This is a genomic window from Pectobacterium sp. CHL-2024 (assembly GCF_044751765.1).
Lineage (GTDB): Bacteria > Pseudomonadota > Gammaproteobacteria > Enterobacterales > Enterobacteriaceae > Pectobacterium > Pectobacterium brasiliense.
The window spans coordinates 230,324-287,994 of record NZ_JBIXKO010000002.1; the positions used below are offsets into that span (position 1 = coordinate 230,324).

General features: G+C 53.5%; 46 protein-coding genes (2 of these 46 running past the window's edge). 34 read left to right on the forward strand and 12 right to left on the reverse strand.

The window, feature by feature from the left end:
* From ACIPUG_RS05990 to ybcJ, 3 genes are all read left to right on the forward strand, one after another.
* Positions 1-170, forward strand: the 3' portion of a protein-coding gene (locus ACIPUG_RS05990; protein WP_100018405.1) for a sensor domain-containing diguanylate cyclase. The gene continues 1,378 nt to the left of window position 1, outside the view; the window shows 170 of its 1,548 coding nt (coding positions 1,379-1,548); its start codon lies beyond the left edge, outside the window; the stop codon is at positions 168-170.
* A gap of 138 nt (positions 171-308) precedes the next feature.
* On the forward strand, positions 309-1,172 hold the full coding sequence (folD, locus tag ACIPUG_RS05995) for a bifunctional methylenetetrahydrofolate dehydrogenase/methenyltetrahydrofolate cyclohydrolase FolD (protein ID WP_039316385.1): 864 nt from the start codon (positions 309-311) through the stop codon (positions 1,170-1,172).
* A gap of 32 nt (positions 1,173-1,204) precedes the next feature.
* The gene (ybcJ, locus tag ACIPUG_RS06000; protein WP_010280314.1) at positions 1,205-1,417 is read left to right on the forward strand and encodes a ribosome-associated protein YbcJ; all 213 of its coding nucleotides are present in this window, start codon (positions 1,205-1,207) and stop codon (positions 1,415-1,417) included.
* A 92-nt stretch (positions 1,418-1,509) separates the two neighbouring features.
* Here ybcJ and cysS read toward each other — a convergent pair whose 3' ends face one another.
* Entirely contained in the window at positions 1,510-2,895 is a 1,386-nt protein-coding gene (cysS, locus tag ACIPUG_RS06005) for a cysteine--tRNA ligase (RefSeq protein ID WP_039464501.1), read from the reverse strand.
* A 269-nt stretch (positions 2,896-3,164) separates the two neighbouring features.
* A complete protein-coding gene (locus tag ACIPUG_RS06010) occupies positions 3,165-3,596 on the reverse strand; it encodes a DoxX family protein (protein WP_039273581.1) in 432 nt (143 codons plus the stop codon).
* A 421-nt stretch (positions 3,597-4,017) separates the two neighbouring features.
* On the opposite strand from ACIPUG_RS06010, the gene ppiB reads away from it, so the two are divergent.
* The 6 genes from ppiB (at position 4,018) to ACIPUG_RS06040 (ending at position 10,369) form a co-directional block, all read left to right on the forward strand.
* Entirely contained in the window at positions 4,018-4,512 is a 495-nt protein-coding gene (gene ppiB, locus ACIPUG_RS06015; protein WP_010280320.1) for a peptidylprolyl isomerase B, read from the forward strand.
* A 10-nt stretch (positions 4,513-4,522) separates the two neighbouring features.
* Positions 4,523-5,245 (forward strand): UDP-2,3-diacylglucosamine diphosphatase, encoded by a 723-nt coding sequence (gene lpxH / locus ACIPUG_RS06020; protein WP_400337851.1) that lies wholly within the window; start codon positions 4,523-4,525, stop codon positions 5,243-5,245.
* 178 nt (positions 5,246-5,423) lie between these two features.
* Entirely contained in the window at positions 5,424-5,933 is a 510-nt protein-coding gene (gene purE / locus ACIPUG_RS06025) for a 5-(carboxyamino)imidazole ribonucleotide mutase (protein WP_014916138.1), read from the forward strand.
* A complete protein-coding gene (gene purK, locus ACIPUG_RS06030; protein WP_039464508.1) occupies positions 5,930-7,000 on the forward strand; it encodes a 5-(carboxyamino)imidazole ribonucleotide synthase in 1,071 nt (356 codons plus the stop codon). Before purE ends, purK begins: the two co-directional genes overlap by 4 nt.
* Before the next feature lie 517 nt (positions 7,001-7,517).
* Positions 7,518-8,807, forward strand: coding sequence for an HAAAP family serine/threonine permease (locus ACIPUG_RS06035; protein WP_039284646.1), 1,290 nt, complete (start codon positions 7,518-7,520; stop codon positions 8,805-8,807).
* A 194-nt stretch (positions 8,808-9,001) separates the two neighbouring features.
* Positions 9,002-10,369, forward strand: coding sequence for an L-serine ammonia-lyase (locus tag ACIPUG_RS06040; RefSeq protein WP_039284644.1), 1,368 nt, complete (start codon positions 9,002-9,004; stop codon positions 10,367-10,369).
* Between the two features lie 256 nt (positions 10,370-10,625).
* Here ACIPUG_RS06040 and ACIPUG_RS06045 read toward each other — a convergent pair whose 3' ends face one another.
* From ACIPUG_RS06045 to ACIPUG_RS06060, 4 genes are all read right to left on the reverse strand, one after another.
* Positions 10,626-11,063: a helix-turn-helix domain-containing protein gene (locus ACIPUG_RS06045; RefSeq protein ID WP_010280336.1), complete on the reverse strand. Its 438-nt coding sequence runs from the start codon at positions 11,061-11,063 to the stop codon at positions 10,626-10,628.
* A gap of 131 nt (positions 11,064-11,194) precedes the next feature.
* On the reverse strand, positions 11,195-12,010 hold the full coding sequence (gene pstB, locus ACIPUG_RS06050; protein WP_039284638.1) for a phosphate ABC transporter ATP-binding protein PstB: 816 nt from the start codon (positions 12,008-12,010) through the stop codon (positions 11,195-11,197).
* A 15-nt stretch (positions 12,011-12,025) separates the two neighbouring features.
* Positions 12,026-13,672, reverse strand: coding sequence for a phosphate ABC transporter permease PstA (gene pstA, locus ACIPUG_RS06055; RefSeq protein ID WP_349858198.1), 1,647 nt, complete (start codon positions 13,670-13,672; stop codon positions 12,026-12,028).
* A complete protein-coding gene (locus ACIPUG_RS06060) occupies positions 13,669-15,849 on the reverse strand; it encodes an ABC transporter permease subunit (RefSeq protein WP_400337857.1) in 2,181 nt (726 codons plus the stop codon). Before ACIPUG_RS06060 ends, pstA begins: the two co-directional genes overlap by 4 nt.
* A 217-nt stretch (positions 15,850-16,066) precedes the next feature.
* Here ACIPUG_RS06060 and ppk1 point away from each other — a divergent pair, with 217 nt between their 5' ends.
* The 4 genes from ppk1 (at position 16,067) to ACIPUG_RS06080 (ending at position 20,531) form a co-directional block, all read left to right on the forward strand.
* On the forward strand, positions 16,067-18,139 hold the full coding sequence (gene ppk1, locus ACIPUG_RS06065) for a polyphosphate kinase 1 (protein ID WP_039497645.1): 2,073 nt from the start codon (positions 16,067-16,069) through the stop codon (positions 18,137-18,139).
* A complete protein-coding gene (gene ppx, locus ACIPUG_RS06070; protein ID WP_010280348.1) occupies positions 18,139-19,674 on the forward strand; it encodes an exopolyphosphatase in 1,536 nt (511 codons plus the stop codon). Before ppk1 ends, ppx begins: the two co-directional genes overlap by 1 nt.
* Before the next feature lie 229 nt (positions 19,675-19,903).
* On the forward strand, positions 19,904-20,092 hold the full coding sequence (locus tag ACIPUG_RS06075; protein ID WP_014916146.1) for a YjfB family protein: 189 nt from the start codon (positions 19,904-19,906) through the stop codon (positions 20,090-20,092).
* A 223-nt stretch (positions 20,093-20,315) separates the two neighbouring features.
* Positions 20,316-20,531 carry a YfgG family protein gene (locus ACIPUG_RS06080; protein WP_010300967.1) on the forward strand — a complete coding sequence of 72 codons (216 nt, stop codon included), beginning with the start codon at positions 20,316-20,318 and terminating at the stop codon, positions 20,529-20,531.
* Between the two features lie 282 nt (positions 20,532-20,813).
* On the opposite strand, the gene ACIPUG_RS06085 is transcribed toward ACIPUG_RS06080, so the two are convergent.
* On the reverse strand, positions 20,814-21,239 hold the full coding sequence (locus ACIPUG_RS06085; protein WP_010285606.1) for an organic hydroperoxide resistance protein: 426 nt from the start codon (positions 21,237-21,239) through the stop codon (positions 20,814-20,816).
* Positions 21,240-21,425: 186 nt separating this feature from the next.
* Positions 21,426-21,875, reverse strand: coding sequence for a MarR family winged helix-turn-helix transcriptional regulator (locus ACIPUG_RS06090; RefSeq protein ID WP_277517837.1), 450 nt, complete (start codon positions 21,873-21,875; stop codon positions 21,426-21,428).
* A 218-nt stretch (positions 21,876-22,093) separates the two neighbouring features.
* On the opposite strand from ACIPUG_RS06090, the gene mgtE reads away from it, so the two are divergent.
* Positions 22,094-23,572 (forward strand): magnesium transporter, encoded by a 1,479-nt coding sequence (mgtE, locus tag ACIPUG_RS06095; protein WP_400337861.1) that lies wholly within the window; start codon positions 22,094-22,096, stop codon positions 23,570-23,572.
* A gap of 78 nt (positions 23,573-23,650) precedes the next feature.
* On the opposite strand, the gene galK is transcribed toward mgtE, so the two are convergent.
* Entirely contained in the window at positions 23,651-24,814 is a 1,164-nt protein-coding gene (gene galK, locus ACIPUG_RS06100) for a galactokinase (RefSeq protein WP_014916151.1), read from the reverse strand.
* A gap of 9 nt (positions 24,815-24,823) precedes the next feature.
* Complete coding sequence (gene galT / locus ACIPUG_RS06105) at positions 24,824-25,864, reverse strand: galactose-1-phosphate uridylyltransferase (RefSeq protein ID WP_400337863.1); 1,041 nt, start codon at positions 25,862-25,864, stop codon at positions 24,824-24,826.
* A 464-nt stretch (positions 25,865-26,328) separates the two neighbouring features.
* On the opposite strand from galT, the gene galR reads away from it, so the two are divergent.
* Positions 26,329-27,339 carry an HTH-type transcriptional regulator GalR gene (gene galR / locus ACIPUG_RS06110; protein WP_039274381.1) on the forward strand — a complete coding sequence of 337 codons (1,011 nt, stop codon included), beginning with the start codon at positions 26,329-26,331 and terminating at the stop codon, positions 27,337-27,339.
* Between the two features lie 485 nt (positions 27,340-27,824).
* Positions 27,825-29,132: a maltoporin gene (locus ACIPUG_RS06115; protein ID WP_014916154.1), complete on the forward strand. Its 1,308-nt coding sequence runs from the start codon at positions 27,825-27,827 to the stop codon at positions 29,130-29,132.
* A 402-nt stretch (positions 29,133-29,534) separates the two neighbouring features.
* On the opposite strand, the gene ACIPUG_RS06120 is transcribed toward ACIPUG_RS06115, so the two are convergent.
* Positions 29,535-30,617 carry an ABC transporter ATP-binding protein gene (locus tag ACIPUG_RS06120; protein ID WP_014916156.1) on the reverse strand — a complete coding sequence of 361 codons (1,083 nt, stop codon included), beginning with the start codon at positions 30,615-30,617 and terminating at the stop codon, positions 29,535-29,537.
* 491 nt (positions 30,618-31,108) lie between these two features.
* Between ACIPUG_RS06120 and ACIPUG_RS06125 the strand changes: the two genes are divergently transcribed.
* The 6 genes from ACIPUG_RS06125 to ACIPUG_RS06150 all read left to right on the forward strand — a co-directional run bounded on the left by ACIPUG_RS06125 (position 31,109) and on the right by ACIPUG_RS06150 (position 38,458).
* Entirely contained in the window at positions 31,109-32,341 is a 1,233-nt protein-coding gene (locus ACIPUG_RS06125; protein ID WP_400337865.1) for an extracellular solute-binding protein, read from the forward strand.
* Positions 32,342-32,429: 88 nt separating this feature from the next.
* Positions 32,430-33,746, forward strand: a complete 1,317-nt coding sequence (locus ACIPUG_RS06130; protein ID WP_010300993.1) for a sugar ABC transporter permease — start codon at positions 32,430-32,432, stop codon at positions 33,744-33,746.
* A 12-nt stretch (positions 33,747-33,758) separates the two neighbouring features.
* Positions 33,759-34,607, forward strand: a complete 849-nt coding sequence (locus ACIPUG_RS06135) for a sugar ABC transporter permease (RefSeq protein WP_014916158.1) — start codon at positions 33,759-33,761, stop codon at positions 34,605-34,607.
* A gap of 35 nt (positions 34,608-34,642) precedes the next feature.
* Complete coding sequence (locus ACIPUG_RS06140; RefSeq protein WP_039284600.1) at positions 34,643-35,857, forward strand: arabinogalactan endo-beta-1,4-galactanase; 1,215 nt, start codon at positions 34,643-34,645, stop codon at positions 35,855-35,857.
* Between the two features lie 47 nt (positions 35,858-35,904).
* Positions 35,905-37,965, forward strand: a complete 2,061-nt coding sequence (locus ACIPUG_RS06145) for a beta-galactosidase (RefSeq protein ID WP_400337868.1) — start codon at positions 35,905-35,907, stop codon at positions 37,963-37,965.
* A gap of 151 nt (positions 37,966-38,116) precedes the next feature.
* The gene (locus tag ACIPUG_RS06150) at positions 38,117-38,458 is read left to right on the forward strand and encodes a glucose PTS transporter subunit EIIB (RefSeq protein ID WP_010301002.1); all 342 of its coding nucleotides are present in this window, start codon (positions 38,117-38,119) and stop codon (positions 38,456-38,458) included.
* A 409-nt stretch (positions 38,459-38,867) separates the two neighbouring features.
* Here the strand turns inward: ACIPUG_RS06150 and ACIPUG_RS06155 are convergent, their stop codons facing one another.
* Positions 38,868-39,833, reverse strand: a complete 966-nt coding sequence (locus tag ACIPUG_RS06155; protein WP_400337871.1) for an aldo/keto reductase — start codon at positions 39,831-39,833, stop codon at positions 38,868-38,870.
* Positions 39,834-40,286: 453 nt separating this feature from the next.
* Here ACIPUG_RS06155 and ACIPUG_RS06160 point away from each other — a divergent pair, with 453 nt between their 5' ends.
* The 12 genes from ACIPUG_RS06160 to yegS all read left to right on the forward strand — a co-directional run.
* Entirely contained in the window at positions 40,287-41,477 is a 1,191-nt protein-coding gene (locus tag ACIPUG_RS06160) for a NupC/NupG family nucleoside CNT transporter (protein WP_104209560.1), read from the forward strand.
* A 244-nt stretch (positions 41,478-41,721) separates the two neighbouring features.
* Positions 41,722-42,957, forward strand: a complete 1,236-nt coding sequence (locus ACIPUG_RS06165) for an MdtA/MuxA family multidrug efflux RND transporter periplasmic adaptor subunit (protein ID WP_400337874.1) — start codon at positions 41,722-41,724, stop codon at positions 42,955-42,957.
* On the forward strand, positions 42,957-46,079 hold the full coding sequence (locus ACIPUG_RS06170; protein WP_400337877.1) for an MdtB/MuxB family multidrug efflux RND transporter permease subunit: 3,123 nt from the start codon (positions 42,957-42,959) through the stop codon (positions 46,077-46,079). Before ACIPUG_RS06165 ends, ACIPUG_RS06170 begins: the two co-directional genes overlap by 1 nt.
* Positions 46,076-49,156 (forward strand): multidrug efflux RND transporter permease subunit MdtC, encoded by a 3,081-nt coding sequence (gene mdtC, locus ACIPUG_RS06175; RefSeq protein ID WP_400337880.1) that lies wholly within the window; start codon positions 46,076-46,078, stop codon positions 49,154-49,156. The genes ACIPUG_RS06170 and mdtC overlap by 4 nt, the downstream gene beginning before the upstream one ends.
* Before the next feature lie 411 nt (positions 49,157-49,567).
* Positions 49,568-50,968, forward strand: a complete 1,401-nt coding sequence (locus tag ACIPUG_RS06180) for an MFS transporter (protein WP_400337883.1) — start codon at positions 49,568-49,570, stop codon at positions 50,966-50,968.
* Between the two features lie 7 nt (positions 50,969-50,975).
* Positions 50,976-52,343 (forward strand): two-component system sensor histidine kinase BaeS, encoded by a 1,368-nt coding sequence (baeS, locus tag ACIPUG_RS06185; protein WP_400337885.1) that lies wholly within the window; start codon positions 50,976-50,978, stop codon positions 52,341-52,343.
* A gap of 25 nt (positions 52,344-52,368) precedes the next feature.
* On the forward strand, positions 52,369-53,097 hold the full coding sequence (baeR, locus tag ACIPUG_RS06190; protein ID WP_400276216.1) for a two-component system response regulator BaeR: 729 nt from the start codon (positions 52,369-52,371) through the stop codon (positions 53,095-53,097).
* A gap of 21 nt (positions 53,098-53,118) precedes the next feature.
* Entirely contained in the window at positions 53,119-53,772 is a 654-nt protein-coding gene (locus ACIPUG_RS06195) for a Vat family streptogramin A O-acetyltransferase (RefSeq protein WP_400337888.1), read from the forward strand.
* A 54-nt stretch (positions 53,773-53,826) separates the two neighbouring features.
* On the forward strand, positions 53,827-54,378 hold the full coding sequence (locus tag ACIPUG_RS06200) for a GNAT family N-acetyltransferase (protein WP_014916171.1): 552 nt from the start codon (positions 53,827-53,829) through the stop codon (positions 54,376-54,378).
* 171 nt (positions 54,379-54,549) lie between these two features.
* Complete coding sequence (locus tag ACIPUG_RS06205; RefSeq protein WP_039498489.1) at positions 54,550-55,509, forward strand: glutathione S-transferase family protein; 960 nt, start codon at positions 54,550-54,552, stop codon at positions 55,507-55,509.
* Between the two features lie 194 nt (positions 55,510-55,703).
* A complete protein-coding gene (gene yegQ, locus ACIPUG_RS06210; protein WP_205532588.1) occupies positions 55,704-57,065 on the forward strand; it encodes a tRNA 5-hydroxyuridine modification protein YegQ in 1,362 nt (453 codons plus the stop codon).
* Between the two features lie 428 nt (positions 57,066-57,493).
* Positions 57,494-57,671, forward strand: the 5' portion of a protein-coding gene (gene yegS / locus ACIPUG_RS06215) for a lipid kinase YegS (RefSeq protein WP_039498491.1). The gene runs 722 nt beyond the window's last position; the window shows 178 of its 900 coding nt (coding positions 1-178); the start codon lies at positions 57,494-57,496; its stop codon lies off the right edge, out of view.

The window sequence follows — 57,671 nt, forward strand, 5'->3', positions numbered from 1 at the left end:
CGCATGAAACCACGCTATTCCCGGAAAAAATCGTCACCATTAGCGCCGGTGTCTACGTGTTCTGCGCCGATAATCCACCACCAACGGCGTCGTCCATTATCGATATCGCCGATGCTGCACTGTATCGCGCCAAAAACGGCGGTAAAAACCGTATAGAGGTGAGTGAGTAGCGCAACCAACGCCCATGCAACTTGAAGTATGACGGGTATAGAAACAATTAATGTTGATGCAATACCTGACAGCACGCGCAGCTTCTGACAAAATAGCGGCCATCTCCCCCTATTTCAAATTGATGGGTCTCTTCTCAGATGGCAGCAAAGATTATTGATGGTAAAACGATTGCGCAGCAGGTCAAAGACGAAGTTGCCGCACGAGTCACGCAGCGTTTAGCAGAAGGAAAACGCGCACCGGGTCTGGCTGTTGTGCTGGTCGGCGAGAATCCAGCGTCACAGATTTATGTCGCCAGCAAGCGCAAGGTGTGTGAAGAAGTCGGCTTTATTTCCCGCTCTTATGATTTACCCATCACCACAACGGAATCTGAGCTGTTGGCACTTATCGACCAGCTCAACGCCGACCAGACGATTGACGGTATTCTGGTTCAACTTCCGCTGCCGGAAGGCATCGATAACACCAAGGTGATTGAACGCATCGCACCAAGTAAAGATGTGGATGGCTTCCATCCTTACAACGTGGGTCGTCTGTGCCAGCGCGCGCCAATGCTGCGCGCCTGTACGCCACGCGGCATCATCACGCTGCTGGAGCGTTATAATATCGACACCTTCGGGCTGAATGCCGTTGTGGTCGGCGCGTCTAATATCGTTGGTCGCCCGATGAGTCTGGAACTGCTGCTGGCTGGCTGTACGACTACCGTCACGCACCGTTTCACCAAAAATCTGCGCCACCATGTTGAAAACGCCGATCTGCTGGTTGTCGCGGTGGGTAAACCGGGCTTCATTCCCGGCGAATGGATTAAACCGGGCGCGATTGTACTGGACGTGGGCATCAACCGTCTGGAAAGCGGTAAAGTGGTCGGCGATGTGGAATTTGAAACGGCGCAGGAAAGAGCGTCTTACATCAGCCCCGTACCGGGCGGCGTCGGCCCAATGACCGTTGCCACACTGATTCAAAACACGCTACAGGCGTGCGAAGAGTATCATGACCACGCCGAATAATTGGCGAGTCAAACACGGATAAGCAGGAATTTATGGCAACCTTTAATCTTGAAAAGCATCCGCACGTTGAACTGTGCGATCTCTTGAAACTGCTGGGCTGGAGCGAAAGTGGCGCAGCAGCCAAACTGTCTATCGCCGCAGGCGACGTGACCGTCGACGGCCAGACGGAAACGCGCAAGCGCTGCAAAATCGTTGCCGGGCAAACCGTTCAGTTCAATGGCGAGACGGTAAACGTTACCGAGTAACCCTCACAGCGTCGAATCATGACGAAAAAAAGCCCGCAATTTCATTTTTGCGGGCTTTTTATTTACGAAAAGCGTATGACAGGAAGAAAGCGTTACTTACGGCGCCAGATCGTTCCCTGCGGGCCATCTTCCAGCACGATCCCCATTTCATTCAGGCGATCGCGAGCCTGATCCGCTAGCGCCCAGTCTTTCGCCGCACGCGCATCTTTACGCTGTTGGATTAACGCTTCGATTTCCTTCACTTCCTCGTCATCCACCTGCGCGCCATTTTGCAGGAACTGCTCAGGATCTTGTTCCAGCAGGCCAAGCACGCCGGATAGTTTGCGCAATGCCGATGCCAGCTGGTTCGCCGCTTGTACATCTTCCGTTTTCAGGCGGTTAACTTCACGCGCCATATCAAACAGTACCGAATAGGCTTCCGGCGTGTTGAAATCGTCGTCCATCGCTTCGCGGAAACGGGCTTCAAACTCGTCACCGCCGTGCGCCGCAGCGCTAGCATCCGTTCCACGCAGCGCCGTATACAGACGATCCAGCGCCGCACGTGCCTGTTTCAGGTTGTCTTCGCTGTAGTTCAGCTGGCTACGGTAGTGGCCTGACATCAGGAAGTAACGCACGGTTTCCGGATCGTAATACGCCAGCACGTCGCGTACGGTGAAGAAATTGTTGAGCGACTTTGACATCTTCTCGCGGTCAACCATCACCATGCCGGAATGCATCCAGTAATTCACATACGAGCCGTCGTGTGCACAGCTGGACTGCGCGATCTCGTTTTCGTGGTGCGGGAACATCAAATCTGAACCGCCGCCGTGAATATCAAAATGCGTGCCCAGCTGTTTGCAGTTCATGGCAGAACATTCGATGTGCCAGCCAGGGCGCCCTTCTCCCCAGGGAGAGGACCAGTGAGGTTCACCCGGCTTGGACATTTTCCACAGCACGAAGTCCATCGGGTTACGCTTCACTTCGGTAATTTCAACGCGCGCGCCAGCCTGCAACTGATCCAGATCCTGACGAGACAGCACACCGTAGCCCGGTGCGGTATCAACGGAGAACATCACATCGCCATTACTCGCAACATAAGCGTGGCGACGGGCAATCAGCGTTTCCACCATTTCGATGATGTCGGCAATATGGTGCGTCGCACGCGGCTCGGCATCCGGACGCAGAATATTCAACGCATCAAAATCGGCGTGCATCTCTGCGATCATGCGAGTCGTCAGTTGGTCACTGGTTTCCCCATTCTCGATCGCACGTTTAATAATTTTGTCGTCAATATCGGTGACATTACGCACATATTTCAGTGAATATCCCAGATACCGCAAATACCGCGCCACCACATCAAACGCCACGAAAGTACGCCCGTGACCGATATGACACAGGTCATAAACGGTGATGCCACACACATACATTCCCACCTGACCGGCGTGGATAGGTTTAAATTCCTCTTTTTGGCGACTCAGCGTATTAAAAATCTTTAGCATCAGGGCGTTCCAGTGTTTTTATAAAAAATGGTTTTCACAAAAAAATGGTTTCAAAGAAATGGTTTTCACAGCCGCAGTTAGCGTCAGTAACATCAATGCATTCAGGGTTGACACCCAACGGCGTATTGAAACCTGAACCCTACTGTATTGCAAGGTTAATAAGAAGAGGGAATCAGCGAGAAAGGATAAAAATGAAATGGCCCGGAAAATCCGGGCCATTTCACATCACTAGCGGTGACTGACAAAAGCAATCCGCCGACAAAAAACCATTAACGCCAGCGCGGATTGGACATCACAGAGTATTTTCCGCTACCGAGCAGGGCAATCGCGATACCCGCAAAGAAGAACACCGCCGTACCTTCAACACCCCAGGCACCGGTTTTGGCCAGAGTGACAAAACCTTCAGGGTGAACCAGTAAGGTTGCGACGACCATGGTGAAGGAGAAGATCAGCGCAGAAGGACGTGTAAGAATCCCGAGAATCATCAGAATCGGGGTGATGACTTCTCCGACATAGACACCGTAACCAACAAAAGCAGGGAGCCCTGCCGAGGTCAGCATGCCTTCAATGGCACCGATGCCGCCATGTACTTTGTGCCAGCCATGAAACAGCATCAAAACGCTGAAAGATACGCGCAAAAACAGTTTGCCAAAATCCGGTTTGTCTAATAAACGATTAACACTATCCAGAATACCCAGCATAGTTCACCTATCTCTTTAGAGTTATTTATGAAGAATAAGAATTACTCTCAGATTAATCTGAGCCGCAAAAAAAGAACACGTTGATTACGCAAAACATTGATCTGGGGCAACAAAAATATCATTCAAATTAATTAACTGTAACTTGAAATTTTGATCAATTTATTTGTTTTTAAAAGTCCCTATTGCCTGATTAACACCTTATTGCGCACTATTATTAAGCGCACATATTATTTGAGACCTACCAAAATCAGAGTAGTAAACCTTTTTATACGATTTTCTCATCCATCCAACCGCCAACAGCGGTGCAGTAAGCGCGAAGTACTGACTCAATCGACCAGTTATGCTATAACAGCGCTCTTGTTGTTCACCGCCTTTTGTGGACAGCACTCTTAATCACTAAGGCTATCTAGGGTTCATTATTATGATTACGCTTCATACCAACCACGGCGATATCGTTATTAATACGTTTGCAGACAAAGCGCCGGTTACCGTAGAAAACTTCCTGAACTACTGTCGCAGCGGTTTTTATGACAACACGATTTTTCACCGCGTGATTAATGGTTTTATGATTCAGGGCGGCGGCTTCGCTCCCGGCATGGATCAGAAAGAAACCAATGCGACAATCAAAAATGAAGCCAACAACGGCCTGAAAAATACCCGTGGCACGCTGGCAATGGCACGTACCAACGATCCGCACTCTGCAACTGCCCAGTTCTTTATCAACCTCGTTGATAACGACTTCCTGAACTTCCGTTCAGAGCGTGCCGATGGCTGGGGCTACTGCGTATTCGCTGAAGTCACCGAAGGCATGGACGTCGTTGATAAAATCAAAGGCGTGGCTACCGGCCGCAGCGGCATGCATCAGGACGTACCGAAAGAAGACGTGGTGATTACCCACGTAACGGTCAGCGAATAATCCGACCTGCATGGCAACGCTGTTCATTGCCGATCTGCATTTAAGTGTTCATGAACCGGCGATTACCGCCGGTTTTCTGCGTTTTTTACGCCATGATGCGATTCATGCCGATGCGCTGTACATTCTTGGCGATCTGTTCGATGCCTGGATTGGTGACGACGATCCCCAGCCATTGCATGCGACTGTCGCCGCGGAACTGTATGCCTTACATCAGCGCGGCATTCCCTGCTATTTCGTGCACGGTAACCGTGATTTCCTGATCGGTAAGCGTTTCGCCAAACAAAGCGGAATGACGCTGCTGCCGACGGAAACGGTGCTCGACCTCTACGGTCAGAAGATCCTCATTCTGCATGGCGATACCCTGTGCACTGACGATCAGCATTACCAGCAATTCCGCCGCCGGGTACACAACCCGTTCATTCAGCGACTCTTCCTGCTATTACCGCTATCATTACGGATGAGCATCGCGGCGAAGATGCGGGCAGCCAGCCAGCACGAAAACCAGAAAAAGTCGCAGCAGATTATGGATGTCAATCACGACGCCGTACTTGAACGTTTACGGCATTATCAGGTGAAGACGATGATCCACGGCCATACGCACCGCCCGGCTATTCATCAGGTCGATCTCGGCGAATCTTCTGGTCGTCGTGCCGTTCTGGGTGCCTGGCATGAAGAAGGGTCGATGATTAAGGTCACACCACAAAATATCGAACTGATTTCCTTCCCATTTTAATGCGTTTCCTGACATTGACTTAACGGTCTCTCGCCTTATTGCCCCAGCATTTCCGCATACGCAACCGTTTTCCTCGCCATAATGGCGTGATATGCTCTACGCCCTCAACGCCAGACCCTCCCTGTCTGGCCGACGCGAACGCGTCACGAACACGTACAATCACAGGAGCGTTACAGGCATGTCATCCAACGTTGCCCCGGCTAAAATTGCCATCGTCATGGGTTCAAAGAGTGACTGGGCCACCATGCAGTTTGCTGCGGAAATCCTCACCACGCTGAACATTCCTTTTCATACCGAAGTCGTTTCCGCACACCGGACGCCAGATAAACTGTTCAGCTTTGCTGAGCAAGCGGCACAGAACGGTTTTGATGTGATTATCGCGGGCGCAGGCGGCGCAGCACACCTGCCGGGTATGCTTGCAGCGAAAACGCTGGTTCCCGTGCTTGGCGTGCCGGTACAAAGCTCAACGCTGAGCGGTGTAGACAGCCTGTATTCCATCGTCCAAATGCCTCGCGGTATTCCGGTCGGCACGTTGGCCATTGGCAAAGCGGGCGCAGCGAATGCGGCTCTGCTGGCCGCACAAATTCTCGCCCTGCATGACAATGGCATCGCCACCCGACTGGCAGACTGGCGTCAGGCGCAAACCGATGATGTGCTCTCTCATCCCGATCCGCGGGAGGAGGCATGAAACCGGTCTGCGTATTAGGCAATGGTCAGTTGGGCAGAATGCTGCGTCAGGCTGGTGAACCGCTAGGTATTGCGGTTTACCCAGTGGGTCTGGATGCAGAGCCGGAGTCGGTTCCGTTTCATAACAGCGTCATTACCGCCGAGATCGAACGCTGGCCGGAAACCGCCCTCACCCGCGAGTTAGCCGAGCACACGGCGTTTGCAAACCGCGATATTTTCCCGCGTCTGGCCGATCGCCTGACGCAAAAGCAGCTGCTGGACTCGTTGAATCTGGCAACCGCCCCGTGGCAACTGCTGGCGAGCGCCGATGAATGGCCACACGTCTTCGCCTCATTGGGTGAATTAGCGATCGTTAAACGTCGCGTCGGCGGTTACGACGGTCGTGGACAGTGGCGCTTGCGCGATGGCGAACAGCAAACGCTGCCCGCTGACTGCTATGGCGAGTGCATCGTTGAGCAAGGCATTAATTTTTCTGGCGAAGTCTCGCTGGTGGGTGCCCGCAATACGCACGGTAAATGTGTGTTCTACCCGCTCACTCATAACCTGCATCAGGATGGCATTCTGCGCACCAGCGTGGCTTTCCCTCAACCCGATCCGCAGTTGCAACAGCAGGCTGAACAGATGCTGTCCGCAATAATGAATGCGCTGGGTTATGTAGGCGTGATGGCGATGGAATGCTTTATCGTCGGCGATCACCTGCTTATTAACGAGCTGGCTCCACGCGTACACAATAGCGGACACTGGACGCAAAATGGTGCGTCCATCAGCCAGTTTGAGCTGCATCTGCGCGCCATTCTGGATCTGCCGCTGCCGGTACCGGTTGTCGAAACACCGTCGGTGATGGTCAACCTGATCGGCACTGATGTGAATATCGACTGGCTGTCGCTGCCGCTGGTACATCTGCACTGGTATGAGAAAGAGGTTCGTCCTGGCCGCAAAGTTGGACACCTCAATCTACCGTCGTCGGACACCGCACAGTTGCAACGCACGTTGCAATCGCTGGCACCTCTATTACCCGAGGAATACCACAGCGGTCTGGCGTGGGCAGAGGAAAAACTCACCGCCTGACAGATCGGTGACCGTTATCCGGCAGGTTGCAATCTGCCGGGTAGCTCTCATCTGATGTGATGCAACAACAGGAACCGCACCGTCGATACATCCTCAAAAGAGAAAAAACATCATTACGCGTGACATCAGCAAAATTGCGTTTATTATTTCATCTGCTCTTTATTTTATTTATTGTTCATTTTTCATCACTCGACAATTAAATAAAGTATCAATAACGAGCCGTTAAAAATATTTAAAATAAAGTATCAAGATTGATATTTTAATTTGCGCGGAAATTTATTAAAATATTTCCCGTCAATTCATTTCTGTGATCGCCTCAATATTATTCGCTGACCACCACGATATAGAATGCCGCCACAAAACAGTATTGACCTACTGACATAATTAGCAACATGTCTCGTTCGTTTTTTAAACTCCGTAACGGCAACTTGCCGATACTGTAATTTTTATAATCCACATCATGTGGCAATACTCTTGTAACAGAGTATTAATATGTTCACCGAGGAGAGATCAGTATATGAGCACCATTCAAGATAGCAGCCAGGTGTTAGAACAGGCTTCAGGATGGCGTAAAAGCGACACTGTCTGGATGCTGGGCCTCTATGGCACGGCCATCGGCGCTGGCGTGTTATTCTTACCTATCAATGCCGGTATTGGTGGGTTAATTCCGTTAATTATCATGGCACTGATTGCCTTCCCGATGACATATTATTCTCACCGTGCCTTATGCCGCTTTGTATTATCCGGCAAGAAAGGTGGCGAAGATATTACCGAAGTCGTTGAAGAACATTTCGGCGTTGGTGCAGGTAAATTAATCACTTTGCTTTATTTTTTCGCTATTTATCCGATCCTATTAGTTTATAGCGTCGCCATCACCAATACGGTAGATAGCTTTATTACTCACCAATTGCATTTGCCTTCTCCGCCGCGCGCACTGTTGTCATTAATATTGATCCTCGGATTAATGTTTATTGTCCGCTTCGGTGAAGCGATGATCGTTAAGGCAATGAGTATTCTGGTTTACCCATTTGTTGCCGTGCTGATGTTGCTGGCGCTGTATTTAATTCCAAACTGGAACACCTCTGTTTTTGAAAACATTTCTTTGAGTTCCAGCGTTACGGGCAACGGTCTGTTGGCGACATTATGGCTGGCTATTCCGGTGATGGTTTTCTCCTTCAACCACTCGCCAATCATCTCCTCTTTCGCAGTTGCCAAACGTAAAGAATATGGCGATGACGCCGAGCAAAAATGCTCACGCATTCTGTCTTACAGCCACATCATGATGGTGCTGACCGTGATGTTCTTCGTTTTCAGCTGTGTACTGAGCCTTTCTCCGGCTGAGCTGATGGAAGCGAAAGCACAGAACATTTCTATTCTGTCCTATCTGGCGAACCACTTTAACAACCCGGTAATCGGTTATCTGGCGCCGGTTATTGCCACCATCGCGATCTCTAAATCGTTCCTGGGTCACTATCTGGGTGCAGGCGAAGGTTTTAACGGCATGATCGTGAAATCCCTGCGCAGCAGAGGTAAAACCATTTCCAACACCAAATTGAACCGCATCACTGCGCTGTTCATGCTGATCACGACCTGGATTGTTGCGACGCTGAACCCAAGCATTCTGGGCATGATCGAAACGTTGGGCGGCCCGATTATCGCGTGCCTGCTGTTCCTGATGCCGATGTACGCTATCCAGAAAGTCCCAGCAATGAAGAAATACAGCGGCCAGATCAGCAACATCTTTGTCACCCTGATGGGACTGATCGCTATTTCCGCCATTGTTTACAGCCTGCGCGATCTGCTGTAAGCCCCCCACCCTAATTTAACGCCGATACGTTATTTGCTAGTCATACCCTAAATAATTCGAGCTGCAGGAAGGCGGCAACCACACGAATCCCCAGGAGCTTACACAAGTAAGTGACTGGGGTGAGTGAGGGAAGCCAACGCACATGCGGCTTGAAGTATGACGGGTATGCGGCGTTTTTTTTCAAGGAAATCGCTATGGTCAGCGTATTTGATATCTTCAAAATCGGCATCGGCCCGTCCAGTTCTCATACTGTCGGCCCAATGAAAGCGGGTAAAATGTTCACCGACGATCTGGTGAACCGCGCGCTTATCCCATCGGTGACACGTATTGTCGTTGATATTTACGGCTCGCTTTCCCTGACGGGGAAAGGGCACCATACCGATATCGCTATCATTATGGGGCTCGCGGGTAATCTGCCGGATAGCGTAAATATCGATAGTATTCCGGCGTTTATTCAACAGGTGAAAGACACTCAGCGCCTGCCGATGCTCAACGGTCAGTATGAGGTCAGCTTCCCGCTGGAATCCTCCCTGCGTTTCCAGCCGGAAAACCTGCCGCTGCATGAAAACGGCATGACCATTCGTGCCTATAACCAGCAAGAGTTGGTCTATAGCAAAACGTATTACTCCATCGGGGGCGGATTCGTCGTCGATCAGGAAAACTTCGGCAAACCCAATCTGGCTGAGGAAAGCGCGCCCTACCCGTTCTTTTCTGCCCAGAAACTGCTGCAACACTGTCACGATCACTGCCTGTCTTTATCCGCCATCGTCCTGAAAAACGAGATTGCGATGCATGGTCGGGAAGCACTTGAGCACTATTTTGCCGACGTATGGAAAACCATGCAGGACTGCATGCATCGCGGCATGAATACGGAAGGCGTGTTACCCGGCCCATTACGCGTTCCCCGTCGAGCATCAGCGCTGCATCGCCTGCTGTTCATCAACGATCGTTTTTCTAACGACCCGATGGACGCGATGGACTGGGTGAACATGTTTGCGATGGCCGTATCGGAAGAAAATGCGGCTGGCGGACGCGTCGTCACCGCACCGACTAACGGCGCATGCGGTATTATTCCTGCCGTGCTGGCTTATTACGATCGTTACGTTCAACCGGTCACCCCGGAATCTTACCTGCGTTACTTCCTGGCATCCGGCGCTATCGGCATGCTCTACAAAATGAACGCCTCTATTTCCGGTGCGGAAGTGGGCTGTCAGGGAGAAGTCGGCGTGGCCTGTTCGATGGCGGCAGCCGGTCTGGCTGAGCTACTCGGCGCGAACCCTGAACAGGTATGCATCGCGGCGGAAATCGGTATGGAGCATAATCTGGGGTTGACGTGCGATCCGGTAGCGGGTCAGGTTCAGGTACCGTGCATTGAACGCAACGCTATCGCCTCCGTGAAGGCAATCAACGCCGCCAGAATGGCAATGCGCCGTACCAGCGAACCACGCGTATCGTTGGATAAGGTCATTGAAACCATGTATGAAACCGGCAAAGACATGAACGCCAAGTACCGTGAAACGTCTCGCGGCGGTTTGGCGATTAAAGTCGTGCTGTGCGAATGATAAAACTGGCCTTGTCGCGTTAAATGCTCGGCAAATTAACCCGACAATCAGGGTTTATGTGTAGGGGTTCATACATAACCTTTCAGACCGTTGACAAACCTGTTTATCGAACGAGAACGGGAGTAACGGAATAGAAGAGTAAAGCGTTTGCGCCATGGATGGCGCAATCCGAGCGTACAGGGATGTATTTACAGCGTCTTTACGATCTATCCGTTACTACCGCCATACGGATTTCGTCAGCAACCTCATTAGCCCTTTATTTTTTATCGCTTTCAGGCAGCGACCAGACAATGTTGTTTTCAGCCGCCGCAATATACCAATCTACCGTGCTGTTAGCGGGTTTCTTAATATTTTCATGCTTGGTGAGCGCTTTGGCAGGAAAGGTCGCGGCTTTCTTTCTGATACGCAGTGGCGTCTGTTTTTTCTCACCGCTGATCTGCGCATGGAAGGATTCCACTTCTGCATCGAAGAGCACACCTTCAATCTGATGCAGACGATTTAATCCGCGCAGAATGGAGAGCAGGCTGCTGAGCGTAATGGACTCGCCCATTTCCGCACGCTTGATCGTTGCGATTCCCAGCCCTGCCCGTTCAGCAAGATCGACCTGCGATAAACGTTGCTGAATTCTGGAGTCTTTTATTCTCCGGCACAGTTCGGTAATAATTTCGCCTTCGTTCATGGTACTGAATTTCATCTTACCCGCCACTTGCCAGAGTCAAAAAATTTGCGCGCATTTTATCATCAATTTTTCAAATGGCACGGACAATTGATGAACGGTATCCATAATTTTTTTAGGTCATTTAAACGCGGCGGTCTGATGAAATTTCACCCAAAGCGACCAGTAATATAATCCTCCGTGCGCCGCTGCGTCGGAGAGGTAAACAGATCGTCAGTACGGTTGTATTCGATCAGTTTGCCCTGATTGATAAACGCGGTGTAATCCGACACGCGAGCTGCCTGCTGCATGTTGTGCGTCACCAGCACCAGCGTGAAATGCTGCTTTAGCGTTCCCATCAGTTCCTCGACAACCAGCGTCGAAATGGGATCGAGCGCGGAGGTCGGTTCGTCCAGCAGCAACACTTCCGGTTCAATGGCGATCGCCCGGGCGATCACCAAACGCTGCTGTTGCCCACTGGATAGCGTTAGCGCATTATCGCTCAGACGATCCTTTACCTCATGCCACAGTGCCGCCGCACGTAGCGCACGCTCAACGGCATCATCCAGAAAGCGGCGATCGCGTAGCCCCTGCAATCTCAGGCCATAAATCACATTTTCATAGATCGACTTGGGAAACGGATTCGGTCGTTGAAAAACCATACCGACCCGACGGCGCAACGTGGCAACATCCAGCTGTGGGTCATTGACAGGCATACCGTTCAGCCAGATATTGCCTTCAGTGCGGCAGTCATCCACCAGATCGTTCATGCGGTTAAAGCAGCGTAACAGCGTGGATTTACCACAGCCCGACGGCCCAATCAGCGCCGTCACCTGATTCTTCGGAATGCGAATCGAAATATCGTTCAGTGCCTGCTTGTCGCCATAGTAAAGATTCAGATGCTCCACGGTTAACGTCGTCTGCTCATCACTCAGTTGATGAACATCAGGCAGCGGTGCCATCTCCTTTTGTGTCATAAATCCCATAACTTCATCCTACTTTCAGAGTGATAACGAACGATATTTCTCACGCAGAACATGACGAATCCCAATCGCTGCAAGGTTCAACCCAACAACAATCAACACCAGCAGCAGCGCGGTGATGTACACCAGCGGCCTTGCCGCTTCGACGTCCGGGCTTTGGAACGCCAGATCGTAGATTTGGAATCCCAGATGCATAAATTTTCGCTCAAGATGCAAATAAGGGAAAATGTCATCAATCGGTAACACTGGCACCGACTTCACCACGCCGACCAACATCAGCGGCGCTGTTTCCCCTGCGGCACGCGCCACGGCGAGGATCAAGCCCGTCATCATCGCAGGAACCGCCATCGGCAGCACGACGTGCCACAGCGTTTCGGCTTTGGTGGCCCCTAACGCCAGTGAACCGTGGCGCACAGACATTGGAATGCGCGACAGCCCTTCTTCCGTCGCCACAATCACTACTGGCAGCGTCAGCAGAGCCAGCGTCAGCGATGCCCACAGTAGCCCCGGCGTACCAAACGTCGGATTCGGCAGCGCCTCGGAATAGAACAGCTGATCCAACGTGCCACCGATGAGATAAACAAAAAAGCCTAACCCGAACACGCCGTACACAATGGAAGGCACCCCGGCCAGATTGACCACGGCAATCCGCACCCAGCGCGTTAGGCTATTTTTCCCCGCGTATTCATGCAGATAAACCGCGGCGATTACCCCCAGCGGCATCACCACGATGGACATCAGCACCACCATCAGCACGGTGCCAAAAATGGCGGGGAAAAGATGGCCCGCGCTGTTGCTGTCCGGCGAATAGTGCACCAGCATGTATTTCGCCTGAGCGCCCCAGTGGCTGGCTTTTTCCCACAGGCTCATCGCGTTAGGGTACCAGGCCTGTTCAATGTCCCTGAGCGGAATAAGATGGACGCTGCCGTTCGCGTCCCGCAATTGCACGGTATCGCGATTAATGTCCAGATTGAGTGAGGTTAGCTGGCGCGACAGCTCATCAAAACGGCGTTGCAGTTCGATACGTTCAGCCTGAAGGCGGGCTAACGCCTGATTATCCAGCGTCTTGGCCTGCTGCCGCTTTTTCTCTTCCAGCCGCAGCGTCTCAAACTGCTGGTTGATCTTCGCCATCTCCCCCATACGGATGGCTTGCGTCTTCGCAAGCAATCCCTGCACCTGCTCAACGCGATGCTGTAAGGTGGCGGGGAGATCCGTTGCCACCAGCGGCTGCTCGCCCTCCAGCATGCCAGCCAGATAACCATAGGCAGTGCCATTGTTCGTCCGCTTCAACACCAGAATGTCGGCGGGTTTATCAAAGCGGACAATGTCGCGTGACAGCAGCGTGCGAAAGCTCTGCCCATGAATTTCGCGCTGGCCAATTTTGATCAAATAGCGTGTTTCAGCGTCCTCAGACGAAGAAGACAAACCAGCCTGTTCCAGTTGTTGGCGCGAAAGCGTCTGCTCGGCATAAATTTCCCCTATCAGCGCACGTTGCGTACCCTGTTCCGGCTGTAACGTCAGCAGCCAGACGGGCTGTGGCCACAGGTAGCGCATCCCCTGCCCCGCCAGCAGTACGATAATTGCCAGCATCGCCAGCAGGCTAATGGAAATTGACGATGCGGTCAGCCACACCCAAGGCCTTCCCGAACGGAACCAGCGCTTCACGCGTTTTCTCCTTCATCACGGTAGCGTTGGCGTAAGCGCTGCCGGATAGTTTCAGCCAGCGTATTCACGATGAACGTGAAAACAAACAGCGTTAATGCCGTTAAGAACAGCACCCGATAGTGACCGCTGTTCGTCACCGCTTCCGGCATTTCAATAGCGATATTTGCCGCCAGCGAACGCAGACCCTGAAGCAGACCTTCATCCATAATCGGTGTGTTGCCCGTCGCCATGAGCACAATCATGGTTTCCCCCACGGCGCGGCCAAAACTCAGCATCAGCGCAGCGAAAATCCCGGCACTGGCAGACGGCAGCACGACGCGCCACAGGGTTTGCCACGCCGTCGCCCCCAGCGCCAGCGATCCCTGACTTAAACGAGCCGGTACGCTGAACAAAGCATCCTCCGCCAGCGAAAAAATCAGCGGGATCAGCGCGAAGCCAAGAGCAACGCCCGCCACCAGCGTATTGCGTTGCACAAAATCATCACCCAGCCACTGATACAGCGGCTGCCCCAGCACCCAGATCTCCATCCGCGGGGCAAGCCAACAGCCGACCACAAATGTCAGCAAGATCGTGGGAATGAGGAATAGCACGTCCCAGCCCGCAGGGAAACGGACGCGCCAGCGCGTCGGCAGGCATTCAATCAGCCAGCCGCAGCCGAGCACGGCCAGCATCCATAAAATCGGCATGACCAAAATCGCGGACAGATAGGTCGCAAAATGCGGGGCCAGCCAGATAGCCGCAATCAAACCGACGACCACCGTCGGCAGCGCGCCCATGATTTCCAGCGTGGGTTTAATCCAGCGTCGCAGCGTCGGCGACATAAAGCAGGCGGTATAAATCGCAGCGGACAGCGCCAGCGGCGTGGCAAACAGCATGGCGTAAATCGCGGCCTTCATCGTGCCCAGCATCAGCGGCATCATGCTGAATTTGGCCTGATAGCTGTCGTCCGCCGACGTGGATTGCCAGATATAGGCAGGCTCCGGATAGTTCTCGTACCACAGCTTTTGCCACAGCCCGCGCCAGCCAATATCGGGATACGGGTTATCAACCTGATAGCGATGCCAGCCCTGTGCCGTTTCAACCAGCAAAGCTGAACCGCGCGGCGAAAACGCCAGCTTTTGTGCATGAGCCGGTAGCGTCTGCGTCAGCAACGCATGCGACTGCTTGCTGGCAAACAGCGACAGCTCACCCTGTGCGCTCAATGTGGCAAAGATGCGCCGCTGCCTCTCCGTTGCCAACAACACCGATTCGCCCACAACGTGCGGAAACTGACGAGTCTCTGTCAGCGTCGCGCCCTTTTCGCCCGGAACGTCAAACCATTGACTAATCCGCCCGTCAGCGGCCTGCACCAGCAGCGAGCGTCCACCGGACAACAGCGCCAGATGCAGCGGTTCCGCCAGCTGCAACTGGCGCTCTTCCCGCAGCGTCAGCGCGTTCGCCCCCACCTGCCATAGCGTTAATGTCTTACCGCTGAGCAAATACACCTGCTGCCCGTCTGGCGTCAGCAGCAGTTGGTTAATCGTACCCGCCGGAAGCGTAATCTGTGCCCGTTGCCGCACACCGCTTTCATCAATATCAGCGATGATCAACGCATTTTCCTGCCCGATTGCCGCCACAACAACCTGCTTTTCACCTACTGCTGCCACTGCTAGATGACGCAGCGGCTGCGCAGGTAAACCCAGCGAATAGGCCTGCTCACCCAGCGGATAATCCCAGACAGGGGAACGGTTTTCCGTACGCGATAACATACGTGACAATATAGGCTGCACGAAAACCAAACGGCCATCAGGCTGACTCAGGGCATAAACCTGTCGCTCACCCTGACTCTGCGCCAGTAAACTCAGCGCAGGAATCAGTTGAATACGCGACATGGGCTGATTTTCCGCAAACGGAATAAACTCGCCATAGCCCTGACTGTCAATGCGAAACCCGATTTGCCCGTTGTCGCTAAGCCCCAGCGCCAGCGACGGTTCTGCACCGTGGCGTGGCACCGTTTTTTGGCCATTAACGGTGGGCGAAAGGAACAGTGGCGTCACCACATACAGGAGATAGAAGAAGATTAACAACAGCATAGCCAGCACCAGCAGCCCACTGCCCGCAACGATGCGGTGAACCAAGCGATCGATCCACGCTCGCCGACGATCCCGATACTGTGATGTGTTGCCTGTGTTTACCATTATTCTCGCCGTTAGAGTGAAGCCGCCAGAGTCGTGTTGCTAACGTATTGCGGGTAGCATATGTTGCCTTTACGCCCATAATATGACAATGGTAAGTCTGTCTATGAATTAGATTTTATCGTCATCAACACGCCATAATGTTGTTGTACCCTATCTCCACAACGGAAGGGTATGAATATTGGATGAACCTTCAGTACATGAGTTGAGCGGAGTGACAATGGGTCAGGACAAACTCTACATAGAGAAAGAATTAAGTTGGTTATCCTTTAATGAACGAGTACTTCAGGAAGCAGCAGATAAAAGCAATCCGTTAATCGAACGCATGCGCTTTCTGGGCATTTACTCCAGCAACCTTGATGAATTTTATAAAGTCCGTTTTGCCGATTTGAAAAGACGCATTCTGATTAATGAAGAACAAGGTCTGGACGGCAATCTGCGACACCTGTTAGGCAAAATTCAGGCACGTGTTCTCAAAACCGACCAAATCTTCGATAGCCTGTACAACGAACTGCTGCTGGAGATGGCGCGTAACCAGATTTTTCTGGTCAACGAACGTCAGGTTTCCCCGAATCAGCAAGAGTGGCTGAGAGATTATTTCCGGCAATATCTGCGCCCGCACATCACGCCAATACTGATCTTTGATGAAACCGACCTGGTGGAGTTCCTGAAGGATAGCTATACCTATCTTGCCGTCGAAATTATTCGTGGCGATGAGATCAATTATGCTCTGCTGGAAATTCCTTCGGATAAAATACCGCGCTTCGTCAACCTGCCAGCGGAAGCACCGCGCCGTCGTAAAACCATGATCCTCATCGATAACATTCTGCGTTACTGTCTGGATGATATCTTCAAGGGCTTCTTTGATTATGATGCGCTGAACGCGTATTCCATGAAGATGACGCGCGATGCAGAATACGATCTGGTGACGGAAATGGAATCCAGCCTGCTGGAGCTGATGTCTTCCAGTCTGAAGCAGCGCCTGACCGCCGAACCGGTACGATTCGTTTATCAGCGCGACATGCCGGACGCGATGGTCGCCATGCTGCTTGATAAACTGGGCATCTCTTCCTACGATTCCGTCATCCCTGGCGGGCGTTACCATAATTTCAAAGACTTTATTTCTTTCCCGAACGTCGGACGCGCCAATCTGGTCAACAAACCGTTGCCCCGCCTGCGGCACACCGGGTTCAACAATTTTCGCAATGGGTTTGATGCAATCCGTGAGCGCGATGTACTGCTCTATTACCCGTATCACACCTTCGAGCACGTATTGGAACTGCTGCGACAAGCCTCTTTCGACCCTAACGTGCTGTCCATCAAAATCAATATTTACCGCGTCGCCAAAGACTCGCGCATCATTAATTCGATGATTCATGCGGCGCACAACGGCAAAAAAGTGACGGTCGTGGTCGAGCTACAGGCGCGCTTCGACGAAGAGGCGAACATCCACTGGGCCAAGCGCCTGACGGAAGCGGGTGTACACGTTATTTTCTCGGTGCCAGGGCTGAAGATTCACGCCAAGCTGTTCCTGATTTCCCGCCGCGAAGGGGAAAACATCGTGCGTTACGCGCACATCGGCACCGGTAACTTCAACGAAAAAACCGCCCGTCTGTATACCGACTATTCGCTGCTGACCGCCGACGAACGCATTACCAACGAAGTCCGTCGCGTCTTCAACTTCATTGAAAACCCCTACCGCCCGGTCAGCTTCGAGCACCTGCTGGTGTCACCGCAAAACTCCCGCGACAAGCTCTACCAATTGATCGATACCGAGATCGAAAATGCGCTGGCGAATCGTGATGCAGGCATTACGCTTAAGGTAAATAATCTGGTGGATAAAGGGCTGGCAGAAAAGCTGTATCAGGCTTCTTCTGCGGGCGTAAAAATCAATCTACTGGTACGTGGCATGTGTTCGCTTATCCCTAATTTACCGGGGATCAGTGAAAATATTCAGGTCATCAGTATTCTTGACCGCTATCTGGAACACGATCGGGTGTATGTCTTCAACAACGGCGGGGACAAGAAAGTCTACCTCTCTTCCGCAGACTGGATGACACGCAACATTGATTATCGCATTGAAGTCGCAGTGGAAATCCTGGATCCCATTTTGAAAAACCGCGTGCTGGAAACGCTGGATATTCTGTTCAGCGATACGGTGAAAGCCCGTGTCATTGATAAAGAGTCGAGCAACCGCTATGTCTCACGCGGCAACAAGCGTAAAGTACGCGCGCAAAATGCCATTTACGACTACATCAAGGCGTTGGAGCAACCTGGAGATAAGCCTGAATAATGCCGTTAACGAACAATGAAAAAACCGAGATAAAGCCGCAAGAATTCGCGGCTATCGACCTGGGCTCCAATAGTTTTCACATGGTGATCGCACGCGTGGTAAACGGAGCGCTTCAGGTATTGGGGCGTTTAAAACAGCGGGTCCATCTGGCCGATGGGTTGGACAGCAAAAATGTGCTCAGCGAAGAAGCTATTCAACGCGGCCTGAGCTGCCTGGCGCTGTTTGCTGAACGCCTGCAAGGCTTCCCGGCAATGAACGTTTCTATCGTCGGCACGCACGCGCTGCGTCAGGCGGTCAACGCGCAGGAGTTTCTGCGCCGCGCGGCGGATATCATTCCCTATCCGATTGAGATCATTTCCGGCCATGAAGAAGCCCGTCTGATTTTTATGGGCGTGGAACATACGCAGCCGGAAAAAGGCCGCAAGCTGGTCATCGATATCGGTGGCGGTTCTACAGAGCTGGTCATCGGTGAAGATTTCGAGCCGATGCTGGTGGAAAGCCGTCGAATGGGGTGCGTCAGCTTCGCACAGCAGTTTTTCCCGAATGGTGAAATTAGCGAAGCCAACTTCAAGCGCGCCCGGCTGGCCGCGGCGCAAAAGCTGGAGACGCTGTCCTGGGAATACCGTATATATGGCTGGAAATTCGCCCTCGGCGCGTCTGGAACGATCAAAGCCACGCATGAAATTCTGGTGGAAATGGGAGAGAAAGACGGCCTGATTACGCCCGAGCGGCTAGAAATGCTACGCACGCAGATTTTGCAGTTTAAGCACTTCAAAGCGCTGAGCCTGCCGGGCCTGTCCGAAGACCGTCAATCGGTGCTGGTGCCCGGTCTGGCTATCCTGTGCGGTATTTTCGATGCGCTGGCGATCAAAGAACTACGCCTGTCCGATGGCGCGCTGCGTGAAGGTGTGCTGTACGAAATGGAAGGGCGTTTCCGCCATCAGGATATTCGTATCCGTACCGCGCAGAGTCTGGCGACCCATTACAATATCGACCGTGAGCAGGCGCGACGCGTGCGGGAAACCACGCAGCAGCTTTATGCACAATGGGCAGAGCAAAATCCTAACCTGGTGCATCCACAGCTCGAAGCCATCTTAAACTGGGCTTCCATGCTGCATGAGGTTGGATTGGGCATTAACCATAGCGGCATGCACCGTCATTCCGCCTACATTCTGCAAAACACTAACCTACCCGGCTTCAATCAGGAACAGCAGCTTGTGCTGTCCATGATCGTGCGATTGCACCGTAAAGCGATCAAGCTGGAAGAATTGCCGCGGTTAAACCTGTTCAAAAAGAAACAGTATTTGCCCATGGTGCAGCTCCTGCGCCTTGCCACGCTGTTGAATAACCAGCGTCAGGCAACGACAACGCCGGAATCGTTACGGCTGCATACCGATGACAACTACTGGACGCTGACGTTCCCACGCGACTTCTTTACCAATAACACGCTGGTACAGCTGGATTTGGAACGGGAACAGGAATACTGGCAGGACGTCACTGGCTGGAAGCTGATGATTGAGGAAGAAAAAGCCTGATTGGTGAAAACGTTACGTGGAAACCCGAGCCTACGCCGAACAGTGCAGTGGCGAAAAATTGTGCAACTGAGCTGGCCGATGAAGCCCGGTTAACGTAAAGTTTACAGGGATAGGGCCGATACCAAAATGATGGCTGGCGAGAATTTTCACCAACATCATGCGACCTCGGCGGAAAGATACGCTTCCTTTCATGCCGGATATGGATCCACTCAGTGTTAAGGAGAGTAAAATGGATGTATCACAGATTTCATCATTTGCTACCGACCTCAGTACTATGCGTACCAGCAGTGAGGCCAGTGCGCTTATGGTGAAAAAAGCGATTGATAATCAAGAAGCTGTCGTCTCCGGCATTTTGAAGGCATTACCACCTCTGCCAGCAAATCCGGCGATTGGGCGTAACGTCAATACCACGGCGTAATCCCTTGCACCACACAACCCGCTTATCCGTTTTTGAGCGGGTTTTTGGTGGCCCTTCCCGTCCCCTTATTCTTCCCCCTTCACGCTTCCCTTTATGCTTATACCGAACGTGCGAAAACCGAAATCGGTCATCATATTTTTCACATCGGCAGATTGACCTCGCCTACCGCTTGTGCCTAAATAAACAACAGCGAATGTTCGCTTTCACAGAGGATTAACCGGTAATGTCCACGCTTACCCATAAACGACGATTATCGATACGCCCGCGACGAAGTGGCTCTCGGATCGCCCGTGCCGTTTTACTCATCAGCTTTATTATTCTTTTAGGCCGCTTTGCTTACTCCACCATCACCGCGTTTGGTCATCACCAAGACAAACAGCAGCAGCGTGCTGAACAATTACTGCTTCCTGCCAACGTACTCGTCAATCAGAAAGAGTAACGCTTAACCAACCTGTTTCTTATCTTCTCTTTTTCTTCATCAGGCATGCTGCCTTCGTATTCTCCTGCCCGCTATTTTACGCCCGTACCCGTTACCTATTCAGACGAGATGTCTGTCATAAAAAAACGTCGGGAACGTTTTTCAACGTTGCGTAGCAACGGCCCGAAGGGTGACGGATGAGGATATCCGTCATAAAAAAACGGCAGTGCGAATCTTCGCAGCCACCGTTTTTATCAATCAATCGAGTTCCTCAATCAATCATGTACTGACTTCAAGCAGGACTTAGACGATAGTCAGGGTCACATCGATGTTGCCGCGTGTTGCATTGGAATATGGGCAAACGATATGCGCTTTCTGCACCAAATCTTCAGCCACCGCGCGATCCAGGCCCGGCAGGGAAATTTTCAGTTCGACTTCAATACCAAATCCTGTCGGGATAGCACCGATGCCTACGCTGCCGTTTACCGTGGTATCAGCAGGAACAGCGATTTTCTCACGCGCACCGACAAACTTCATCGCGCCAAGGAAACAGGCAGAATAGCCCGCAGCAAACAGCTGCTCTGGGTTCGTTCCTTCACCGCCTGCACCACCCAGTTCACGCGGGGTCGTCAATTTAATATCAACCGCTTTATCGGAAGACACCGCACGGCCATCACGACCACCGGTAGCTTGAGCATGGGCAACGTATAATACTTTTTCAATAGACATAATGTGACTCCAGATAGTTAGGGAATAGCCTAGGCAATATAGATGCTGCTCAGGCCTTAATTACATAGTGAAAAATTAAATCGCAAACTACTTAATTACATAAAGAAAACCACGTAAAAACAGACTACTTAACAAATATAACGCTGTCTGGCGGGCTGCGGATGCACAAGGCAGCCGCCAGCATTTTCAAAGATGCCCAATCAGATTCTTACGCAGCGTCTCTAAATCTTTTTTGATCGCCTGTAGCTGGTCAAGATGGCATTCCGTCGCGCAAAACACGCTTTCAGGAATCGCTTTCGCCTGTTGCTGAAGTGCTCGCCCTGCTTCGGTTAAACCAACCAGCACCTGACGCTCATCTTCTGTTCCCCGGTTACGCACAACTAAGCCTGCACTTTGTAACCGCTTAAGCAATGGCGTTAACGTAGCGGAATCGAGATACAGACGCTCGCCCAGTTCAGACACCGTCAAACCATCGCGCTCCCACAACACCAGCATGACCAAATATTGGGGATAGGTCAGATTCAGCTCAGACAGCAAACGACGATACAGTTTATTCATCGCCAGATTGGCTGAATACAGTGCGAAGCACAGCTGTCCATCCAGTTTGTAAGCGTTGTCGTTCATCGTCTCTGCCATCGGTATCGGTTACGTTTCTGGAATTGACTATATATCGCCAAAAACTAAGTAGCAAGCGATTTAATAATTCATTAGATAAAAAGCTGCATCAAAAACACATTTGGGCACTATCGCACACCTTTCAGACTGCGATTCGCCAGTAATCCTATTCTTAATCTACTGATTTTGCGCTACGTTTAATAAAACACGGATAAAAAACAGATCGAGCATAAAACATTATGTCGAGTGTAAAAAAACTTACCGACCTCCGTCGCCGCATCTCCCTTCTGCTGTTGGAAAACAAAGAACTGGTTGAAAACATTATCAACCGGCAACCGCGCGTTACGGAACGCGATGACGCCACGTTGGGCGACAGCGCTGCATTAAATAACAAAATCAGACTGCGTGAAAAAAGCATCCTGCTCGATCAAACCGCAGAAATCAGCGAGCTTATCATCGGGCTGCATGCCGCTGACCTTGCCGACATGCTGGAATCTTTACCGCAGGATGAACGGCTGGCGCTCTGGCGGCTTATTCCTGTAGAGAAGCGCGGCCGCGTGTTGATTGAGGCCTCTGACAGCATTTCTGACGATCTGATCGGCGACATGCAGGACAAGGAAATCCTGAGAGCGGTTAGGATTCTGGATGTTGATGAACAGGCTCAGCTGTCTCGCCTCGTCCCCCGCCACCTGCTGGGCAGAATACTGACCTCGCTTGAGCCGAAGCAGCGCGCGCAGCTACGCGCCGCCATCAATTACGATGAAGACTGCCTCGGCCACATGATGGATTTCAAGCTCATCACCGTGCGCGCCGATGTCACACTCACGACCGTACAGCGCTATCTGCGCTACCGTAAAACCATCCCTAACTCCACCGACAAACTGTTCGTCACCGATCGCAAAAATACGCTGATCGGCGAACTGTCGTTGGCCAGCATTCTGCTCCACTCACCTCAGGCTCTGGTTAATGACGTCATGGACGATCAGCCGTTGAGATTCCAGCCTGAAGATAAAGTCGAAGAAGCCGCAGGGGCTTTTGAGCGTTACGATTTAATTTCCAGCGCCGTGGTCGATAGCAAAGGGAAACTGATGGGACGTCTGACGATTGAGGATATCCTCGACGTCGTGAACCGAGAAAGCGACAGCAGCCTGCGGCGTTCAGGGGGGTTAACGCCTTCTGAAGACGTCTACGCGCCCGTGTATAAATCGTTCCGCAATCGCTGGGCATGGCTGGCCATCAATCTGTGTACGGCGCTCATCGCCTCGCGGGTTATCGGCCTGTTTGAGCACACGTTATCCCATTTGGTAGCGCTGGCGACACTCATGCCGATTGTCGCCGGAATTGGCGGGAATACGGGTAACCAGACGATCACCATGATCGTGCGTGCACTGGCGTTGCATCAGCTTGAACACGGCAAAAAATCGTATCTGCTGCTTAAAGAATTAGGCGTTGCGCTGGTCAACGGGGTGATATGGGGCACGATTATGGGCGTAGTGACCTTCCTGCTCTATGGCAGCGCCGCGATGGGGGGCGTGATGATGCTGGCGATTCTGTTGAACTTGCTGCTCGCCGCACTGATGGGCGTCGCTATCCCACTGATCATGATGAAACTCGGCCGCGATCCGGCCGTCGGCTCCAGCGTAATGATTACGGCCATTACCGATACTGGCGGTTTCTTTATCTTCCTCGGGCTGGCAACGCTGTTCCTGCTGCCTTAAACATATGCCATGTAAAACACATGAAATGTAAAAAGGGCTTTAATCAAAGCCCTTTTCACTCGCTTTCCCAGCCGAAACTTAACTTACGCGACCCGCGCCGCCAGATGCCTGACACAGATAGATAGACGGCTGAAGGCCGGTGCGCGCCGGATATTCCCGTTCAATCACCTGTTTGACTTCATCCGTCAGCGCCGAAGGGATAAGGGCGACAATACAGCCACCGAAACCGCCACCGGTCATACGCACACCGCCCCGCTCACCGACATACTCTTGAATCAGATCCACCAGCGCATCGATCGGTGGCACGGTAATTTCAAAATCGTCACGCATGGAGACATGCGACTCTGCCATCAGCGTAAACAAACGGTGCGCATCCTGACGCGCCAGTGCATCGGCCGCTTCCAGCGTACGGCGATTCTCGGTAATAACGTGTCGCGCACGGCGTACCGCTACCGGATCCAGCCCCTCGATTCCCGCTTCAAACTGTGCCAATGAAACATCACGCAGCGCCTTGACGTTAAAGTGACGCGCCGCCGCCTCACACTGCTGGCGTCGCGTGTTGTATTCGCTGTCCACCAGCCCACGGCGCACGTTAGAATTCACGATCAGGACGTCAACGCCGTCGAGCATACGCACAGCGCGCCCTTCCAGAGAACGGCAGTCGATCAACAGCGCCTGACCAACACGCCCTTGAGCGGAAATAAACTGATCCATAATGCCGCAGCTACAGCCGACAAAATCGTTTTCCGCCTGCTGGCCGTTCAACGCCACATCCAACTGGCTGATATCCAGATTATTCAACTCTTTGAACGTCTGCCCTATCGCCACTTCCAGCGAGGCCGAAGAACTTAGCCCTGCACCAGAAGGCACATTACCGGAGACCACCATATCCATGCCGGTAAGCGGCAGGCCACGCGCCTGCAAAAACTTCACCGTTCCACGGATATAGTTCGCCCAGGTGTAGTCCGGGTGAGGCACGATCTCTTTGGCAAGATCGAATTCATCCTGCTGGTTGTCAAAGTCCACCGCGACCACCCGCACGATGCCATCCTGACGTACTGCCGCGCTGACCACCGTCTGGTAATCAATAGCACAAGGCAAGACAAAGCCATCGTTATAGTCGGTGTGCTCACCAATCAGGTTGACCCGACCGGGAGCCTGAATAGCCGCGTGCGGCGCATAGCCAAATAATCGGACAAAAACAGACTCGGTTAACTGACGTAGAGAATCAATACGGCTCATAAAATGACCTCAAATTTGCTCACGAAAATGGATATCACTCACGCTGCGTAAACGTTCAGCGGCCTGCTCTGCCGTCAGATCACGCTGTGTCTCAGCCAGCATTTCATAGCCGACCATAAATTTGCGCACGCTGGCGGAACGTAATAACGGGGGATAAAAATGGGCATGCAGCTGCCAGTGTGCGATGTCATCGCCCTTAAACGGCGCGCCATGCCACCCCATCGAATAGGGGAAGGAACACTGGAACAGGTTGTCATAACGGCTGGTCAGCTTTTTCAGGACCAGCGCCAGATCGTCACGCTGACCGTCATTGAGCTGTGGTAATCGCTGCACGGCGAACTTAGGCAGGACCAGCGTTTCAAATGGCCACGCCGCCCAGTAAGGGACGACCGCTAGCCAGTGCTCCGTTTCCACCACAATGCGCGATCCGTCGGCCTGCTCGCGGCGAACGTAGTCCAGCAGTAGCGGCGAACCGTGACGGGAGAAATAATCGCGTTGCTGCTCATCCTCACGCTGTACTTCGTTCGGCAGAAAATCGTTAGCCCAAACCTGCCCGTGCGGATGGGGATTGGAGCACCCCATCATCGTCCCTTTATTCTCAAAAACCTGAACCCACGGATACCGCTTGCCCAGTTCCTCAGTCTGATCGCTCCATGTATCAATCACCGCTTTCAGCGCTGGCAGCGAAAGCTGTGGCAGACTTTTACTGTGATCGGGAGAAAAACAGATGACACGGCTGACGCCACGGGCTTGCTGCACGCGGAAAAGCTCGTCGTCGCCCGATGGTGCATCCGGCGTGTCCTCCATCAGAGCCGAAAAGTCATTCGTAAAAACAAAGGTGCCCTGATAGTGCGGATTAATGTCGCCAGTAATGCGTTTATTGCCCGCACACAGATAGCAGGTCGGATCGTAAGGCGGTGGCGTGGCGCGATCCGGTTCATCCTGCTGCCCTTGCCAGGGGCGCTTGGCACGATGCGGAGAAACCAGAATCCATTCGCCTTTCAGCGGGTTAAAACGGCGATGCGGATGTTCAGTCGGCTCAAACTGCATAAGCTATTCCTCAATACAAAACACAAATTCGGTACAACCGCGGCACCATCCGCAACCCATTGTATGGCGCTAACAGTCCGTCAGAGATCTCGGAGAGGCATCAGGTCAGTCTGTAAACTCAGCCAGAAAAACCTCTTAATGTAATCAGTTTCACTATATGGCATGGATAAAATAGCTGTAGTAATGCTGAATAACGATAGTTAGCTATCGTTTAACCGCCATATAAGTGTAATCGGTTACCCTAAATTTAAACCTCAGCATGGTATTTTGGAAGAGAGAAATGACCGATGATTGTTGATAGCGATCACATAAGTACGGTCTGGATCAAAAAGGAAAGGTGGTCGGATAGGTAACATCCCCCAAAAACCTGTACATTTATAAATATAAGTAATCGATTTTTTCTTTTAACTTGCGCGTTAGGCTGCGGTCCGCCTCACTACGCATTTGACCGCTCAGGAATGCCAATGGCCACAATAAAGGATGTTGCTCGTCTATCAGGTGTATCAGTCGCTACGGTTTCGCGCGTGATTAATAACTCGCCCAAAGCCAGTACCGCCTCAAGGGAAGCCGTACACAAGGCCATGGCGGAGCTGCAATATCATCCGAACGCCAATGCCAGAGCGCTCGCACACCAAAGTGCGGAGACCATGGGACTGGTTGTCGCGGATGTGTCCGATCCCTTTTTCGGGACGATGGTGAAATCTGTCGAACAAATTGCCCAGGCAACTGGCAACTTTTTGCTCATTGGTAACGGCTATCACAATGCCGAGCAGGAAAAGAAAGCCATTGAGCAGTTAATTCGCCACCGCTGCGCGGGGCTGATCGTGCATGCAAAAATGCTTTCAGATGAGGAACTGGCGGCGCTAATGAGCCACATTCCTGACATGGTGCTCATCAACCGTACGTTACCCGGTTATGAAAACCGCTGCGTTGCACTCGACGATCGCTATGGCTCCTGGCTGGCAACCCGCCATTTAATTCAGGAAGGGCATCAGCGGATCGGCTTTCTCTGTTCGAATCACCAAATTTCTGACTCCGCCGACCGCCTGCAAGGCTATGTGGATGCGCTGCAAGAGCACGGCATCGCACGGGATGAACGCCTCATTGCCCGCGCCTCACCGGACGAAGTGGGCGGTGAATCCGCCATGATGGAATTACTGAGTCGGGGCGGCAATATGACGGCGGTGGTGTGCTACAACGATTCCATGGCCGCAGGTGCCCTTTCTGTCCTAAGCGATAACAGCATCAGCGTACCGCAGGATATGTCGGTGGTCGGGTTTGATGACGTATTGATCGCCCGCTATCTTCGCCCTCGTCTCACAACCGTGCACTATCCGGTTTCCGCCATGGCAATTCAGGCGGCAGAATTAGCCATCGCGTTATCCCACGGTAAACAGCTCAGTGAAACCACGAACATGTTTAGCCCGACGCTCGTACGCCGCCATTCTGTCAGTCCCCCAGCCCGTAAGAAATAACCGCCTTTTATCATTCAGCTTGCCCGATGCGTTGCTCTTTCGCATCAGGCAAGCACGACATCATTACCTTTCTGCACTTACACACCCTGTTCTGTACTTCTCTTCCGCAGACTCTCTTTCACTATTTTTCTTAAATGTTTCCTACTCGGCATCGCATCACGCCTTTTATGTAACGTCACCGATTCTGACATAAAAAATTTTTATGCTGCATTTTAGGCTCGCGAACAAAACGTGTAACCAGTTACACAGCATCACACAGCAAATAACACCGCGACAGCGCTGATAAATAATCAAAATACCCTCTGTAATATCGTTACAGCTGTGTAAATAGTGGTGTAACTCTTTTGTATTTTGTGAGAACAATCATGTCACACTTCATTTTATTCCCCCATAATCCTTCGCCATGAGTGGAAACGTTTTACCTCCGTTCACGTCATGTTATTTGGAACATCCACATTCTTACCCGAATAAGCGAAAGGTATATTATGAAAAGAAAACTGCTGACAACATCCATTGCGCTGAGTTTGGCAATGCTGGCAACCCCTTCTTATTCTGTTGATTTTTCAGGGTACTTCCGTTCTGGCGTGGGAGCTTCAAACCACGGGAAACAACAGGCCGCCGATAAAAGCTATGTAGGAAGATTAGGTAACGAAGATGACACCTACGGCGAAATCCAATTAGGGCAGCAGCTGTATAACGAAAATGGGAAAACGTTTTACTTCGATAGCATGATTTCCATGTTCTCTAACGGCTCGAACGATAATGAAACAACAAAAAATGACGATGCCGAGTTTGGTTTACGCCAGTTGAACCTTCAGGCAAAAGGCTTTGTGCCTGGGCTACCGGATGCCACGGTATGGGCTGGGAAACGCTACTATCAGCGTCATGATTTGCACATCATCGATACCAAATACTGGAATATCTCCGGTGCGGGCGCTGGGATCGAAAACGTCAAAGCGGGCGAAGGCGCATTCTCTTTTGCCTGGATCCGTGCCGATGCTGAAAACATGAACATTGATTTAGGCTGCGACAGCAGTACTCAAGCATGTAAAGACAGAACAGACACTTATAACGATCTGAATATCAACTATCTGGACGCACGCTATGCGGGCTGGAAACCGTGGGACGGCGCGTGGACAGAGTTCGGTATCTCCTACGCGATGCCAAATGAAGCGGACACGCAGAAAAATGCGTTCCTCGCGGAAGGGCAAAAATTCGATCCTAAAAACTCAATGATGATCACGGGCGAGCTCAGCCACTACTTCTCTGGCCTCAAATCCAATCAGAAACTGGTGCTGCAATATGCCGACAAAGGGCTGGCGCACAACATGGTCGATCAGGGTGGCGGCTGGTATGACGTCTGGAGCATTAACGACAGTGCTAAAGGCTACCGCGTCATTCAGGCTGGTGATCTACCGATTACGGATAATATTTCTCTTAGCCATGTGCTGACCTACGGTAAAGCAGATGAAATCAGCCGCTGGCGCGACAGCACAGAGTTATTATCTGCGGTAGGTCGCGGCCAATATGCCTGGACCAAGAACCAGAAAACCTATCTGGAAGTAGGTGCGTATCAGAAAAAAGATAGCTGGAAAGCGGGTACAGAAACCAAATACAGTGGCGAGAAATACACGCTGGCACACGCCTTCAGCGCTGATATTCCTATGCTGACACGCCCGGAACTGCGCTTCTTCGTGTCTTACCAAAACCGTGGAAATGAAAACCGCAACACCTTCAACGACGATCGCAGCAATGCGGTGAACTTCGGTATTCAGGCAGAAGCCTGGTGGTAATACCGCACTAACCCTCAGCTCGACGGGCCCATCATTCCCGTCGGGTATTTCCCAAAAGGCTTTCTGCGGAGAGCCTTTTTCCGTTTCTGATATCTGCGCACTCACAGTTTTTCTTACATCGGCGTAAAAAATCGCGCTGAGGTGTACATGATCGCCGGATGAGTGGCATGGACGCCGCGAAAGTCTGCGCCGCGTCAGGAGCGCGCCTTGTCGGGCGTGTAACGATGTTACAGAGAAATAAGATGCCTAACACGCACGAAACACTTACACCGCATCAGCATAAAGAAGAACAGTTTCGACAATAGGCCGTAGACAGCGGCAGCAAAGCCAGCGCCCGCTAAGGGCGCTGTTTATGTTTAGAAGGGATTTGGACTATTGATATTCAGCGATGCAGCCACTCAGCTACGCGCTAATACGCAAGCCATCGGCATTAAACACCAGACAGTTATTGGGTGAGAAGAAAACCTCAATGTGTTCATACGGCTTGAAGGCGCTGTCGCCTGCCAGCAGAAGCTTGAAGTTATCAATGCCGCAGCATTGCCCGAACAGGTAGGTGCTGTTACCTAAGCGCTCGACAACCTCGCAGCCGAATGACAAGCGAATCCCCTCACCTTCCGGCGACACGTGTTCCGGCCGCAGCCCCAGCGTGACCGTGCTGCCAACGCTCAGTTCACCAGTGCGGATCGGCAGCTCAAGCTGTAGCTGATCGGCGATATTCACCGTCAGGTTATCCGGCGTCCAATCGATGACCTGCGCAGGCAGGAAATTCATTTTGGGCGAGCCGATAAAGCCCGCGACAAACTGATTAACCGGATGATAATAAAGCTCCATCGGCGATCCCACCTGCTCGACTTTGCCGTAATTCATGACCACGATTTTATCAGCCAACGTCATGGCTTCGACCTGATCGTGCGTCACGTAGATCATCGTCGTTTTCAATTCCTGATGCAGCTTGGCGATGTGCAACCGCATATCCACGCGCAGTTCTGCATCCAGGTTCGACAACGGTTCGTCAAACAGGAACACTTTCGGGTTACGCACGATGGCGCGCCCTATCGCCACACGCTGGCGCTGACCACCGGATAGTTCTTTCGGCTTGCGCTCCAGCAGGTGAGACAGTTGCAGCGTCTTCGCCACCATCTCGATCTGGTGCTTAATCTGGTCTTTCGGGACACCATTCACGCGCAGGCCGTAGCCCATATTCTCAGCGACGGTCATGTGTGGATACAGCGCATAAGACTGGAACACCATCGCCACGCCACGGTGAGCGGGGGCAACATCATTCACCACTGCCTCATCAATCATGATTTCACCGCCCGTGACATCTTCCAGCCCGGCAATCATTCTCAGCAACGTCGACTTACCACAGCCAGACGGCCCAACAAAAACGGCGAACTCTCCATCCGCAATCGTCAGATTCACATCGTGAAGCGTAATCGTTTTGCCAAAATGCTTACTCACTCTATCCAACTGGATCGACGCCATAACGGTAACCTCTTGATAATTTTGCTTTTCAGGATATAAGCGCTGAGTCACAACGGCCCAGTGGTCGTCTACTCAAAATGGCTCGGTAGCCCTTCCAGACGCATTAGCATCCGGCCAGGTTTACCTGCACGCTGGTCATAATTGCAATATAACAGCATGGTGTAACCGTTTGCACAAACAGGGGGTTACTTTTGTGCATGAGATCACAGCCTTTACATGTTTCGCTGGCAGACGTGGCGCACTCTGCTTAATGTAATCGCCATTGGTGTAACCGTTATCCTAGTTTGTGGAAAACGCGTAATAAAGCGTCAAGCGCCACACAGCGACGATCGCCAAACAACGTGTACTGTTAGATGCCTCATTCCCTGCGGTGTACTGCCGTGTGATGTAACGTTACACAACATCGCACAGAGACAGCAAAAACGGCGAAAGCGGAAAGTACGCGACGATTTCCTACCATGATGGGCCCACCAGGGCTTTGAGGACTAATGATGAAAATGAAAACACTGACCACCGTCATTATGATTTCACTGGGTATCACCGGTGTACTCAGCAAATCAGCGCTGGCAGCCGACAAAGAACTTCTGGTATGGGAAGATATCAAGAAATCCGACGGCATCGCCGACGCGATCAAAGCCTTTGAAAAACAGAATAATATCAAAATCAAAGTGCTGGAAACGCCTTACGCACAGCAGATTGAGAAACTCCGTCTGGATGGCCCGGCAGGAATCGGCCCGGATGTGATCGTGATGCCACACGATCAGGTCGGGACTGCCGTGGTTCAGGGATTGATTAGCGAACTGAAGCTGGATCAGACGTTCCTGTCGAGTTTCACCAAGCCAGCACTGGAAGCCCAGACCTATAACGGTAAGCTGTATGGCGTGCCGAAAGCCGTTGAAACCACCGTGCTGGTGTACAACAAAGATCTGATGCCACAGCCGCCAGAAAAATTCGACGACCTGTTCACCTTCTCCAAGCAGCAACGTGCGGAAGGCCGTTACGGCCTGCTGGCGAAATTTGACGAAATTTATTACGCCTATGGCGTCATCTCTGGGATGGGTGGCTACATTTTCGGGCAGAACAGCAACGGTTCACCGAACGTAAAAGACATCGGTCTGGATAAACAAGCCACCATCGACGCCGTCAACTACATCAAGAAATTCTATGCCGATGGCCTGTTCCCACCGGGTATCGTCGGTGAAACCGGCGCTAACGCCATCGATTCCCTGTTTACCGAGAAAAAAGCCGCAGCCGTCATTACTGGCCCGTGGGCATTCCAGCCGTACAAAAACGCGGGCGTAAACTATGGCGTCGCGCCACTTCCGCTGCTGCCAAATGGCGAGCATCCACGTTCGCTGCTGGGCGTGAAAGGCTACAGCATTTCCACCTACTCCAAAAACAAAGAGCTGGCGCAGAAATTCATTGAGTTCATCAATCAGCCTGAGTACGCCAAAGTCCGCTTCCAGTTAACCGGTGAAATCCCACCGATTGCTGCGCTGGTTGACGATCCGCTGATTAAGGACGATGAAAAATCTCGTGCTGTCGCGATCCAGTCTGGCTATGCCGTTCCTATGCCGAGCGTACCGGAAATGCAGGAAGTCTGGACGCCAGCAAACAGCGCGCTGCAACTGAGCGTGACCGGTAAGCAGGACACCAAAGCGGCGCTGGAATCTGCCGTGAAGATTATCAAAATGCAGATCGAAGCTAACCACAGTAACCAGTAATCCCCCGCACCACCGTGGGTCAACATGGGATCCCTTGTCATCCCCAATCGATTTCGGGATGTAAGGGATACCCATGTTTTTAAGAAAAATGGAGGTAGATGTGACCGTCAACGCCAGCGGCCTTACGCCACAAGAAAGAGGATGTCGCCACGCCAGAACGGCTGTATTGCTGGCGCTCGTCCCCGGACTCGGACAGATTTATAATCGCCAGTTCGTCAAAGGTGCGCTTTTCTTTATCGTCATGGCCTGCTTCATCGGCATATTCCATGATTTCCTGCGAAACGGTGCCTGGGGGCTCATCACGTTGGGCACCGAGCTGCCGCGCGATCACTCTATTTTTCTGCTGGCAAAAGGCATTATCAGCGTGATCGTCGCCGCTTTTGGCGTCGGCGTTTACTATCTCAGCCTGCGCGATGCTTACGTGTGCGGTGCCAGACGCGATAAAGGTCTGCCGTTGAACAGCGTGAAGAAGCAATATCAGATGCTGCTGAGCGAAGGCTTCCCTTATCTGATGATCACGCCCGGCTTCATCCTGCTGGTCTTTGTCGTGGTTTTCCCGATTATTTTCGGCTTTTCCATCGCCTTTACCAATTACAACCTCTATCACACGCCGCCCGCCAAGCTGGTCGACTGGGTGGGGATGACGAATTTTATCAACATCTTCCGGCTCGATCTCTGGCGTTCGACGTTCTTTGACGTGCTGCAATGGACGGTGATTTGGACGCTGATTGCGACCACACTCCAGTGCGCCGTAGGCATCCTGCTGGCGATTTTGGTGAACCAGAAAGGCCTGCGCTTTAAGCCGCTGATCCGCACCATCCTGATTCTGCCGTGGGCGGTGCCGGGTTTCGTCACTATTCTGGTTTTCGCAGGGATGTTTAACGAAACGTTTGGTGTGATTAATAACGGCATTCTGGCTGCATTGGGGATTGAGCCTAAAGCGTGGATGACCGATCCGTTCTGGACCAAGACCGCGCTGATTCTGATGCAAACATGGTTAGGCTTCCCGTTTGTGTTCGCCATGACGACGGGCGTATTGCAGGCGATTCCTGACGATTTGTACGAAGCCGCGACGATTGACGGAGCCAGCAGCTGGTACAAGCTCACCACCATCACGCTGCCGCTGGTGCTCTACTCCATTGCCCCCATCATCATCACGCAGTACACGTTCAACTTTAATAATTTCAACATCATCTACCTGTTCAACAACGGCGGACCGGCGGTGATCGGCTCCAACGCGGGCGGGACGGATATTCTGGTGTCCTGGATTTATAAGCTGACGATGTCTTCTTCCCAATATGCGATCGCAGCCAGCATCACCATTCTGCTGTCGATTTTTGTCGTGGGCGTCGCGCTGTGGCAGTTCCGCGCCACCAATTCCTTCAAACAAGACAACATGGCATAGGAAAACGCGCAGATGAAAAAACACAGCGTTAAACGCCAGAATTTTATCAAACTCGGCCTGACCTACCTGTTGCTGACGATCGTGGCGATCATCATTATTTATCCGCTGATCTGGACGGTAGGCGCGTCGCTGAACCCCGGCAACAGCCTGCTCAACACCTCGATCATCCCGGATAACTTCTCCTTCATTCACTATGAGGAGCTGTTTAACGGCCAGATTGACTACGCTGCGTGGTACTGGAATTCGATGAAAATCAGCTTCCTGACCATGATTCTGACGCTCATCAGCGTCAGCTTCACCGCGTATTCCTTCTCTCGCTTCCGCTTTCGCGGCCGCCAGAACGGGCTGATGCTGTTTCTGCTGTTGCAGATGATTCCGCAGTTCTCTGCCCTGATCGCCATTTTCGTACTGGCGCAGATGCTGGGACTGGTGAACAGCCATATCGCGCTGGTGCTGGTTTACGTCGGCGGCATGATACCGATGAACACCTATCTGATGAAAGGCTATCTGGACGCCATTCCGAAAGATCTGGATGAGTCCGCGCGTATGGACGGTGCGGGTAACTTCCGCATCTTTATCGAGATCATTATGCCGCTGTCCAAGCCGATCATCGCGGTGATCGCCCTGTTCTCGTTTACCGGTCCGCTGGGTGATTTCATTCTCTCCAGCACCATCCTGCGCACGCCGGATCAGTACACGCTGCCCATCGGGCTGTACAACCTGGTCTCGCAGAAGATGGGCGCCAGCTACACCACTTACGCCGCGGGTGCCGTACTGATCGCGGTGCCGGTCGCCATTCTTTATCTTTCATTGCAAAAGTACTTTGTCTCCGGCCTGACCTCAGGCGGAACCAAAGGGTAATTACTCAACATCTGTACAAATTCCAGGAACGTAAAATGAAAATGAAAAAACGCGTACTGATGGCCGCCATGCTCGCAACTGGCCTGCTGACTGTCTCCCTGCCGCAAACCCTGTATGCCGCAGAAAATGTGACGATCAAAAAATTGACGAACGTCCCTGCTGACTTCATTAAAGGCGCGGACATTTCCATGCTGAACGAGGTGGAAAAGCACGGCGGAAAATTTTATGACGAGAACGGCAAGCAGAAAGACGCCATGCTGATCCTGAAAGAAAATGGCATTAACTATATCCGTCTGCGCATCTGGAACGACCCGAAAGATGCGGCGGGCAATGGTTACGGCGGCGGTAACAACGATCTGGCGACCACGCTGGCGCTGGCTAAACGCGCCAAAGCGAACGGCATGAAAGTGCTGCTGGATTTCCACTACAGCGATTTCTGGACCGATCCGGCTCACCAAAACAAGCCCAAAGCCTGGTCTGGCCTCAACGTAGCGCAGCTCACGACTGCCGTACATGACTACACCAAGGCCACGATTAGCGAATTCCAGAAAGCGGGCGTCATGCCAGATATGGTGCAGATCGGTAACGAACTGAACGGCGGAATGCTGTGGCCGGAAGGAAAAAGCTGGGGTCAGGGCGGCGGCGAATTCGATCGCCTCGCGGCACTGCTGAAAGCCGGTATTCAGGGCGTGAAGGATGTACAGGGCGCGAATAACGTCAAGATCATGCTGCATCTGGCAGAAGGCACCAAAAACGACACCTTTATCTGGTGGTTCGATGAAATCGTCAAACGCAATGTCCCGTTTGATGTGATTGGTGCCTCGTTCTACACCTACTGGAACGGCCCTATCAGCGCGTTGCAGTACAATATGAACGACGTCACCAAACGCTACAATAAAGACATCATTGTGGTTGAAGCCGCCTATGCCTACACGCTCGAAAACTGTGATAACGCGGAAAACAGCTTCCAGCAAAAAGAGCTGGATGCAGGCGGCTACCCGGCTTCCGTTCAGGGTCAGGCTAATTACCTGCACGATCTGATGCAAAGCGTCATCAACGTCCCCAATCAGCGTGGCAAAGGCGTCTTCTATTGGGAGCCAATCTGGCTGCCCACTCCCGGCGCAACCTGGGCTACGAAAGCGGGCATGAAATACAACAACGACGAATGGAAGGAAGGCAACGCGCGGGAAAATCAGGCGCTGTTCGACTGCAAAGGCAACGTACTGCCTTCCATCAAAGCGTTTAAGTAAGCCGCAAACCGTATTCAACACGTTGACAACCCGTTTAGGAGAGAACGATGTTCAAATTCCCCCCATTAAGCAGCAAGGTGCCTGTTCTGCTGCACGGCGCAGACTATAACCCTGACCAATGGCTGGACGATCCAGAGGTGCTGGAAAAAGACATTGAGATGATGAAGCAGACCCAGTGCAACGTCATGTCCGTGGGCATTTTTAGCTGGTCCGGGCTTGAACCGGAAGAAGGTCGCTACGAATTTGGCTGGCTGGACAGCATCCTCGACACGCTGTATGCCAACGGTATCTTCGTTTTTCTGGCAACACCGAGCGGCGCACGCCCGGCCTGGTTATCGCAGAAATACCCAGACGTGTTGCGCGTGGGCAGCAACCGCGTGCGGGCGCTGCACGGCGGTCGCCATAACCACTGCCTGAGCTCGCCGAATTATCGCGAAAAAGTAAAACAAATGAATACCCAGTTGGCAAAACGCTACTCGCACCATCCTGCGGTGATCGGCTGGCATATTTCCAACGAATACGGTGGAGAGTGCCATTGCGATACCTGCCGCAGCACCTTCCAGAACTGGCTGAAAGCCCGCTACGGCACGATAGACGCGCTGAATAAAGCGTGGTGGAGCACTTTCTGGAGCCACACCTACACCGACTGGTCGCAGTTAGAGCCCCCGTCACCCATCGGTGAAATGTCGATTCACGGCCTGAATCTGGACTGGAAACGCTTTAACACCTCACAGGTTAGCGATTTCTGTGCCGCCGAAATTGCGCCTCTCAAAGCTGAAAACCCGTCTCTGCCAACCACGACGAACTTCATGGAATACTTCTATGATTACGACTACTGGCAGTTGGCGAAGGTCATCGACTTCATCTCCTGGGACAGCTACCCGCTGTGGCATAACGCGGAAGATGACTGCACGCTGGGTGCCTACACCGCGATGTATCATGACCTGATGCGCACGCTAAAAGGTGGGAAACCTTTCTACCTGATGGAGTCAACGCCGAGCCTGACCAACTGGCAGCCGATCAGCAAACTGAAAAAGCCGGGAATGCATATCCTGTCTTCACTTCAGGCTGTCGCACACGGGTCAGACTCCGTGCAGTATTTCCAGTGGCGTAAGAGCCGCGGTTCCGTTGAGAAATTCCACGGTGCCGTCGTCGATCATGTCGGACATATCGACACCCGCGTCGGGCGTGAAGTGCAGGAATTGGGTGACATACTCAACAAACTCGCACCGGTGGCAGGCAGTCGGGTTGACGCCAACGTCGCCATCATTTTCGACTGGGAAAGTCGCTGGGCGATGGACAACGCTCAAGGGCCGCGCAATGCGGGGCTGTTCTACGAAAAAACCGTCACTGAGCATTACCGTACGTTCTGGGAACAGGGCGTAGCGGTAGATATCATCAACGCCGATGTCGACCTCAGCGGCTATCAGCTCGTCATCGCCCCGATGCTCTACATGGTGCGTGATGGCTTTGCCGAACGCGTCGACGCCTTCGTCAAACAGGGCGGCCTCTTCGTCACCACCTACTGGTCTGGCGTCGTCAACGAAACCGATCTGTGCCACCAAAATGGCTTCCCCGGCCCGCTGCGTCCGATCATGGGGATCTGGGCGGAAGAAATCGACGGGCTGTACGATCATGAAAGCAACAGCATCAGCGGTCTGGACGGTAACGAGCAACGTCTGGTCGGCCCGTATCAGGTCACCCACCTGTGCGAGCTGATTCATCTCGAAGGCGCGCGAGCGCTGGCAACCTATGACAGCGATTTCTACGCTGGACGTCCGGCCGTTACGGTCAATGATTACGGCAAGGGTCAAGCCTATTACATCGCGTCGCGCAACGATCTCGCCTTCCAGCGTGATTTCTTCACCACGCTGATACAGACGCTGGATCTACCGCGTGCGCTGCCGACCGACCTGCCTTACGGCATTGTGGCTCATCGCCGTGATGACGGGGAAAGTGAGTTCATCTTCGTACAGAATTACACGGCAACACCGCAGTACATTACGCTGCCTGCCGTCTACGAAGAGATGACTACGGGCAGCACGCTTTCAGGGGCGCTCGACCTGTCAGGCTACGGCTGCCGGATCCTACGCCGCGCATTGCAGTAAGGCTCAGGCTTATTGATTAAGCCTTACGATACCGGGCGAGCACGGTGCAGAGGTTCCGACGGAACATCATCACCGTGTTTCGCCTAACAGTAATGTTACGTGAACGGCATTATCCTACGCACGCTGATAAACAAACGAAGAGGTGACTACGATGGGCAAGATTCACAATTTTCGGAAATTGTTCGCATCAATGTTGGGTAAGCAAATTACCGAGATTGAAATCGCTTCACCGCTAGACAAAGAAAACTTGCAGCAGTTGGTAACCGCCTTTGGTGGCAAAGAAAATATCGTCAGTCTGGATGCCTGCATCACCCGCCTGCGGGTCGAGGTTCACAGCCTGCGGTTGGTCAACAGCGACAGCCTGCAAAAACTGGGCGCTATCGGCGTGATTATTGTCGGCCATCAGGTACAGGCCATCTTCGGCACCCAGTCGGATAACCTGCGCCGCGAACTAGCCGCCTGGTTTGAGGATGATGGCGCAGAAGCTCGGTAGCGGTTTTAGACCTGCTTAGTCGCTGTTTCTTAGCTTAGTCGCATTTTTATGCCACTATTGAGGTAGTTTCGTGCGCAATAATAATGTTGTGAATGTACGAATACCTTGCCGTTATCCGGCGTAAAAAATTATGCAGCGGTGGGCTTGACCGCCGAGTGAGCGACAGGACGTCGCGAAAACCAGTGCCGCGTCGGGAACGCGTCACTGGTGGCTCGATTAGCGGTCATGAACACCGATGGGACCGCGTAGCGGCATAATTCCCGCCAAAAAGCCGGGGTTCATAGGGGGCTGGCGTAGCCCCCTATGTCGGGCGCATGCTACGACGTAGCATGAAAATGGCGGCATTATGGCGCACGAAACCATCTTCACGTCCGCATAAATATAAAAGTGTGCCGAAGCTAGCCGCGTCCTAATAACTACTCGCACGGTTCAGCAACTCAATATCTTCAGCCGGCAGTACCAGCCGCGTCGCGCCTGCGAGTTCAGCAACCTGCTCCAGCGATGTTGCACTGGCGATCGGGGCGGTGATGCTCGGACGGGCGATCAACCAGGCCAGCGCAACCTGCGACGGCGTCGTCTGATGCGCATTCGCCACACTATCCAATGCTTCCAAAATGGTGCGGCCGCGCTCGTTGAGGTATTTTTCCACCACACCCTGCCCGCGGGCGCTTTTCGACGCATCTTTTGGCTGACGATACTTGCCTGACAGAAACCCGCTAGCCAGCGAATAGTAGCTAATGACCCCAATCTTCTGCTCACGTACCAGCGGTTCCAGCGCAGCTTCATAGCCCTGTCGATCGTACAAATTGTACTCCGGTTGCAGCGTTTCATACCGCGCCAGATGGTTAGCTTTACTGACTTTCAGCGCCTCAGCCAGACGCGCTGCGCTGTAGTTAGACGCCCCAATCGTGCGGACTTTCCCCTCTTTAATCAGCGCATCAAACGTAGCCAGCGTTTCTTCCAGCGGCGTGTCTTTGTCATCAGCATGAGCCTGATAAAGATCGATATAGTCAGTTTGCAAACGCTGTAATGAAGCCTCGACCGCCTGACGAATATAGCGAGGAGACAGCCCTTTCTTGCCATCGCCCAAATCCATCCCCACTTTGGTGGCAAGAATGACCTTGTCGCGCTGACCGCTTTTTTTCAGCCAATTGCCGATGATGGTTTCAGATTCACCGCCCTGATTACCGGGTGCCCAACGCGAATAAACATCAGCGGTATCGATAAAATTCAGCCCGTGCGCCAGCAGTGCATCCAGCAAGCTGAACGATGTCGACTGATCGACCGTCCAGCCAAAGACATTACCGCCGAACGAGAACGGCGGTACCACGATTCCTGAACGTCCAAGCTCACGTGTGGTATTTGATACTGACATCATCACTCTCCTTTTGAATCATGCAGAAAACATCATAAAAAACCTCGCCAACCTGCAACGCAAAACACGGCAGTTCGTTTTCTATACCCTAAATAATTCAAGTTTCAGGACAAAACGTTAACGTTTTGAACAGCGCTTGCGCTGACCCCAAAGGGGTGAGGCCACAAGGCCGAATAACGCGGCAAGAGAAGGAATCCCGATGAGCTTACTCAGGTAAGTGATTCGGGTGACTGAACGCTGCCAACGCACATGCAACTTGAAGTATGACGGGTATGTGTGGAATAAGAATAATGAATGAACAGAAAGACGCAAATAACGAGACGTAGCATTTAGTTTAGATAAAATCCCAAGGTATAATTGTTTTTTTGCGTCCTTCCTCTCATTTTTAATGCACGCGTTACATAAAATGACGTGGAAAATTAGGCCTGCCTCATATTTGGAGCACACATGTCCCTGTCCCATATCGCGCAATTTATTCTGGCGCTGGTTGTTGTTGCGGCGCTGGCGCTACTCGTCTGCCGCGATCGTAAAAGTATTCGTATTCGTTTTATTATTCAGTTACTCGTCATCGAAATCCTGCTCGCGTATTTTTTCTTGTACTCGGACATTGGATTAGGCGCAGTCAAAGGGGTCGCCGCGCTGTTCGACAAACTACTCGGATTTGCAGGTCAAGGGACGGACTTCGTATTCGGTGACATGGTTAACAGCGAGAAGAACCTGATTTCCTTCTTCTTTAAAGTGCTCTGCCCTATCGTCTTCATTTCCGCGCTGATCGGTATCCTGCAGCACATTAAAGTGCTGCCGATCATCATCCGCGCGATTGGTACGGTCCTGTCCAAAGTGAACGGCATGGGTAAACTGGAATCCTTTAACGCAGTCAGTTCCCTGATTCTCGGCCAGTCCGAAAACTTCATTGCCTACAAAGACATTCTGGGCAAGATGTCCGAAAAACGCATGTACACCATGTCCGCGACCGCCATGTCGACCGTTTCGATGTCTATCGTCGGTGCGTACATGTCGATGCTGGATGCTAAATTCGTCGTTGCCGCGCTGATTCTGAACATGTTCAGTACCTTCATCGTGCTGTCGCTGATTAACCCTTACAAAGTCGGTGAAGAGCCGGAATTGCAGTTGGGGACTCTGCATGAAAATCAGAGCTTCTTTGAAATGCTGGGCGAATACATTCTGGCAGGCTTCAAAGTGGCCGTTATCGTTGCGGCGATGCTAATCGGCTTCATTGCACTGATTGCCGCGGTCAACGCCGTTTTCAGCGCCATTTTTGGCATCAGCTTCCAGGAAGTTCTCGGCTACGCGTTCTATCCGTTCGCTTGGATCATGGGTATTCCGTCTCACGAAGCCCTTCAGGTTGGTAGCATCATGGCAACCAAACTGGTTTCTAACGAATTTGTCGCGATGCTGGAACTGCAAAAAGTGGCTGGCGAACTGTCTCCACGTAGCGTGGGTATCCTGTCTGTGTTCCTGGTGTCCTTCGCCAACTTCTCGTCCATCGGTATTATTGCCGGCGCGATTAAAGGCCTGAACGAACAACAGGGCAACGTGGTTTCCCGTTTCGGTCTGAAACTGGTTTACGGTTCTACGCTGGTGAGCATCCTTTCCGCTGCTATCGCGGGTCTGGTGCTGTAATCCTTCACCGCGTTACGCCTTATTTATCCCTGTCCGGCAGCCTTGTGCTGCCGGCTCTTTTTCCTACAAACCCTGACATATCTTCCACATTTCCTTCATTTTTCTCCGGCGCCTCCTGTTTAAACTAGTAAAATAAGGCTATTGGTCTACTAACGTGCTGGGTATGACAGCCAACGCACATGCAGCGTGAAGTATGCGGCTACGCCGTGCTTCCCGCGCAACCTGAAGAGAGTAATCCATCACTATGAATGCCAAACGTATCCGAGGCCTGCTGGTACTTGCCGCCGTTATCGCTATTGCCGTACTGATCTGGCGCCATTTTACCCAGACGTCGCCTGCCACCTCCGGTGCGGGTGAACAGCACGCCGCCCGTACGTCACATTCGGTAAGCAACAGCAGTGGCGGTGGACGCCGTGCCGCTATGCGCACACTAGCCCCCGTGCAGGCGGCGATGACGCAGTCCGCTTCCGTGCCCTATTATCTGTCCGGTTTAGGCACCGTGACGGCAGCCAATACCGTGACGCTACGCAGTCGGGTGAACGGTCAGTTGATGGCACTGCACTTTCAGGAAGGGCAACAGGTTAAGGCTGGCGACCTGCTGGCAGAAATCGACCCCCGTCCTTTTCAGGTTGAGCTGACGCAGGCACAGGGACAGTTGGCAAAAGATCAGGCCGCACTGGCTAATGCCCGACAAGATTTAGCGCGCTATCAGCAGTTGGTGAAAACCAACCTGATCTCCCGTCAGGAGTTAGATGCACAGACCGCCGCTGTACGTCAGGCGGAAGGGACGCTAAAAGCCGATGAAGGTGCCGTAGCCAGCGCACAGCTCCAGTTGGATTACAGCAAAATTACCGCCCCAATCGGCGGTCGGATCGGTTTAAAGCAGGTCGATGTGGGGAATTACATCACCAGCGGCGACACCAATGGTATTGTCGTGATTACGCAGACCTACCCTATCGATGTTGTCTTTACCGTGCCAGAAGCGGAAATCTCCACGATTCTGAGTGCGCAGAAGTCCGGTCAGCCGCCCGTGGTGGAAGCCTGGGATCGCGCCAACCAAACGAAACTCTCACAGGGCATCCTGCTGAGCATGGACAACCAGATCGACGCCACCACGGGCACGATCAAGCTCAAGGCGCGTTTTGACAATCTGGATGATGCCCTGTTCCCGAATCAGTTCGTGAATATCCGCATGAAGGTCGACACGCTGAAAAACGCCGTCGTCGCACCGTCCGCCGCCGTACAAATGGGCAATGAAGGCCGCTTCGTCTGGATTCTGAATGATAAAAATGAAGTGAGTAAGCGCCAGGTTACCACCAGCATTCAGTACGGCCAGCTGGTTGTAGTGACTGCGGGGCTGGACGCCGATGTGAAGGTCGTGACTGACGGTATCGACCGCCTGACCGAAGGCGCGAAAGTGGAAGTCGTGCCCTCAGCGCTGACGGAGAAAACGCCTGCCATCGCCGGGGAGAAATCCTGATGCAGGATACCGTTCCAGCCAGCGGCGGTGGGCCGTCACGCCTGTTTATTCTGCGTCCGGTTGCCACGACGCTGCTGATGATCGCTATTTTGCTGGCCGGTATTATCGGCTATCGGGCGCTGCCAGTTTCCGCCCTGCCCGAAGTCGATTACCCGACGATACAGGTTATTACCTTGTATCCCGGTGCCAGCCCCGACGTGGTGACCTCGGCGATTACCGCGCCGCTGGAGCGGCAGTTCGGCCAGATGTCTGGGTTGAAACAGATGTCGACGCAGAGCGCAGGCGGTGCATCCGTCATCACGCTTCAATTCCAGCTTGAGCTATCGCTGGACGTCGCCGAACAGGACGTGCAGGCCGCCATCAATGCGGCCAGCAACCTGCTGCCTAACGATCTGCCCTACCCGCCAACCTACAGCAAAGTGAATCCGGCGGATCCGCCGATTATGACGCTGGCCGTCACCTCCAGCGCCATGTCGATGACACAAGTGCAGGACATGGTAGACAACCGCATCGCGCAGAAAATCTCGCAGGTGGCGGGCGTCGGACTGGTGTCGTTAGCCGGTGGGCAACGTCCGGCGGTACGGGTAAGGCTGAACGCGCCTGCGCTGGCAGCGTACGGCTTGACCAGCGAAACGATCCGCACCGCGATTACCGCAGCCAACGTGAATTCCGCCAAGGGAAGTCTGGACGGCCCGACGCGCTCGGTCACGCTCTCCGCCAACGATCAGATGAAATCCGTTGATGATTACCGCAAGCTGATTGTTGCATGGAAGAATGGCGCGCCGGTGCGGCTTCAGGATGTCGCAACGATTGAGCAGGCCGCCGAGAACATTCATCTCGGTGCCTGGGCGAATCGACAGCAGGCGATCATTATCAACGTTCAGCGCCAGCCGGGTGCCAACGTCATCACAACCACGGACAGCATTAGTAAGATGCTGCCCGCGTTGAAAGCCAGCCTGCCTAACTCCGTCGAGGTCACCACGCTGACCGACCGCACCACCAGCATTCGTGCCTCGGTGAAAGACGTCCAGTTCGAGCTGCTGTTAGCTATCGCGCTGGTCGTGATGGTGATTTACCTGTTCTTGCGTAACGCCGTCGCCACGCTGATCCCCAGCATCGCCGTGCCGCTGTCGCTGATTGGCACCTTTGCCGCGATGTACTTCCTCGGCTTCTCCATCAACAACCTGACGCTCATGGCGCTGACCATCGCCACTGGTTTCGTGGTGGATGATGCCATCGTGGTGATTGAAAACATCGCCCGCTATATCGAAAAAGGGGAAAAGCCGATTCACGCGGCGCTGAAGGGCGCAGGGGAAATCGGCTTCACCATTATCTCTCTGACCTTCTCGCTCATCGCTGTGCTGATCCCGCTGCTGTTTATGGGCGATATCGTTGGACGCCTGTTCCGCGAATTTGCCGTCACGCTGGCGGTGTCTATCCTGATTTCCGCCGTCGTGTCGCTTACGCTCACGCCGATGATGTGCGCTCGAATGCTGAGCCATCAGTCGCTGCGTAAACAGAACCGTTTTACCCGCGCCAGCGAACGTTTCTTCACTCGCCTGATCGATGCCTACGGCGTCTGGCTGCGCAAGGTACTGAACCATCCATGGCTGACGCTTAGCGTCGCGCTCGGTACGCTGCTGCTTACGATTCTGCTCTATATCTGGATCCCGAAAGGCTTCTTCCCGATACAGGATAACGGCATCATTCAGGGCACTGTGCAGGCACCGCAGACGGTCTCGTTCAGCAATATGGCCGATCGCCAGCAGCGCGTTGCATCCATCATCATGAAAGATCCGGCGGTGGAGAGCGTGTCCTCGTTCATCGGCGTTGACGGCACGAATGCCGCGCTAAACAGCGGCCGACTGCAAATCAACCTGAAACCGCTCAGTGAGCGCAGCGAACGTATTCCAGAGATCATCAGCCGCCTGCAACAGCAAACGGCACAGATTCCCGGCATCCAACTGTATCTGCAACCGGTGCAGGATCTCACCATCGACACCCAAATCAGCCGCACGCAGTACCAGTTTACCTTGCAGGCGATGTCGCTGGACGAGCTGAGCCAGTGGGTGCCCAAGCTGATGACCGAGCTGAAAAAGCTGCCGCAGCTAGAAGATGTCAGCAGCGACTGGCAAGACGGCGCAGCGGTCGCCTACGTCAACGTAAACCGCGACAGCGCCAGCCGTCTGGGCATCACGATGTCGCAGGTCGACAGCGCGCTGTACAACGCCTTTGGTCAGCGACTGGTTTCCACCATCTATACGCAGGCCAGCCAGTATCGCGTGGTGCTGGAACACGATACGACGAATAACACCGGTCTGGACGCACTGAACGACGTGCGCCTCATCAGCAGCGACGGCGGAACCATTCCGCTCAGCAGCATTGCCACCGTTGAAGAACGTCAGGGGCCGCTGGCGATCAACCATATCGACCAGTTCCCGTCGACGACGATCTCCTTCAACGTCGCTAAAGGCTATGCGCTGGGCGAAGCGGTGGATGCCATCACGCAGGCCGAGCAGCAGATGAACCTGCCGGCGGATATCACCACTCGCTTTCAGGGCAGTACGCTGGCGTTCCAGTCGGCGCTGAGCAGCACCGTCTGGCTGATCGTGGCGGCGATTGTCGCGATGTATATTGTGCTCGGCGTGCTGTACGAAAGCTTTATTCACCCGATCACCATCTTGTCTACGCTGCCAACGGCGGGCGTCGGCGCGCTGCTGGCGCTGATGATGGCGGGGAATGAACTGGATGTGATCGCCATTATCGGGATCATATTGCTCATCGGGATCGTGAAGAAAAACGCCATCATGATGATCGACTTCGCGCTGGCGGCAGAGCGAGAACAGGGCATGAAACCGTACGACGCGATTTATCAGGCCTGTCTGCTGCGTTTCCGGCCAATTCTGATGACCACCATGGCGGCGCTGCTCAGTGCGCTGCCGCTGATGCTGAGTACCGGCGTCGGTGCGGAGCTGCGCCAGCCGCTGGGGATCTGTATGGTCGGCGGCCTGATCATGAGCCAAATCCTGACGCTGTTTACCACACCGGTGATCTACCTGCTGTTTGATCGTCTGGCGACGCGTTTCCGCCGTGTGCCGCGTCAGGAGGAAGAAACCGAGTGAAGTTCTTCGCCCTGTTCATCCACCGCCCCGTCGCCACCCTGCTGCTGACGCTGGCCATCGCGCTCTGTGGCGTACTGGGTTTCCGCCTGTTGCCGGTGTCACCGCTGCCCCAGGTGGATTTCCCGGTGATCTCGGTCAGCGCCTCGCTGCCCGGTGCCTCGCCGGAAACCATGGCGTCTGCCGTCGCCACCCCGCTGGAACGCGCACTCGGCAGGATCGCAGGCGTGAACGAAATGACGTCGACCAGCTCGCTCGGCAGCACGCGCGTTATTCTGGTGTTTAATCTCGATCGCGATATCAACGGCGCGGCGCGTGATGTACAGGCGGCGATTAACGCCGCACAGAATCTGCTGCCGTCCGGCATGTCCAGCCGCCCGACCTACCGTAAAGTCAATCCGTCCGACGCCCCCGTCATGATTCTGACGCTGACCTCGGATACCTACAGTCAGGGGCAGCTGTACGACTTTGCGTCTACCCAGCTGTCGCAGAAAATTTCGCAGATGGAAGGCGTCGGCGATGTCTCTATCGGCGGGAGTTCGCTCCCCGCCGTGCGCGTCGCGCTGAATCCGGTGGCGCTGTTTAATCAGGGTATTTCCCTTGATGAGGTACGGCAGGCCATCGCGCAGGCAAACGTGCGTCAGCCGCTAGGGAATGTGGAAAACAACCAGAAAAGCTGGCAGATAAAAACCAACGATGAACTCAAAACCGCCGATGCCTACGCGCCGCTGATTATCCATTACAAAAACGGCGCTGCCGTCCGCCTGAGTGACGTCGCCACGGTAGAAGATTCGGTGCAGAACGCCCGTAACGCGGGGATGGCAAACTCGAAACCGGCGATTCTGGTGATGATTCGCCGCGCGCCGGATGCCAACATTATTACCACGGTAGACAATATCCGCGCCGCGATGCCGGAACTGCGCGCCAGCCTGCCCGCCGAAATACAGCTGGATGTCGCGCAGGATCGTTCGCCCACCATTCGCGCCTCGCTGGCGGAAGTCGAGCAATCGCTGATTATCGCCGTCGCGCTGGTTATTTTGGTCGTCTTCCTGTTTCTGCGTTCCGGCCGCGCAACCGCTATTCCGGCATTAGCCGTCCCTGTGTCGCTGATCGGCACCTTTGCGGCGATGTACCTGTGCGGCTTTAGCCTGAATAACCTGTCGCTGATGGCGCTCACCATCGCCACCGGCTTCGTGGTGGATGACGCCATCGTGGTGCTGGAGAATATTTCCCGCCACATCGAAGCGGGCATGAAACCGCTACAGGCGTCGCTTCAGGGCGTGCGCGAAGTGGGATTCACCGTCTTATCCATGAGTCTGTCGCTGGTGGCGGTGTTCATCCCACTCCTGCTGATGGACGGCTTGCCGGGGCGGCTATTCCGTGAATTCGCCGTCACGCTGTCGGTGGCGATCATGATTTCGCTGCTGATCTCACTCACGCTCACGCCGATGCTGTGCGCACGACTGCTGCGTGCCGTGCCCAAACGCAGCCAGCCGCGCAAGCGCGGTTTTAACCGCGTCCTGATGGCGATGCAACAAGGCTACGGGCGCTCGCTGAAATGGGTGCTCAACCATGCACGATGGGTGTTACTGCTCCTGCTGGGCACCATCGCGCTCAACGTCTGGCTGTATATCAGCATTCCGAAAACCTTCTTCCCGGAGCAGGATACGGGACGGCTGATGGGCTTCATTCAAGCCGACCAGAGCATTTCTTTTCAGGCCATGACGGTGAAACTCCAGAACTTCATGACCATTGTCAGCAGCGACCCGGCGGTGGATAACGTGAACGGGTTTACCGGCGGATCGCGCACCAACAGCGGGTCGATGTTTATCTCGCTTAAGCCGCTGTCCGAGCGCGATGTGTCGGCACAGCAGGTGATCAGCCGCCTGCGCGTCAAGCTGGCAAAAGAGCCCGGTGCTAACCTGTTTTTAATGCCGGTGCAAGATATTCGCATCGGCGGGCGGGAAGCGAACGCCGGGTATCAGTACACGCTGCTGTCTGACGATCTGAGCGAGCTGCGCGTCTGGGAACCCAAGATTCGTGCGGCTTTCAGCAAACTGCCTGAGCTGGCCGACGTGAACTCCGATCAGCAGGATAAAGGGGCGGAAATGGCGCTCACCTACGATCGCGATGCGATGGCGCAGCTCGGCATCAGCGTTTCTGCCGCTAACGCGCTGCTCAATAACGCCTTCGGACAGCGTCAGATTTCGACCATTTACCAGCCGCTAAACCAATATAAGGTGGTGATGGAAGTGGACGACGCCTACACGCAGGACGTCAGTTCACTGGATAAAATGTTCGTGATCAATAACGAAGGTAAGCCTATTCCGCTCTCTTACTTCGCCAGTTGGAAGCCGATCAACGCCCCGCTGTCGGTGAACCATCAGGGGCTGTCCGCCGCCTCGACGATCTCTTTTAACCTGCCGGAAGGCACCGATCTTTCCAGCGCGACGGCGGCAATAGAAAGAACCATGACGTCGCTGGGCGTGCCGTCAGCGGTACGCGGCCAGTTCTCTGGTACGGCGCAGGCGTTCCAGCAGTCACAGTCTTCCCAGCTGTTGCTGATTCTGGCGGCGATTATCACCGTGTATATCGTGCTCGGCGTGCTGTATGAGAGCTACGTGCATCCGCTGACGATTCTGTCCACCCTACCCTCGGCGGGCGTGGGCGCACTGCTGGCGCTGGAGTGGTTCGGTGCGCCGTTTAGTCTGGTGGCGCTGATTGGCATCATGCTGTTGATTGGGATCGTGAAGAAGAACGCGATCATGATGGTGGATTTCGCGCTGGTGGCACAGCGCAGCGGTGGGTTGAGCGCGCAGGACGCCATTTTTCAGGCCTGCCTGCTCCGTTTCCGCCCGATAATGATGACCACGTTAGCCGCGCTGTTTGGCGCACTACCGCTGGTGCTGACCAGCGGCGACGGTGCGGAGTTGCGTCAACCGCTCGGCATCACGATTGTCGGCGGGCTGGTGATGAGCCAAATCCTCACGCTGTATACCACTCCGGTGGTGTATCTGTTTTTCGACAAGCTGAGGAATATTCGGCGCAAAGCACCGGAGAAGGATTTGTCACTGTCGTGACGAAATAGAATTACCGTCAACTATCTAATTAATATGTTATTTATGGGGATGTTTCGTGCGCTCAAGCTTCACCATTTTTCTAGTAGCGCCCCGACGCGCCCGACCAAGGGCGGCTCAATTGCCGTCGCCCTTGGAACCCTGGCTTTTTTGGCGGGAAATTATGCCGCTGTGCGGTGCCTTCGGGAAAAGCATCCTCTTTGCGGACCGCCGCTGACGCGTTCCCGACGCGGCATCGGCTTGCGCGGCATCCATGCCGCTTATCCGAGAGTCTGCCTTTCCCTCTGCATAATTTACGCCAAGGGAAATACTCAGCACACGAAACCTAGCCAAAAGAACAAGTTACACAATCGGGTGTCGGCATATGTATTCACCAGCTATCCATTTATCACTTAATCAGGGGGAATCTGAAACATGATGAATTCCGCCTCTGTCCGCTGGCAGCTCTGGATTGTTGCCTTTGGCTTTTTTATGCAGACGCTGGATACCACCATCGTGAATACCGCGCTGCCTTCGATGGCCGCGAGTCTGAATGAAAGCCCGCTGCATATGCATTCGGTGATTGTTTCCTATGTGCTGACCGTCGCAGTGATGCTGCCAGCCAGCGGGTGGCTGGCAGATCGTATCGGCGTGAAGAACATCTTTTTCACCGCGATTCTGCTATTTACACTGGGATCGCTGCTGTGCGCCCGTTCAGAGACGCTGAATGAGCTGCTGGCCTCGCGCGTTATTCAAGGGATCGGCGGTGCGATGATGGTGCCGGTCGGCCGGCTGACGGTGATGAAAATCGTCCCGCGCGATCAGTATATGGCGGCGATGACCTTCGTGACGCTGCCCGGCCAGATTGGCCCACTAATGGGACCGGCACTCGGCGGTTTTCTGGTGGAATACGCCAGCTGGCACTGGATCTTCCTCATCAACCTGCCTGTTGGCATTATCGGCGCACTAGCCACCTGGTTCCTGATGCCCAATTACACCATGCGGACGCAGCGCTTTGACATCAGCGGCTTCCTCTGGCTTGCCGTCGGTATGGCCACGCTGACATTGGCGCTGGACGGCAACCGCAGTCTGGGCATTCCGCCGCTTGCCATTTTTGCGTTAATCGCCATCGGGCTAATCGCGCTATTAAGCTATTGGCTGCACGCCCGTCACAACAAACGAGCACTGTTTAATCTGCATCTGTTCGACACGCCGACCTTCTCTATCGGCCTGAGCGGCGGGCTATTAGCACGCATCGGCAGCGGTATGTTACCGTTTATGACGCCGCTGTTTTTACAGTTGGGAATGGGCTTTTCTCCGTTCCACGCCGGGCTGATGATGGTGCCGATGGTGCTAGGCAGCATGGGTATGAAGCGGATCGTGGTGCAGGTCGTTAACCGACTCGGCTACCGCCGCGTGCTGATTGTCTCCACGCTGCTGCTGGCACTGGTCACGGCGCTGTTCGCTCTGGTCGCGCTGATGAAATGGATCTGGATGATCCCGATTGTGCTGTTCTTCCTCGGCACGGTGAACGCCGTTCGCTTCTCCACCATGAACACGCTAACCCTGAAGGATCTACCGGATACGCTCGCCAGCGGCGGGAATAGCCTGCTATCGATGACCATGCAGCTGTCCACCAGCCTCGGCGTCAGCATCGCAGGCATTCTGCTGGGCATGTTTTCCCAGCCGCACATGGCGGCGGGAAGCGGAGAAACGCACATGGTGTTTATTTATACCTATCTCAGCATGATCGTCATCATCGCCCTGCCCGTGTTGATTTTTAACCGCGTCCCGGCGGACAGCGTCAAGCAGTCAACGCTGCCGCGTAAATCGTGAGGTCGTCATGAAATTCGGAATCACCGCCAAACTGTTCCTCGCGATTTTCGCCACCTGCATGCTGGTACTGATTACTATGCACTGGGGCGTGCGCGCCAGCTTCGAGCGAGGCTTTATCGACTACATTAAGCGTGGCAACGAGCAGCGGGTCATGCAGCTACGCGATGCGCTGGCGGAGCAATATCAGCTGCACGGCGACTGGTCATTCCTGCGCAACGATGAGCGTCTGGTGTTCAAGATGCTGCACTCGCTGGATCAGAACAACGACACCGACAACAGTATGCAGGGGCTGCGGGTGCGCCTGTGGGTGCTGGATACCGGCAAACGCAAGCTGTTCGGCTCTCCGGCACCCATCCCGAATGAAGGCACCTGGCAGCCGATTCAGGTACAAAACCAGACGGTCGGCTGGATTGTGGCGTCGCCCGTTGAGCGCCTGACCCGCAACGCCGACATCAGTTTCGACAGGCAGCAGCAGCGCACCAGTTGGCTGATTGTCGCGCTCTCGACGCTGCTCGCGATCATAGCCACCTGGCTGACCGCGCGTGGCCTGCTGGCGCCCGTCAAGCGGCTGGTCAGCGGCATGCACAGTTTGGCCTCGGGCGATTTCAGCACCCGTGTAACCGCCAGCTCGCACGATGAACTGGGCAGGCTGGGACAGGATTTCAATCAGCTTGCCATCACGCTGGAAAAAAACGAACAGTCTCGCCGCGCGTTTATGGCCGATGTCTCCCACGAATTGCGTACGCCGCTGGCGGTGCTGCGTGGCGAGCTGGAAGCCTTGCAGGATGGCGTGCGCAAGCCCGACTCGCATTCTCTGCACTCGCTCCAGTCTGAGGTCACGACGCTCACCAAACTGGTGGACGACCTGCATCAGCTCACTCTGTCCGATCGTGGGGCGCTGGCCTACCGCAAAGCACCTGTAGACGTGGTGCAAATTCTGCATATTGCTATCGCCGCGTTTCATGAACGTTTCCAGAAAAAGCAGATTACGCTCACCACCGATTTACCCGCGCAGGCGAGCGTCTTTGGCGATCCAGACCGGCTAAGTCAGCTGTTTAACAATTTGCTGGAAAACAGCCTGCGCTACACTGATGAGCAGGGTCAGTTGACCATTGCGGTTATTCAGCAGCATAAACGCTGGGCGATTATCTGGCAGGACAGCGCCCCCGGCGTGACCGACGAGCAGCTCATGCTGATTTTCGAACGCTTTTACCGTGCGGAAAGTTCGCGTAACCGCGCCAGCGGCGGCTCCGGGCTGGGGCTGGCAATCTGCAATAATATCGTTGAGGCACATAGCGGACGGCTGTATGCTGAACATTCGCCATTAGGGGGCGTGATGATTACCATCGAGCTTCCCTTGCACGAACCTGATTAAGATTCACATCTAAATAAGCAGAGCTATGACAACCGTACCCGATTTCGCTATGGCGTCACCGATTCTCATCGTCGAAGACGAGCCCAAATTGGGGCAACTGCTGGTGGATTACCTTCAGGCAGCGGACTATGCCACGCACTGGCTGCCCAACGGCAATGATGTCGTCGAGTGGGTGCGGCAGCATTCCCCTTCCCTCATTTTGCTGGATTTAATGCTGCCGGGCTGCGACGGCCTGACGCTCTGCCGTACCATCCGCCAGTTTTCCAACGTGCCAATTATCATGGTCACCGCCCGCAGCGAAGAGATCGATCGCCTGCTGGGGCTGGAAATTGGGGCCGATGACTATATTTGTAAGCCCTTCAGCCCGCGCGAAGTGGTCGTGCGCGTCAGAACGCTGTTGCGCCGCTGTGGCTGGCAGAATGACGGCGTGAAATCCGCAGAGAAAACCGAAACGGCCCTGTTGATCGATAAAAGCGGTTTTCAGGCCAGCTATCTGGGGCAGAACCTTGACCTGACGCCAGCGGAGTTTCGCCTACTTAAGACGCTTTCCACCGAGCCGGGTAAGGTGTTTTCCCGCGAGGCGCTGCTCGATAAACTCTACGACGATTACCGCGTCGTGACCGACCGCACCATCGATAGTCACATCAAAAATCTGCGTCGCAAGCTGGAACAGCTGGACGAAGAGACCTCATTTATCCGCACGGTATACGGCATCGGCTATCGCTGGGAAGCCGCGCCCTGTAATGAGGTGTAACACCCAGCGCCTTATGATGTTATGGAGACCATTTTGAACGGACCAGCCCCTGATAACCGCTACCCCATGGCCGGTTTCCCCCAAGTGTGTTTCATCAAGAATATTGTCACCAACCCGAATATTGAAATTGGCGACTACACCTATTATGACGATCCCGATGGTGCGGAAAATTTCGAGCAAAATGTGCTCTACCACTATCCGTTTCTCGGCGATAAATTAGTCATCGGCAAGTTTTGCGCTATCGCGCGTGGCGCAAAATTTATCATGAACGGGGCCAATCATCGGCTTTCTGGCCTGTCGACTTACCCGTTTCAGATTTTTGGCAACGGCTGGGAAAAAGTGACGCCCAAGCCCGGCGATCTGCCTTACAAAGGCGATACGCTTATCGGCAATGATGTCTGGATTGGCTATGACGCGCTGATCATGCCCGGCATCCGCATTGGAAATGGCGCCATCATTGCGTCACGCGCCGTGGTCACCGCCGATGTACCCGCTTATACGGTCGTTGGCGGCAATCCGGCCAAAATCCTTAAAGTCCGTTTTGCGCCGGACGTCATCGAGGCACTGGAAGCGCTGAGCTGGTGGGACTGGCCGATAGAAAAAATCACGCGTCATCTGGAAATCATCGCAGCGGGCGATATTGCGGCACTGCAAGCTGGCCATCTGTCCGAATAACCGTCTTCCATTCCATACGAATTCATTCCACACGAAAAAGAGGCTTTCACGATAATGACTGCGCTATTTTCCGAAACCACCAAAATCGAGACTCCTCGCCTGCTGCTACGCCCGCTTTATCGTGATGATGCGCCAGCGCTGTTCGCCTTTATGTCCGATCCGGTTGTGATGCGCTTCTGGAACCATCCGCCCTGGCAGCGCATCGAGCAGGCGCACGACGCAATTGACGAATACTGGAGCGCGCTGTGCGCCGGGCAGCATATGAAGCTGGGTCTGGAAGTTAAAGAAAGCGGCGAACTGATCGGCACCTGCGTGCTGTTCAACCTTGAGATTGAGTCTAAACGCGCCGAAATCGGCTACTGTCTGGCGGCGAGCGCGCAAGGCAAAGGCTATATGGCGGAAGCGCTCTCTGCGCTGCGGGATTTTGCCTTTGAAACGGCGGGACTCAGCCGACTAGAAGCCGAAATCGATCCCCGCAATGTGGCGTCAGCCCGCTCGCTGGAACGACTGGGATTCACGCAGGAAGGGCTATTGAAACAGCGTTGGATCGTCGACGGCGAGGTGTCCGACTCTGCGCTCTACGGCCTGCTGGCGGCTAAACGTTAGCCACCCCCCTTCCCAGTCTGGTCAAAAATACTGTCTGACTTAATGAAAATTTTGTCATTTTCTCTTTTCCCAAGGCTGTTACTCTTTTAAGCCTACAATAATAACGGGTATCACCCCGCACGGCGTGCGGGACTTGGGTCACCTGCAACAGAACAGATGAGGGGAAAAACGATGTCAGGCTTAGTGAATGGCAAATGGGTTAACGGCGATGTCGCGGCGGAAGAGATCAAAAACGGGGCGTTCCACCGTGAAGAAACCAAATTTCGGCAAACCGAGCTGGTACCAGAAGCCGGTCGTTACCAGCTTTTTGTCTCCTATCTCTGCCCGTGGGCGTCGCGCACGCTGATTTTCCGCAAACTGAAAGGGCTGGAGAACATCATTTCGCTCTCCGTTGCCAACCCGCGCATCGCGGATAACGGCTGGGAATTTGCTACCCCGCAGGATGCCGGCGAGCACGTGGGTGAGATTAACTACCTGCACCAGCTCTACACCGCCAGCGTGCCCGACTATACCGGAAAGGTATCAGTCCCTGTGCTGTGGGATCGGGTGGAAGGCCGCATCGTGAACAACGAATCGGCGGATATCATCCGCATGCTGAACAGCGAATTTAACGATCTGACCGGCAACCACCTCGATTTCTACCCGTCGGAGCTGCGCGCTGAGATCGACCGCTGGAACGAAACCGTATACCACAACGTCAACAACGGCGTGTATAAGACAGGTTTCGCCAAAACGCAGGAACACTATAACGATGCCGTCACCACGCTCTTCGCCACGCTGGACGAACTGGACGAGCATCTTGGCAGCCATCGCTATATGCTCGGCGACACGTTGACCGAGGCCGACTGGCGTCTGTTTGTCACGCTGGTGCGTTTTGACGTGGCCTACCACGGCGCGTTCAAATGTAACCTGAAGCGCATTGCCGACTACCCGAACCTGTCGAACTACCTGCGCGAACTGTACCAGTGGCCGGGCGTTGCGGAGACGGTCAATATCGACCACATCAAAGCAGGCTATTACGGTATTGCCTGGCTGAACCCGACGCAGATTGTGCCAGTTGGCCCACAGGTCGATTTATATCAGCTCCACAACCGCGAAACGTTCGGAAAATCCCGTATCGCGACGCGTTAATCCTGCTTTATCCGGCCTGCTCTATTAATGGCAGGCCATTCTTTATTTAGGTCAAAAAATTGATTTACATCAAACAATAGGCCTACGTTTCGTGTGCCGTCTACTGCAATTTCTCCCTATTAGCGCTAGAATCCTCCGCCTTTACTGTTCCCGCCGTGGAGCAGCCTGACTTGTGATCAGAATCGAGAGATACCATGTTTAAACCGGAACTGCTTTCTCCGGCCGGTACGCTGAAAAATATGCGCTACGCCTTTGCCTATGGCGCAGACGCGATTTATGCCGGTCAACCTCGCTACAGCCTGCGCGTGCGCAATAACGAATTCAACCATCAGACGCTGGCGCAAGCCATTAACGAAGCGCATGAACTGGGCAAGAAATTCTACGTCGTCGTTAACATCGCGCCGCACAATGCCAAACTGAAAACCTTCCTGCGTGACCTGCAACCCGTGATCGAAATGGGGCCAGATGCGCTGATCATGTCCGATCCGGGCCTGATTATGCTGGTGCGGGAAAACTTCCCACAGATGGATATTCACCTTTCCGTTCAGGCCAACGCGGTCAACTGGGCGACGGTGAAATTCTGGCAGCAAATGGGGCTGACGCGTGTGATTCTGTCCCGCGAACTGTCGCTGGAAGAGATTGCAGAAATCCGCCAGAACGTCCCGGATATGGAACTGGAGATCTTCGTTCACGGCGCGCTGTGCATGGCGTATTCCGGTCGCTGCCTGCTGTCCGGCTACATCAACAAACGCGATCCGAATCAGGGCACCTGCACCAACGCCTGCCGCTGGGAATATAAGGTTCAGGAAGGCAAAGAGGACGAGGTCGGGAATATCGTCCATCAGCACGAACCTATCGCGGTGAAAAACGTTGAACCTGCACTGGGCATCGGCGAACCGACGGACAAAGTCTTTATGCTGGAAGAAAACATGCGTCCCGGCGAGTACATGAGCGCATTTGAAGATGAGCACGGCACCTACATCATGAACTCCCGCGATCTGCGTGCCATTCAGCACGTTGAACGTCTGACGCAAATGCAGGTTCATTCGCTGAAAATCGAAGGCCGCACCAAGTCATTCTATTATTGCGCTCGTACCGCACAGGTTTATCGTCGTGCCATTGACGACGCTGTCGCAGGGAAACCGTTCGATTCAACGCTGCTGGAAACGCTGGAAGGTCTGGCACACCGTGGTTATACCGAAGGCTTCCTGCGTCGCCACGTGCATGAAGATTACCAGAACTACGACTACGGCTATTCCGTTTCCGACCGTCAGCAGTTTGTTGGGGAATTCACCGGCGTACGCCGCGATGGGCTGGCAGAAGTCAATGTGAAGAACAAATTTTCCTGCGGCGACAGCGTGGAGATGATGACGCCGAACGGCAATATTCAATTCACTATCGACGCTATGCAGAATGCCAAAGGGCAGCCGACCGATGTCGCACCGGGTAACGGCCATATCGTCTATCTGCCCGTGCCGGACGATGTCTCGCTGGATTATGCGCTACTGCTGCGCAATCTGCCGGGCACCACCACGCGCAATCCTAACGTGGAATAAACCGGTAATATAGCCGGATGTCCCAACCATCCGGCTATCCCCTTCGTAAGCCATTCTTTCTTTATGATATGCCCCCCTATTATCACTTTTCCCTGCCGCAAATAACGGCGTCAGTTGCCCGAAGGTATCGTTACAAAGCTCAGGGTTTTTTACGAATATTAGAAACAGATCACATCAATTCGCCGCTCTTGTGGTTAATATTGCGTCGCTGAGAAAACATAGAACGAAAAATAAGCGTAGTGATACTACTAGGAACCACCTCCTTGGCCAGCTCAATCTCCCTTGAGCTGGCTTTTCTTTTTCTTCCGCCCACGCATTTTCCCACCGCACACATTCACCGACTCTTCTGATATCTGCCTACCAATTTAGTGTCTATGATTAACTGCAACGTTTCTGTATTAACAACATCGCAGCCAGAGAAATAAGACATGGAAAAAAATCCAATCACACTGCTGATTTTGAATGGAAAAAGTGCGGGTAATGAAGAACTTCGCGAAGCCATTGATGAGCTACGCAAGGACGGCTATACGCTGCATGTGCGCGTGACCTGGGAATACGGCGATGCCAAACGCTATGTAGAAGAGGCGATTCAGCTCAACGCGGATA

Coding starts and splice junctions, on each gene's coding strand:
- mgtE (WP_400337861.1), top strand. CDS start 22,094: ATGTCGAGTGTAAAAAAACTTACCGACCTCCGTCGCCGCATCTCCCTT.
- ACIPUG_RS06090 (WP_277517837.1), bottom strand. CDS start 21,875: ATGGCAGAGACGATGAACGACAACGCTTACAAACTGGATGGACAGCTG.
- cysS (WP_039464501.1), bottom strand. CDS start 2,895: ATGCTAAAGATTTTTAATACGCTGAGTCGCCAAAAAGAGGAATTTAAA.
- ACIPUG_RS06115 (WP_014916154.1), top strand. CDS start 27,825: ATGAAAAGAAAACTGCTGACAACATCCATTGCGCTGAGTTTGGCAATG.
- baeR (WP_400276216.1), top strand. CDS start 52,369: ATGACAACCGTACCCGATTTCGCTATGGCGTCACCGATTCTCATCGTC.
- yegQ (WP_205532588.1), top strand. CDS start 55,704: ATGTTTAAACCGGAACTGCTTTCTCCGGCCGGTACGCTGAAAAATATG.
- ACIPUG_RS06150 (WP_010301002.1), top strand. CDS start 38,117: ATGGGCAAGATTCACAATTTTCGGAAATTGTTCGCATCAATGTTGGGT.
- ppk1 (WP_039497645.1), top strand. CDS start 16,067: ATGGGTCAGGACAAACTCTACATAGAGAAAGAATTAAGTTGGTTATCC.
- galR (WP_039274381.1), top strand. CDS start 26,329: ATGGCCACAATAAAGGATGTTGCTCGTCTATCAGGTGTATCAGTCGCT.
- ACIPUG_RS06145 (WP_400337868.1), top strand. CDS start 35,905: ATGTTCAAATTCCCCCCATTAAGCAGCAAGGTGCCTGTTCTGCTGCAC.
- ACIPUG_RS06035 (WP_039284646.1), top strand. CDS start 7,518: ATGAGCACCATTCAAGATAGCAGCCAGGTGTTAGAACAGGCTTCAGGA.
- lpxH (WP_400337851.1), top strand. CDS start 4,523: ATGGCAACGCTGTTCATTGCCGATCTGCATTTAAGTGTTCATGAACCG.
- ACIPUG_RS06180 (WP_400337883.1), top strand. CDS start 49,568: ATGATGAATTCCGCCTCTGTCCGCTGGCAGCTCTGGATTGTTGCCTTT.
- ACIPUG_RS06045 (WP_010280336.1), bottom strand. CDS start 11,063: ATGAAATTCAGTACCATGAACGAAGGCGAAATTATTACCGAACTGTGC.
- ybcJ (WP_010280314.1), top strand. CDS start 1,205: ATGGCAACCTTTAATCTTGAAAAGCATCCGCACGTTGAACTGTGCGAT.
- ACIPUG_RS06010 (WP_039273581.1), bottom strand. CDS start 3,596: ATGCTGGGTATTCTGGATAGTGTTAATCGTTTATTAGACAAACCGGAT.
- baeS (WP_400337885.1), top strand. CDS start 50,976: ATGAAATTCGGAATCACCGCCAAACTGTTCCTCGCGATTTTCGCCACC.
- ACIPUG_RS06085 (WP_010285606.1), bottom strand. CDS start 21,239: ATGTCTATTGAAAAAGTATTATACGTTGCCCATGCTCAAGCTACCGGT.
- ppiB (WP_010280320.1), top strand. CDS start 4,018: ATGATTACGCTTCATACCAACCACGGCGATATCGTTATTAATACGTTT.
- purE (WP_014916138.1), top strand. CDS start 5,424: ATGTCATCCAACGTTGCCCCGGCTAAAATTGCCATCGTCATGGGTTCA.
- pstB (WP_039284638.1), bottom strand. CDS start 12,010: ATGGGATTTATGACACAAAAGGAGATGGCACCGCTGCCTGATGTTCAT.
- folD (WP_039316385.1), top strand. CDS start 309: ATGGCAGCAAAGATTATTGATGGTAAAACGATTGCGCAGCAGGTCAAA.
- ACIPUG_RS06075 (WP_014916146.1), top strand. CDS start 19,904: ATGGATGTATCACAGATTTCATCATTTGCTACCGACCTCAGTACTATG.
- ppx (WP_010280348.1), top strand. CDS start 18,139: ATGCCGTTAACGAACAATGAAAAAACCGAGATAAAGCCGCAAGAATTC.
- ACIPUG_RS06205 (WP_039498489.1), top strand. CDS start 54,550: ATGTCAGGCTTAGTGAATGGCAAATGGGTTAACGGCGATGTCGCGGCG.
- ACIPUG_RS06165 (WP_400337874.1), top strand. CDS start 41,722: ATGAATGCCAAACGTATCCGAGGCCTGCTGGTACTTGCCGCCGTTATC.
- ACIPUG_RS06060 (WP_400337857.1), bottom strand. CDS start 15,849: ATGGTAAACACAGGCAACACATCACAGTATCGGGATCGTCGGCGAGCG.
- ACIPUG_RS06080 (WP_010300967.1), top strand. CDS start 20,316: ATGTCCACGCTTACCCATAAACGACGATTATCGATACGCCCGCGACGA.
- ACIPUG_RS06120 (WP_014916156.1), bottom strand. CDS start 30,617: ATGGCGTCGATCCAGTTGGATAGAGTGAGTAAGCATTTTGGCAAAACG.
- ACIPUG_RS06130 (WP_010300993.1), top strand. CDS start 32,430: ATGGAGGTAGATGTGACCGTCAACGCCAGCGGCCTTACGCCACAAGAA.
- ACIPUG_RS06040 (WP_039284644.1), top strand. CDS start 9,002: ATGGTCAGCGTATTTGATATCTTCAAAATCGGCATCGGCCCGTCCAGT.
- galK (WP_014916151.1), bottom strand. CDS start 24,814: ATGAGCCGTATTGATTCTCTACGTCAGTTAACCGAGTCTGTTTTTGTC.
- ACIPUG_RS06200 (WP_014916171.1), top strand. CDS start 53,827: ATGACTGCGCTATTTTCCGAAACCACCAAAATCGAGACTCCTCGCCTG.
- ACIPUG_RS06155 (WP_400337871.1), bottom strand. CDS start 39,833: ATGTCAGTATCAAATACCACACGTGAGCTTGGACGTTCAGGAATCGTG.
- ACIPUG_RS06125 (WP_400337865.1), top strand. CDS start 31,109: ATGAAAATGAAAACACTGACCACCGTCATTATGATTTCACTGGGTATC.
- galT (WP_400337863.1), bottom strand. CDS start 25,864: ATGCAGTTTGAGCCGACTGAACATCCGCATCGCCGTTTTAACCCGCTG.
- purK (WP_039464508.1), top strand. CDS start 5,930: ATGAAACCGGTCTGCGTATTAGGCAATGGTCAGTTGGGCAGAATGCTG.
- ACIPUG_RS06170 (WP_400337877.1), top strand. CDS start 42,957: ATGCAGGATACCGTTCCAGCCAGCGGCGGTGGGCCGTCACGCCTGTTT.
- ACIPUG_RS06140 (WP_039284600.1), top strand. CDS start 34,643: ATGAAAATGAAAAAACGCGTACTGATGGCCGCCATGCTCGCAACTGGC.
- ACIPUG_RS06135 (WP_014916158.1), top strand. CDS start 33,759: ATGAAAAAACACAGCGTTAAACGCCAGAATTTTATCAAACTCGGCCTG.
- ACIPUG_RS06195 (WP_400337888.1), top strand. CDS start 53,119: ATGGAGACCATTTTGAACGGACCAGCCCCTGATAACCGCTACCCCATG.